The sequence below is a fragment of the Pseudomonas sp. NPDC087615 genome, assembly GCF_044743445.1.
GTDB classification, from domain to species: Bacteria; Pseudomonadota; Gammaproteobacteria; order Pseudomonadales; family Pseudomonadaceae; genus Aquipseudomonas; species Aquipseudomonas baetica_A.
The window spans coordinates 1-52,756 of the sequence record NZ_JBIUWM010000013.1 but is presented as its reverse complement, the minus strand read 5'-3'; the positions used below and the strand labels follow the sequence as shown (position 1 = coordinate 52,756).

At 58.7% G+C, this 52,756-nt stretch carries 43 protein-coding genes and 1 pseudogene; 30 read left to right on the top strand and 14 right to left on the bottom strand.

Going from position 1 to position 52,756, the window contains the following annotated elements:
* The 10 genes from ACIOU6_RS08960 to ACIOU6_RS08915 form a co-directional block, all read left to right on the top strand.
* Positions 1–322: electron transfer flavoprotein subunit beta/FixA family protein (locus tag ACIOU6_RS08960; RefSeq protein WP_401135516.1), on the top strand; the 322-nt coding region annotated here is incomplete at its 5' end.
* A 2-nt stretch (positions 323–324) separates the two neighbouring features.
* Positions 325–1,254 carry an electron transfer flavoprotein subunit alpha/FixB family protein gene (locus tag ACIOU6_RS08955; protein ID WP_401135513.1) on the top strand — a complete coding sequence of 310 codons (930 nt, stop codon included), beginning with the start codon at positions 325–327 and terminating at the stop codon, positions 1,252–1,254.
* A 79-nt stretch (positions 1,255–1,333) separates the two neighbouring features.
* Entirely contained in the window at positions 1,334–2,167 is an 834-nt protein-coding gene (locus tag ACIOU6_RS08950) for a substrate-binding periplasmic protein (RefSeq protein WP_401135510.1), read from the top strand.
* 9 nt (positions 2,168–2,176) lie between these two features.
* A complete protein-coding gene (locus ACIOU6_RS08945) occupies positions 2,177–2,533 on the top strand; it encodes a DUF4398 domain-containing protein (protein WP_221729296.1) in 357 nt (118 codons plus the stop codon).
* Positions 2,530–3,342: an OmpA family protein gene (locus tag ACIOU6_RS08940; RefSeq protein WP_221729295.1), complete on the top strand. Its 813-nt coding sequence runs from the start codon at positions 2,530–2,532 to the stop codon at positions 3,340–3,342. The genes ACIOU6_RS08945 and ACIOU6_RS08940 overlap by 4 nt, the downstream gene beginning before the upstream one ends.
* Positions 3,343–3,543: 201 nt before the next feature.
* Positions 3,544–4,983, top strand: a complete 1,440-nt coding sequence (locus tag ACIOU6_RS08935) for a PLP-dependent aminotransferase family protein (protein ID WP_221729294.1) — start codon at positions 3,544–3,546, stop codon at positions 4,981–4,983.
* Between the two features lie 78 nt (positions 4,984–5,061).
* On the top strand, positions 5,062–5,532 hold the full coding sequence (locus ACIOU6_RS08930) for a translation initiation factor 2 (protein WP_401135506.1): 471 nt from the start codon (positions 5,062–5,064) through the stop codon (positions 5,530–5,532).
* Positions 5,533–5,697: 165 nt separating this feature from the next.
* Positions 5,698–5,952 (top strand): YkgJ family cysteine cluster protein, encoded by a 255-nt coding sequence (locus ACIOU6_RS08925; protein WP_221729292.1) that lies wholly within the window; start codon positions 5,698–5,700, stop codon positions 5,950–5,952.
* Between the two features lie 41 nt (positions 5,953–5,993).
* Positions 5,994–6,599, top strand: a complete 606-nt coding sequence (locus ACIOU6_RS08920) for an START domain-containing protein (protein WP_221729291.1) — start codon at positions 5,994–5,996, stop codon at positions 6,597–6,599.
* A gap of 316 nt (positions 6,600–6,915) precedes the next feature.
* Positions 6,916–9,009 carry an LTA synthase family protein gene (locus ACIOU6_RS08915; RefSeq protein WP_221729290.1) on the top strand — a complete coding sequence of 698 codons (2,094 nt, stop codon included), beginning with the start codon at positions 6,916–6,918 and terminating at the stop codon, positions 9,007–9,009.
* A 72-nt stretch (positions 9,010–9,081) separates the two neighbouring features.
* Here ACIOU6_RS08915 and ACIOU6_RS08910 read toward each other — a convergent pair whose 3' ends face one another.
* Positions 9,082–9,240 (bottom strand): DUF3309 family protein, encoded by a 159-nt coding sequence (locus tag ACIOU6_RS08910; RefSeq protein WP_221729422.1) that lies wholly within the window; start codon positions 9,238–9,240, stop codon positions 9,082–9,084.
* Positions 9,241–9,539: 299 nt separating this feature from the next.
* On the opposite strand from ACIOU6_RS08910, the gene ACIOU6_RS08905 reads away from it, so the two are divergent.
* The 3 genes from ACIOU6_RS08905 to csrA all read left to right on the top strand — a co-directional run bounded on the left by ACIOU6_RS08905 (position 9,540) and on the right by csrA (position 11,077).
* Entirely contained in the window at positions 9,540–10,355 is an 816-nt protein-coding gene (locus ACIOU6_RS08905) for an SDR family oxidoreductase (RefSeq protein WP_401135502.1), read from the top strand.
* Between the two features lie 65 nt (positions 10,356–10,420).
* Entirely contained in the window at positions 10,421–10,753 is a 333-nt protein-coding gene (locus ACIOU6_RS08900; protein ID WP_221729288.1) for a YnfA family protein, read from the top strand.
* Positions 10,754–10,891: 138 nt separating this feature from the next.
* On the top strand, positions 10,892–11,077 hold the full coding sequence (csrA, locus tag ACIOU6_RS08895) for a carbon storage regulator CsrA (RefSeq protein WP_221729287.1): 186 nt from the start codon (positions 10,892–10,894) through the stop codon (positions 11,075–11,077).
* A 5-nt stretch (positions 11,078–11,082) separates the two neighbouring features.
* Here the strand turns inward: csrA and ACIOU6_RS08890 are convergent, their stop codons facing one another.
* The 5 genes from ACIOU6_RS08890 to ACIOU6_RS08870 all read right to left on the bottom strand — a co-directional run bounded on the left by ACIOU6_RS08890 (position 11,083) and on the right by ACIOU6_RS08870 (position 17,948).
* Complete coding sequence (locus ACIOU6_RS08890; protein WP_003192759.1) at positions 11,083–11,310, bottom strand: YheU family protein; 228 nt, start codon at positions 11,308–11,310, stop codon at positions 11,083–11,085.
* A 148-nt stretch (positions 11,311–11,458) separates the two neighbouring features.
* The gene (locus tag ACIOU6_RS08885; RefSeq protein WP_339431124.1) at positions 11,459–12,649 is read right to left on the bottom strand and encodes an osmoprotectant NAGGN system M42 family peptidase; all 1,191 of its coding nucleotides are present in this window, start codon (positions 12,647–12,649) and stop codon (positions 11,459–11,461) included.
* Positions 12,650–12,814: 165 nt separating this feature from the next.
* The gene (gene ngg / locus ACIOU6_RS08880) at positions 12,815–14,563 is read right to left on the bottom strand and encodes an N-acetylglutaminylglutamine synthetase (RefSeq protein ID WP_221729285.1); all 1,749 of its coding nucleotides are present in this window, start codon (positions 14,561–14,563) and stop codon (positions 12,815–12,817) included.
* 3 nt (positions 14,564–14,566) lie between these two features.
* Positions 14,567–16,339, bottom strand: a complete 1,773-nt coding sequence (locus tag ACIOU6_RS08875; protein WP_221729284.1) for an N-acetylglutaminylglutamine amidotransferase — start codon at positions 16,337–16,339, stop codon at positions 14,567–14,569.
* 217 nt (positions 16,340–16,556) lie between these two features.
* A complete protein-coding gene (locus tag ACIOU6_RS08870) occupies positions 16,557–17,948 on the bottom strand; it encodes a dermonecrotic toxin domain-containing protein (protein WP_401135498.1) in 1,392 nt (463 codons plus the stop codon).
* A 251-nt stretch (positions 17,949–18,199) separates the two neighbouring features.
* Between ACIOU6_RS08870 and ACIOU6_RS08865 the strand changes: the two genes are divergently transcribed.
* On the top strand, positions 18,200–23,035 hold the full coding sequence (locus ACIOU6_RS08865; RefSeq protein WP_401135495.1) for an NEL-type E3 ubiquitin ligase domain-containing protein: 4,836 nt from the start codon (positions 18,200–18,202) through the stop codon (positions 23,033–23,035).
* Between the two features lie 3 nt (positions 23,036–23,038).
* Here ACIOU6_RS08865 and mnmC read toward each other — a convergent pair whose 3' ends face one another.
* Positions 23,039–25,018 carry a bifunctional tRNA (5-methylaminomethyl-2-thiouridine)(34)-methyltransferase MnmD/FAD-dependent 5-carboxymethylaminomethyl-2-thiouridine(34) oxidoreductase MnmC gene (mnmC, locus tag ACIOU6_RS08860; RefSeq protein WP_401135493.1) on the bottom strand — a complete coding sequence of 660 codons (1,980 nt, stop codon included), beginning with the start codon at positions 25,016–25,018 and terminating at the stop codon, positions 23,039–23,041.
* Between the two features lie 172 nt (positions 25,019–25,190).
* Here mnmC and pap point away from each other — a divergent pair, with 172 nt between their 5' ends.
* Together pap and ACIOU6_RS08850 are read left to right on the top strand one after the other, a co-directional pair.
* Positions 25,191–26,705 (top strand): polyphosphate:AMP phosphotransferase, encoded by a 1,515-nt coding sequence (pap, locus tag ACIOU6_RS08855; RefSeq protein ID WP_221729280.1) that lies wholly within the window; start codon positions 25,191–25,193, stop codon positions 26,703–26,705.
* Between the two features lie 103 nt (positions 26,706–26,808).
* The gene (locus tag ACIOU6_RS08850; protein ID WP_401135489.1) at positions 26,809–27,993 is read left to right on the top strand and encodes a thiolase family protein; all 1,185 of its coding nucleotides are present in this window, start codon (positions 26,809–26,811) and stop codon (positions 27,991–27,993) included.
* Between the two features lie 68 nt (positions 27,994–28,061).
* Here ACIOU6_RS08850 and ACIOU6_RS08845 read toward each other — a convergent pair whose 3' ends face one another.
* A complete protein-coding gene (locus ACIOU6_RS08845) occupies positions 28,062–28,256 on the bottom strand; it encodes a DUF6316 family protein (RefSeq protein ID WP_221729278.1) in 195 nt (64 codons plus the stop codon).
* Between the two features lie 213 nt (positions 28,257–28,469).
* Between ACIOU6_RS08845 and ACIOU6_RS08840 the strand changes: the two genes are divergently transcribed.
* Entirely contained in the window at positions 28,470–29,429 is a 960-nt protein-coding gene (locus tag ACIOU6_RS08840; protein ID WP_221729277.1) for a DMT family transporter, read from the top strand.
* Positions 29,430–29,533: 104 nt separating this feature from the next.
* Here ACIOU6_RS08840 and ACIOU6_RS08835 read toward each other — a convergent pair whose 3' ends face one another.
* Entirely contained in the window at positions 29,534–30,928 is a 1,395-nt protein-coding gene (locus ACIOU6_RS08835) for a class II fumarate hydratase (protein ID WP_221729276.1), read from the bottom strand.
* A 194-nt stretch (positions 30,929–31,122) separates the two neighbouring features.
* On the opposite strand from ACIOU6_RS08835, the gene ACIOU6_RS08830 reads away from it, so the two are divergent.
* The 7 genes from ACIOU6_RS08830 to ACIOU6_RS08800 all read left to right on the top strand — a co-directional run bounded on the left by ACIOU6_RS08830 (position 31,123) and on the right by ACIOU6_RS08800 (position 39,023).
* A complete protein-coding gene (locus ACIOU6_RS08830; RefSeq protein ID WP_221729275.1) occupies positions 31,123–31,644 on the top strand; it encodes a DUF2059 domain-containing protein in 522 nt (173 codons plus the stop codon).
* Between the two features lie 12 nt (positions 31,645–31,656).
* Positions 31,657–31,956, top strand: a complete 300-nt coding sequence (locus tag ACIOU6_RS08825) for a BolA family protein (RefSeq protein ID WP_401135484.1) — start codon at positions 31,657–31,659, stop codon at positions 31,954–31,956.
* Between the two features lie 170 nt (positions 31,957–32,126).
* Positions 32,127–33,068: a rhodanese-related sulfurtransferase gene (locus tag ACIOU6_RS08820; protein WP_221729273.1), complete on the top strand. Its 942-nt coding sequence runs from the start codon at positions 32,127–32,129 to the stop codon at positions 33,066–33,068.
* Positions 33,069–33,103: 35 nt separating this feature from the next.
* A complete protein-coding gene (locus ACIOU6_RS08815; RefSeq protein WP_221729421.1) occupies positions 33,104–33,706 on the top strand; it encodes a DsbA family protein in 603 nt (200 codons plus the stop codon).
* Entirely contained in the window at positions 33,699–35,516 is a 1,818-nt protein-coding gene (locus tag ACIOU6_RS08810) for an ABC transporter ATP-binding protein (RefSeq protein ID WP_221729272.1), read from the top strand. The genes ACIOU6_RS08815 and ACIOU6_RS08810 overlap by 8 nt, the downstream gene beginning before the upstream one ends.
* 209 nt (positions 35,517–35,725) lie before the next feature.
* The gene (locus ACIOU6_RS08805) at positions 35,726–38,185 is read left to right on the top strand and encodes an EAL domain-containing protein (RefSeq protein WP_401135481.1); all 2,460 of its coding nucleotides are present in this window, start codon (positions 35,726–35,728) and stop codon (positions 38,183–38,185) included.
* 79 nt (positions 38,186–38,264) lie between these two features.
* Positions 38,265–39,023: an iron-containing redox enzyme family protein gene (locus tag ACIOU6_RS08800; RefSeq protein WP_260455454.1), complete on the top strand. Its 759-nt coding sequence runs from the start codon at positions 38,265–38,267 to the stop codon at positions 39,021–39,023.
* A gap of 116 nt (positions 39,024–39,139) precedes the next feature.
* Here the strand turns inward: ACIOU6_RS08800 and ACIOU6_RS08795 are convergent, their stop codons facing one another.
* The 5 genes from ACIOU6_RS08795 to ACIOU6_RS08775 form a co-directional block, all read right to left on the bottom strand.
* Positions 39,140–40,066: a GGDEF domain-containing protein gene (locus ACIOU6_RS08795; protein WP_401135478.1), complete on the bottom strand. Its 927-nt coding sequence runs from the start codon at positions 40,064–40,066 to the stop codon at positions 39,140–39,142.
* Positions 40,067–40,427: 361 nt separating this feature from the next.
* Complete coding sequence (locus ACIOU6_RS08790; RefSeq protein ID WP_221729268.1) at positions 40,428–41,168, bottom strand: YciK family oxidoreductase; 741 nt, start codon at positions 41,166–41,168, stop codon at positions 40,428–40,430.
* A 75-nt stretch (positions 41,169–41,243) separates the two neighbouring features.
* The gene (mupP, locus tag ACIOU6_RS08785) at positions 41,244–41,915 is read right to left on the bottom strand and encodes an N-acetylmuramic acid 6-phosphate phosphatase MupP (protein WP_221729267.1); all 672 of its coding nucleotides are present in this window, start codon (positions 41,913–41,915) and stop codon (positions 41,244–41,246) included.
* 4 nt (positions 41,916–41,919) lie between these two features.
* On the bottom strand, positions 41,920–42,618 hold the full coding sequence (gene ubiG / locus ACIOU6_RS08780; RefSeq protein WP_221729266.1) for a bifunctional 2-polyprenyl-6-hydroxyphenol methylase/3-demethylubiquinol 3-O-methyltransferase UbiG: 699 nt from the start codon (positions 42,616–42,618) through the stop codon (positions 41,920–41,922).
* A 56-nt stretch (positions 42,619–42,674) separates the two neighbouring features.
* Entirely contained in the window at positions 42,675–44,009 is a 1,335-nt protein-coding gene (locus ACIOU6_RS08775) for a TRZ/ATZ family hydrolase (RefSeq protein WP_221729265.1), read from the bottom strand.
* Between the two features lie 108 nt (positions 44,010–44,117).
* Here ACIOU6_RS08775 and mtnA point away from each other — a divergent pair, with 108 nt between their 5' ends.
* From mtnA to ACIOU6_RS08745, 6 genes and pseudogenes are all read left to right on the top strand, one after another.
* On the top strand, positions 44,118–45,194 hold the full coding sequence (gene mtnA / locus ACIOU6_RS08770) for an S-methyl-5-thioribose-1-phosphate isomerase (protein ID WP_401135473.1): 1,077 nt from the start codon (positions 44,118–44,120) through the stop codon (positions 45,192–45,194).
* Positions 45,195–45,618: 424 nt separating this feature from the next.
* Positions 45,619–48,408 (top strand): DNA gyrase subunit A, encoded by a 2,790-nt coding sequence (gyrA, locus tag ACIOU6_RS08765; protein ID WP_221729263.1) that lies wholly within the window; start codon positions 45,619–45,621, stop codon positions 48,406–48,408.
* A gap of 110 nt (positions 48,409–48,518) precedes the next feature.
* A complete protein-coding gene (serC, locus tag ACIOU6_RS08760; RefSeq protein ID WP_221729262.1) occupies positions 48,519–49,604 on the top strand; it encodes a 3-phosphoserine/phosphohydroxythreonine transaminase in 1,086 nt (361 codons plus the stop codon).
* Complete coding sequence (gene pheA, locus ACIOU6_RS08755; protein WP_217873271.1) at positions 49,604–50,698, top strand: prephenate dehydratase; 1,095 nt, start codon at positions 49,604–49,606, stop codon at positions 50,696–50,698. Before serC ends, pheA begins: the two co-directional genes overlap by 1 nt.
* Before the next feature lie 12 nt (positions 50,699–50,710).
* The gene (gene hisC / locus ACIOU6_RS08750; protein ID WP_221729261.1) at positions 50,711–51,823 is read left to right on the top strand and encodes a histidinol-phosphate transaminase; all 1,113 of its coding nucleotides are present in this window, start codon (positions 50,711–50,713) and stop codon (positions 51,821–51,823) included.
* A gap of 28 nt (positions 51,824–51,851) precedes the next feature.
* A pseudogene (locus tag ACIOU6_RS08745) lies at positions 51,852–52,703 on the top strand (prephenate dehydrogenase/arogenate dehydrogenase family protein); the annotation flags it as partial.
* Positions 52,704–52,756 lie beyond the last annotated feature (53 nt).

Below are 52,756 nucleotides of genomic sequence, written 5' to 3'. Positions count from 1 at the left end.
CTCGAAAGTCGAAGTGAGCGGCGACAAGGTTGCCGTGACCCGCGAAATCGACGGCGGCGCGCAGACCGTTTCCCTGAAACTGCCAGCGATCGTCACCACTGACCTGCGTTTGAACGAGCCGCGTTATGCGTCCCTGCCAAACATCATGAAAGCCAAGAAGAAGCCTCTCGAAGTGCTGACTCCGGACGCTTTGGGCGTTTCCACCGCCTCCACCAACAAGACTCTGAAAGTCGAAGCGCCGGCTGCACGCAGCGCGGGCATCAAGGTCAAGTCGGTGGCTGAACTGGTCGAGAAACTGAAAAACGAAGCGAAGGTAATCTGATCATGACTATCTTGGTAATCGCTGAACACGACAACAAAGTGCTGGCCCCGGCCACACTGAACACCGTGGCTGCCGCTGCCAAAATCGGTGGCGACATCCACGTATTGGTCGCAGGCCAAGGCGCTGGCGCCGTGGCTGAAGCTGCTGCGAAAATCGCAGGTGTGAGCAAAGTCCTGAATGCTGACAATGCCGCTTACGCGCATCAGCTGCCGGAAAACGTTGCGCCACTGGTTGCCGAGCTTGGCGCTGGCTACAGCCATATCCTGGCTGCTGCCACCTCCAACGGCAAAAACATCCTGCCGCGCGTTGCCGCTGCGCTGGACGTTGACCAGATCTCCGAGATCATCTCGGTAGAAAGCGCTGACACCTTCAAGCGTCCAATCTACGCCGGTAACGCCATCGCTACCGTACAGTCGACCGCTGCGATCAAAGTGATCACCGTGCGTGCTACCGGTTTCGATCCGGTGGCTGCTGAAGGTGGTTCTGCGGCTGTTGAAGCCGTTGCTGCCGCGCACAACGCCGGTACTTCCAGCTTCGTCAACGAAGAACTGGCCAAGTCCGATCGTCCGGAACTGACCGCTGCCAAGATCGTCGTTTCCGGCGGCCGCGGCATGCAGAACGGCGACAACTTCAAACACCTGTACGCCCTGGCCGACAAGCTGGGCGCTGCCGTCGGTGCTTCGCGCGCTGCGGTCGACGCAGGTTTCGTACCGAACGATATGCAGGTCGGTCAGACCGGCAAGATCGTTGCGCCACAGCTGTACATCGCCGTCGGTATTTCCGGCGCGATCCAGCACCTGGCCGGCATGAAAGACTCCAAAGTGATCGTTGCGATCAACAAGGACGAAGAAGCGCCGATCTTCCAGGTGGCCGATTATGGTCTCGTGGCGGATCTGTTCGAAGCGATACCCGAGCTGGAGAAGCTGGTCTAATCCGGCGGCTTCACTTATAAAGAGCCCGACCTTTTGGTCGGGTTTTTTTTGTCTCGGAATTGGATGGGAGCGTTTTGCCATGGAACTGCGCCGCAGCTTGCACTGCTCGCTATTGTTGGGATTGGCACTGTTGCCGGGGTTGGTCGCGGCCGCCGGCAAGTGCGAACGTCTCGTCGTCACCGGCAGCCCGGACGCGCCGCCATACCTGTGGCAAGACCCGCAGAACCCCAAGCAATTGATGGGTGCCAGTGCTGATCTTTTGCAGCAAGTGGCCAAAGACCTGGGCATCAAAGTCCAATTGCTCTACGCCGGCAAGCGCTCGCAAGCCCTGGATGAAGTGCGCAGCGGGCGCATGGACATGCTCGCGGATGCTCCGCTGACCTTCAATGAGCTCGAAAACCTCGACTACATCTATCCGCCGCTGCTGGAAAACGACTATCTGGTGTGGACGCGCAAAGGCTCGACCTTGTTCTACAACGAAGCGCAGGACCTGCACGGACATACCGGAGGTTTGTCGGAAAAGTCTCGAATGACCGAGGCATTCGGTACTTTCGCCGAGCAGCAATTGACCCTGACCCGGACAGCAAACCTCACTCAGGCTTTTCAGAAATTGCTTCTGGGTGAAGTGGAATATGTACTCGCCGGTCGCTACTCGGGCATGGCAGCCGCACAGGCATTGGGCATGGCCAATGACCTGTTGGCCTTCGAGCAACCGATTGATCGACCGGGGCTGTTCCTCGCGGTTTCCCACAACTCGGCGTGCAACGATCCGTGGTTGCGCGGACAGTTGGCCAAAAAGATGACAGAATTGCCCGCGTCCGGACTGACGGAAGCTGTGCTGCAACGCAATATCGAGCGTTGGAAGGCGCAGCAGCAACAGCCGCAACAACCTGTCAGTACCCCAAAACAGTAGGGATTCTTAGTGAGTATTCGACCTCTTTTCGCGGCTGTGGCCGTTCTGGCCATGGCCGGTTGCGCGACCGATCCGGCACCCAATGAACAAATGCGTCTGACCGAGCAGGCCATCACTCAAGCCAAGGCTGTCGGTGCCACCGCCGATGACGTGCCGGAAATGAAACTGGCCGAAACCAAATACAACCGGGCAAAGGGCAACATGGCTGATGAGTCCTACCGGAACGCGCGCATGCGTGCCGAGCAGGCTGAACTGGATGCTCGCCTGGCGGAAGCCAAAGTGCTGACCCAAAAGAGTGAAGAACAGTTGAATGTGCTCAACACCCGCATCATCCGTCTGCGCAAGCAACTGGGAGATGCCCAATGAGCCTCAACTCCAGAGTTCTCGGCGGTTTCATTCTTGCCGGTTGCGCCAGTCTTTACGGCTGTGCGGGTCAACATAGCGAATCCGCTCTGCAAGGGGCCAGCGCCGACTTCCAGAAAGTGAAGGAAGATTCCAACGTGCTGCGCATCGCGCCGAAAGACGTGATTCGCGCCGGTGAATCGCTGGCCCGTGCCGATCGCCTGTCGACCTATTGGGGCAGCGGGTCGGATGTAGTTCATTACGCCTATCTCAGCCAGCGCTACAGTGAAATCGCCCGCGAGCACACCAATCAGGTGCTCAACGAGGAGCGTGCGTCCAAGCTCGAACTGGAGCGTCAGCGCCTGCAACTGGCCCTGCGCGAATCGAAACTGCTCAGCGTGCAGCAGCAGGGCAAGTGGCTTGAAGAACAAATAGTCGCGCTGGCGACCACGCAGACCGACCGTGGTCTGGTGATGACGCTCGGTGATGTGCTGTTCGACACTGGGGAAGCCGAGCTGAAAAACTCGGCCAACCGTGTTGTGTTGAAAATCGTCCAGTTCCTGCAACTCAACCCGAAACGCGTGGTGCGCATCGAGGGTTATGCCGACAGCACCGGTGGTAAGCAGGAAAACCTCAAACTGTCCCGCGACCGTGCGCAGTCCGTTGCCGATGTGCTGACGGATCTGGGCATCGACGAAAAACGCATTCAGGTCGAAGGTTACGGCGACGAATACCCTGTAGACGCCAACGCTTCCGAGCGTGGGCGGGCACAGAACCGTCGTGTGGAAATTGTTTTCTCCGACGAAACAGGCCAGCTCGGCGCCGCCCGCTGAGGGCGGCGTCACTGGAAAGCCCGGGCTGTCAGGCAGCACCGGGCTTTTTTACGTCTGTCGAATAGCTCGCAAATCAATACAGTTGTGGCAGACACTGCACTGTATGGTCGACTAGAGTGACAACTGTCCCAGTACACTTCTAAACTGTTCCGGTATTGTTTCACACAAGAATAAAATGCCCGTGAAATCGAGTGCTGCGTCATGACCAATCTCTTGCTCTACCAACGTATTGCTCAGCAACTGGCCGAAGACATCCGCCGTGGGGTCTATCAACCGGGGGAACGCGTGCCTTCGGTGCGCAAGATGAGTTCGCAACTCAACGTCAGCCATGCGACGGTGTTGCAGGCGTACGCCAACCTCGAAGATCAGGGGCTGATTCGCGCACGGCCACAGTCCGGATATTACGTGCACCAGACCCCGGCGCTGACGGCCCCGACGCCCGACATTGCCCGCGTCGAACGGCCAGGTCTGGTGACCCGCAGCAGCATCATTCAACAAGTTCTGGTCGAGTCCCGCCGTGAAGGCGTATTCCCGTTGGGGGCCGCGGTGCCCAGTGTCGATTACTTGCCGGTGCGCGCACTTCATCAGCAATTGGCCAAGGTCACCCGGTTCCACAGTCCACGGGCGTTCAGCTACATGTTCAGCCCTGGTTTCGAACCGCTGCGCCGGCAGGTAGCGATCCGCATGCGCGACGCCGGTGTGGTGGTCGATCCCTCTGAAGTGGTGATCACCCATGGGTGTGTCGATGCCTTGCAGATGTCGTTGCGGGTGCTGACCCGGCCGGGCGATCTGATCGCCGCCGAGTCGCCGACTTACTACGGCCTGCTGCAATTGGCTGATCTGTTGGGTCTGAAAGTCATTGAAATTCCCAGCGACCCTGCCACTGGCATGAGCTTGGAGGCTCTGCAGTTGGCGGCCAACCAATGGTCGATCAAGGCGTTGGTGCTGACCACACGTCTGAGCAATCCATTGGGCGGCACCATGCCTGAAGAGCGGCAGAAACAACTGCTGCGTCTGGCTTCGGATTTCGATATCCAGATCGTCGAAGACGATATTTATGGCGAGTTGATGTTCGAACAGGGTCGCACCAAGGCGCTCAAGGCTTATGACCGACTGGATCGGGTGATTTACTGCTCGAGTTTCTCCAAGACCTTGTCGCCCGGTGTACGCATCGGTTGGATGATCGCTGGCAAGTATCAGCAGGAAATTCAGCGCTTGCAGACCTTCAGTACCCATTCGGCGTGCAGTGTCACGCAGATGGGGATTGCGGCTTATCTGGAGAATGGCGGTTATGACCGGCATTTACGGTACATCCGCCAGGAATACCGAAAAAATCTCAGTGCGTTTCAGTTGGCGGTGCAGCAGTACTTCCCCGAAGGTACGCAAATGAGCCGGCCCACGGGCGGTTTCATTCTGTGGGTGAGCCTGCCGGGCAGGGTCAATACTCAGGAATTGCATGTTCGTGCGCTGCAACAGGGCATCAGCATCGCCCCTGGGCTGATCTTCAGTAATACCGAGCAGTTCAACCACTGCATCCGCCTGAACTGTGGCACCCCGTGGAACCGCGAGGCGGAGAGGGCGTTGATGACGCTGGGACTGCTGGCGACCCAACTGTGTCAGGAAACGGCTGGCGGATTTTGAGCGAGTGGCGGGTCAAACTTGTCTTGTGACGTCCAACAAGCGAGCATATGGCCCTCTGCCGTTAGCGTCGTTGGGTCCATGAAAGCGTTTCTTCCTGCCATGTGGGTTTTGCTTTGTTTGCTGATGATCGGTCATGCACCTGGTGTCGTGGCGGCCGCAGCTTCAGAAAAACCAGCGGCTACGAGCGCAGCGAAAAAGCCGCCAGTGGCGAAAAAGGCACTGCCAGCCAAGCCTCCCCAGCAGAAAATCGTTAAAAAACGCGCGCCCATCGCCTCCAAGTCGAAACCCGCCAGAGAGGTGGCGAAAACCAAGCTGCCGCCGGCAACACTGGACTTGAGCTTGCCCAAGGAGATGGTCCAGGAATTGAAGCCGAAGGGAACCGTTTCGCTGCCGAAGCACGAGGGCATCCTGCCGCAGTTTTTTGGCGAGAAAACTAGCGGCTTCCAACTCAATGGCCGTTTGCTCAGCAACGAAATGCAGTTGCAACTGCGTAACGAAGAGCGCCGGGATATTGATGGTGCGGCGCTGGATTTCGAATTCAAGCAGTAATTACAACCCGTCTGTGACCCGCAAAGCAGACGCTTTGTCGCAGACTGGTCAGTCATATTCACTTATCCGTAAAAACCCCGGTTCAGGGAATTTGAAACAGCCGTTTTAGCGGTTACTCTGTCCGCGTCCCTTTTACACATTGCCCGTCGCGAGGACTTGTTCGTCATGAAATGCCGTGAAGGCTGTGGCGCTTGCTGCATTGCCCCCTCCATCAGTTCGGCGATTCCCGGCATGCCTGATGGCAAACCTGCCGGCGAACGTTGCGTGCAACTCTCGGTCGAAAACCTGTGCAACATTTTCGGCCGTCCAGAGCGCCCGGCTGTCTGTTCCGGTTTCGCCGCCGATATCGAAGTCTGTGGCCGCAGCCAGGAAGAAGCGATCAAGTTGATCGGTTGGTGGGAGCAAATGACGGCGGCTTGATGTGTCAAACGAACGGAACTTCAACAATAAGGAATAAGACTATGGGTTCGCTGCATCGTATCGCTGTGTTGTGTGGTTTGACTGCCGTGCTGGTGACTTCGGTCGCGCAGGCTGAAGACTGGAAGGTCGCCAAGAACGAGGATGGCATCAAGGTTTCCCTGAGCGAAGTGCCGGGTTCGGACTACAAGTCCTATCAGGGCGTCGCTCTGATGAAGACCACCGTCGCCAAACTGCGTGCATTGCAGGAGGACGTTTCCGGCGCCTGTGCCTGGATTCACGAATGCAAGACCCAGAAACTGCTCAAGCACGAAGGTGATCAGAGCTGGACTTACACCCAGTTCAACACGCCTTGGCCGGTCACCCCGCGTGATTCGGTGCTGCACATCACGACCGTTGAAGGCGCCGACGGCAGCCTGACCCGTAACATGGAGGGTGTGCCGAAGTATGTTCCGGAGGAAAAAGGTTTTGTCCGGGTGGCTCAGGTCAAAGGCTTCTGGAAATTTGTGCCAAAAGGCGATCAGGTCGAAGTGACCTATCAAGTGCACACGGAGCCAGGCGGCAGCGTGCCGGCGATGGTTGCCAACAAGTTTGTCGTTGATGCTCCGTTCAAGACTCTGAAAGCCCTGAAAGAGCTCGCCGAGAAGTAAACACCACGGATTCAGCAAAACGCCCCGATTGATTCGGGGCGTTTTGTTTTATGGCTTTTATTGTGTTTCCAGATATGCGTTGAACGAAATTTTCACAAAGCGTCCAAGACAATTCTCCCGCGCTGTTTCCACGCTGTCCCTGTCTGCCGCCGCTTTAAATGAAAGTGTCTGGTGGCGGGGCACTAATCAATGGCAATGGTGCGGGTGATCGTGCAACATTTGCGCACCGCGCAAGCCCCGGGGTCTGGAATGACCAATAGAGGGCATGGCGCCGCTGTATTTTGCAACTTCAACTTCCAATGGGTCCTAAAACGACATGGCAATCCCGGACGCCCTGAATCAGCAGCGAGCTTCTACTCGTCTACTGCAACCGACCGTCAAATCGCATCTGGCCTACACGCTGCTTTGTGCACTGGTCATGATGGTGATGTTTTCCGTGCTGCGCCTCGCGCTGCTGGTCTACAACCGCGAAATGATCCTCGATACCCCGGTTTCGACGTTCCTTGAAGCTTTCGTCAATGGGTTGCGTTTCGACTTGCGCCTGGTGGTCTACGTTTGCGTTCCGCTGGTACTGGCGCTATTCAGTGCCCGGGCCATGGCGGCGCGCGGATTTTTCCGTCTGTGGCTGACCCTCGCATCGAGCATCGCCCTGTTCCTCGGTCTGATGGAGATGGACTTCTACCGTGAGTTCCACCAGCGCCTTAACGGTCTGGTGTTCCAATACGTGAAAGAAGACCCGAAAACCGTGATGAGCATGCTCTGGTACGGTTTTCCGGTGGTTCGCTATCTGCTGGCGTGGGTTGTCGGCACCGTGATCCTGACGCTGGCGTTCAAAGGCGCCGACCGAGCCACGCGCCCGCGCGGGCCTTTCAGTGGTGGCAGTGTCAGCACGCGTCAGGTCGCGCCGTGGTATACGCGCCTTGCGGTGTTCGTGGTCTGTCTGCTGATTTGCGTGGTGGCCGCCCGTGGCACTCTGCGTCAGGGCCCGCCGCTGCGTTGGGGGGACGTCTACACCACCAATTCGAACTTCGCCAACCAGCTCGGCCTCAACGGCACGCTGTCGCTGATCGCGGCGGCGAAGGATCGGATGGGCGAGGATCGCAACAACATCTGGAAAGCCACGCTGCCACAAGAGCAAGCGCAGAACGTCGTGCGTGAGATGCTGGTCATGCCGGACGACAAACTGGTCGATGCCGATATCGCTGCGGTGCGCCGTGACTACACGCCGCCAGCGGACAAGACCCTGCCGATCAAAAACGTTGTCGTGATCCTGATGGAAAGCATGGCCGGTCACTCGGTCGGCGCGTTGGGGGCTCCGGGCAACATCACGCCATACCTCGACAAACTGTCGAAGGAAGGTCTGCTGTTCGATCGCTTCTTCTCCAACGGCACGCACACCCATCAGGGCATGTTTGCCACCATGGCCTGCTTCCCGAACCTGCCAGGTTTCGAATACTTGATGCAGACCCCGGAAGGCAGCCACAAACTGTCCGGCCTGCCGCAGTTGCTCAGTGCGCGCAAATTTGACGATGTTTACGTTTATAACGGCGACTTCGCCTGGGACAACCAGTCGGGATTCTTCAGCAACCAGGGTATGACTAACTTCGTTGGCCGTAACGACTTCGTCAACCCGGTGTTCTCCGATCCGACGTGGGGCGTGTCCGACCAGGACATGTTTGACCGTGGTCTGCAGGAACTCAAGGCCCGCGAAAACGGCAAGCCGTTCTACGCATTGCTGCAAACCCTGTCCAACCACACGCCTTACGCCTTGCCGACGCCGTTGCCGGTTGAGCGCGTCACCGATCGTGGCTCACTGAACGAGCATTTGACCGCCATGCGTTACTCCGACTGGGCGCTGGGCCAGTTCTTCGAGAAAGCGCGCAAAGAGCCGTACTTCAAGGAAACCCTGTTTGTTATCGTCGGCGACCACGGTTTCGGTAACGAGCGTCAGATCACCGAAATGGACTTGGGCCGCTTCTACGTACCGATGCTGATGATCGCCCCGGGCATCCAGGAGAAGTTCGGTACGCGTGACCACACCGTGGGTACGCAGATCGACATCGTGCCGACCATCATGGGGCGTCTGGGTGGCGAAGTGCGCCATCAGTGCTGGGGCCGTGACTTGCTCAACCTGCCGGAAGGCGACACCGGTTTTGGTGTGATCAAACCGTCGGGCAGCGAGCAGACCACCGCCATCGTCACGGCTGACCAGGTTCTGGTGCTGCCGAAAGAGAAAGAAATGGCACCGAAAATCTATCAGTACCATTTGGGTGCCAACCCGAGTGGGGAGATCATTCCGGATGCTCCGCGCACTGCTGAGTTGAAACTCAAACTCGAGGCGTTCTTGCAAACGGCGACCAAGAGTCTGATTGAAAACACCGCCGGTGTGGTCAGCGGCAAACCAGACTGATGCCCGCGCAATAAAATGCCACGCAAAAAAAAAGAGGCCCTGAAAAGGGCCTCTTTTTTTACGCTTGAATCGTTATATCCGACCGAGTAACAACAGCACGACCAGCACGACCAGCACCACGCCGATAATGCCCGATGGACCGTAACCCCAACTTCTGGAGTGCGGGAAGACCGGCAGGCCACCGATCAGCAACAGGACCAGGATAATGATAAGAATTGTGCCCATGTCGATTTCCTTGTAGATAACGTTCGAGAAGTCTTGGTATTCAGGTCGACTGGAGACTCAGTAATTCCAGGCGGCTTATAAATTCCGACTGGTGCAAATGAAAGAAGATTCAATGTTTTTTTAATGTATTTGGATCGCTCGCTTATTTCTTTTTCCCCTTCCGAAAGTTCAGAACTTAGTCCCTCCCAACGAATCAAACGCGCCACGGTTTTTTCCTACCATTCAGCAATCTGATGGAGCGAGGCTGACGGCACATCCTTCGCTACACTGCGCGAATCTTCCCCGGAACAACAAGGCTGTCTGCTATGCAAAATCGCATGATGATCACTGGCGCGGGCTCGGGTTTAGGTCGCGAAATCGCGCTGCGCTGGGCGCGTGAAGGCTGGCAACTGGCCTTGTCCGATGTCAGTGAACCCGGCCTGCAAGAAACCTTGAAACAGGTGCGCGAGGCCGGCGGCGACGGTTTTATTCAACGCTGCGATGTACGTGATTACAGCCAGCTCACCGCGTTTGCTCAGGCGTGCGAAGAGAAACTCGGCGGCATCGACATCATCGTCAACAACGCCGGTGTGGCCTCGGGAGGGTTCTTCAGCGAATTGTCGCTGGAGGACTGGGATTGGCAGATCGCAATCAACCTGATGGGCGTGGTCAAGGGCTGCAAGGCGTTTCTGCCGTTGCTTGAGCAAAGCAAGGGCAAAATCATCAACATCGCCTCCATGGCGGCGTTGATGCAAGGCCCGGCCATGAGCAACTACAACGTGGCCAAGGCTGGCGTGGTGGCGTTGTCGGAAAGCCTGTTGATTGAACTGGCGCAACAGGAAGTCGGTGTGCATGTCGTCTGCCCGTCATTCTTCCAGACCAACTTGCTTGATTCCTTCCGTGGGCCGAACCCGGCGATGAAAGCGCAGGTTGGCAAGTTGCTGGAAAGTTCGCCGATCAGCGCAGCGGACATCGCTGACTATATCTATCAGCAAGTGGCCGCAGGCGAGTTCATGATCCTGCCTCACGAACAGGGCCGTATGGCCTGGGCGATCAAGCAGAAGAACCCGCAACTGCTCTACAACGAAATGACCACCATGGCCGACAAAATGCGCGCCAAGACCAAGCAGAACAACGCTTGAAACTTGCTTGAAGGGGGGATGCGTCGTTAGGGTGGCGGCAATGGTCATCCTGTCGAGACGCGTCAATGCTCAATTACTTGTGGTTCTTCCTCGCGGCGCTGTTTGAAATCGCCGGTTGTTTCGCCTTCTTCATGTGGCTGCGTCAAGGCAAAAGCGCTCTGTGGGTGATCCCGGCGCTGCTCAGTCTGACGCTGTTCGCCCTGTTGTTGACCCGTGTCGAAGCGGCCTATGCCGGTCGCGCCTATGCCGCTTATGGCGGGATCTACATTGTGGCTTCGATTGGTTGGCTGGCAGTGGTGGAGCGGGTTCGTCCACTGGGTTCGGACTGGATTGGTGTGGCGTTGTGTGTGATCGGTGCGAGCGTGATTCTATTCGGGCCGCGCTTTTGTGCCGCTTGAACTGATGGTTTTGTGGGACGTATCTGACAGTCCTGCGCTGGAGGGGGTGTAGGGCAAGACTGATTTGCCGACCATGCATTGTGGGGCGCACGCAAGCCGCGCATCTTCAGCGTTCGCTAACCCTGAAGGACGAATCTCATGCTTGTACTCAGCCGTGTCGTTGGTGAGTTGATCTCAATCGGTGACGATATTTCCCTGCGCGTTCTGTCAGTGAACGGTTCCAGTGTGCGCTTTGGCGTCGAGGCGCCTCAGAACGTCAATGTGCATCGCGCGGAGGTCTACGAACGGATCCAGCGTCAGCAGGCCAGGCAAAAGGCCCGCTAAGGGCTTCAGTCGAACAGGTGCTTGGGCACGTCGTGCTTGAGCATCAACTGGCACTGCTCGCTTTCCGGATCGAAGACGATCAGCGCCTGGCCTTTGGTCAGCGCCTGACGCACACGCAGCACACGGGTTTCCAGCGGCGTGTCGTCGCCGTTGTCGGTACCGTCGCGGGTGACGAAATCCTCGATCAGGCGAGTGAGGGTGTCGACTTCAAGAGCGTCGTAGGGGATGAGCATGGGCACCTCGGCTAAATCAATGTCGGGATGCTACGGCGATTGATGTTTGGCTGCCAGTTTTGTGTTGCCTGTGCCGGCCCTTCGCGAGCAAGTCCGCCCCCACAGTGAAACGTATTCCAACGGTGGGAGCGGTCCGGGCACCATGGATTTAACTGTCCGAACGTTGCCCTACCAGACTGTCCACCGACGGCACGCGTGTATCACTCTCCATTTGCGTCTCGTGCTCAATCTGATGACTGAAGCGATCAAGCGACGCATTGGCCGGCGCCGCATCGCTGGCGAACACCGGAGGACTCAGAATGTAAGCCCCCAGCAGTCGACTAAGTGCCGCCAGACTGTCGATGTGCGTGCGCTCATAACCGTGCGTCGCATCGCAGCCAAAGGCGAGCAGGGCGGTCCGGATGTCATGGCCGGCGGTCACCGCCGAATGCGCGTCGCTGAAGTAATAGCGGAACAGGTCCCGGCGCACCGGCAACTCGTTCTCGCTGGCCAGACGCAGCAAATGTCGTGACAGGTGATAGTCGTAAGGCCCGCCGGAATCCTGCATCGCCACACTCACCGCATGCTCACTGGAGTGCTGCCCCGGCGCGACCGGCGCAATGTCGATGCCGACGAACTCGCTGACGTCCCACGGCAATGCCGCCGCTGCGCCGCTGCCGGTCTCTTCGGTAATGGTGAACAGCGGGTGACAGTCGATCATCAGTTCCTGACCGCTGTCGACGATGGCTTTGAGTGACGCCAGCAATGCCGCGACCCCCGCTTTGTCATCCAGGTGACGAGCGCTGATATGGCCGCTTTCGGTGAATTCCGGCAGCGGATCGAACGCCACTACGTCGCCGACGCAGATGCCCAGCGATTCGCAGTCAGCCTTGGTCGCGCAATAGGCGTCCAGACGCAACTCCACATGATCCCAACTGATGGGCATCTCATCCACGGCCGTGTTGAACGCGTGTCCGGAGGCCATCAGCGGCAAGACGCTGCCGCGAATCACGCCGTTGTCGGTAAACAGACTGACGCGACTGCCTTCGGCGAAACGGCTCGACCAGCAACCGACCGGGGCGAGGGTCAGGCGACCGTTGTCTTTGACGGCGCGCACAGCGGCGCCGATGGTGTCCAGGTGCGCCGAGACCGCGCGGTCAGGGCTGTTTTTCTTGCCCTTGAGCGTCGCGCGGATGGTGCCACGACGGGTCATCTCGAAGGGAATGCCGAGTTCCTCCAGACGTTCGGCGACGTAACGCACGATGGTGTCGGTGAACCCTGTCGGGCTGGGAATGGCGAGCATTTCCAACAGGACTTTTTGCAGGTAGTTGAGATCTGGTTCGGGAATTTGGAGGGTCATGGAAACTCCTGATGGGTTGAGCACATCGATGGTTTCGATGAGGAGAATTTGGGGTGCCTGATCTGGCCTGATCGCTGGCAGGCCAGATCCCACAGGTTGTGAGGTGAATACAAAACCTGTGGGAGCAGGCTTGCTCGCGAACACGTCAGCCGAGGCGCCGCATCATTACGAGTTAGCTGGCTGACTGTGCGGAAACAGCAAATCGACAAACCGCTCGGCTGTCGGCTGCGGCTCATGGTTGGCCAATCCGGCGCGCTCGTTGGCTTCGATAAACACGTACTCCGGCTGATCCGCCGCCGGCACCATCAGGTCGAGGCCGACCATCGGAATGTCCAGTGCCCGCGCTGCGCGTACCGCTGCATCGATCAGGGTTGGATGCAGAATCGCCGTGACGTCTTCCAGCGTACCGCCGGTGTGCAGATTGGCCGTGCGCCGCACAAACAGCGATTCGCCCGCTGGCAGGATGCTGCTGTAGTCATAACCGGCCGCGTGCAAGGTGCGCTGGGTTTCGTGATCCAGCGGGATCTTGCTTTCGCCGCTGGTGGCCGCTTGCCGGCGGCGACTCTGGGCTTCGATCAGCGCGCCAATCGAATGCTGGCCATCACCGACCACCTCGGCCGGACGACGAATCGCTGCCGCAACGACTTCAAAACCGATCACCAGAATCCGCAGATCCAGCCCTTCGTGAAAGCTTTCCAACAGCACCCGGCTATCAAACTGTTTCGCTGCTTCGATGGCCTGCTGCACCTCTTCAATGCTCTGCAAATCCACCGCCACACCTTGACCCTGTTCACCATCAAGCGGCTTGACCACCACTCGCTGATGCTCATCGAGAAACGCCAGGTTGTCGTCGGCGTTGCCCGCCAATTGCTGCGAGGGCAGGTTGAGCCCCGCCGCCTTCAACACGTTGTGCGTCAGGCTTTTGTCCTGACACAGACTCATGCTGATGGCGCTGGTCAGGTCGCTCAACGATTCGCGACATCGCACGCGGCGCCCACCGTGACTGAGGGTGAACAGTCCGGCATCGGCGTCGTCCACCTGCACATCGATGCCGCGACGGTGCGCCTCCTCGACAATGATCCGCGCATACGGATTGAACTGCGCCTCAGGCCCAGGTCCCAGAAACAGCGGCTGATTGATGCCGTTCTTGCGCTTGATGGCGAAGGTCGAGAGATTGCGAAAACCGAGTTTGGCGTAGAGGCTTTTCGCCTGACGGTTGTCATGCAGCACCGACAGGTCCAGGTAGCTCAGGCCGCGACTCATGAAGTGTTCGATCAAGTGCCGCACCAGCACTTCGCCGACGCCGGGGCGCGAGCATTGCGGATCAACCGCCAGACACCACAAGCTGCTACCGTTTTCCGGGTCTTTGAACGCTTTGTGATGATTCAGACCCATGACGCTGCCGATCACGGCGCCGCTGTCTTCATCCTCGGCCAGCCAGTAAACCGGGCCGCCCTGATGATGCGGGGTTAGCCGTTGGGCATCGATCGGCAACATGCCGCGCGCCTGGTATAGCTGATTGATCGCCTGCCAGTCTGCCTCGCTTTGCGCGCGACGAATGCGGAAACCACGAAACACGCGGGTCGCTTGGCGGTAGTCGCTGAACCACAGGCGCAAGGTGTCGGAGGGGTCGAGAAACAACTGCGTCGGTTCGAGGCCGAGGATCTGTTGCGGCGCGGCAACATACAGCGCGATATCTCGCTCGCCTTGTTGCTCGTTGAGCAACTCCTGGGCCAGCGTTGCCGAGTCAGGAAAGGTGTGGCCGATCAGCAATCGGCCCCAGCCGCAATGCACGGCGATCGGATCGGCGGCCAGTTCGCTGCCGTCCTCGGCCAGCCGCGCCTGCAAACGTTCATAGGACGGAGTCTGACCGCGCAACAGGCGCTGGCTGTAAGCCGTGGCGTGGGGTTTCATCGATCAGATTCCTTGTTCACTGAGCCACAGGTTCAGGGCCGCCAGTTGCCACAGCTTCGAACCACGCAACGGCGTCAGTTGGCCTTGTGGGTCAGTCAGCAATTTGTCGAGCATGGCCGGGTTGAACAGACCGCGATCCTGGCTCGGATCAAGCAACAGTTCACGCACCCAGTTCAACGTGTCGCCTTGCAAATGCTTGAGGCCCGGCACCGGGAAGTAGCCTTTTTTGCGGTCGATCACTTCACTCGGGATGACCCGACGTGCCGCTTCCTTGAGCACTTGTTTGCCACCGTCGGGCAGCTTGAACTGGCCGGGAACCCGCGCCGACAGTTCGACCAGTCGATAATCGAGAAACGGCGTTCGCGCCTCCAGACCCCAAGCCATGGTCATGTTGTCGACGCGTTTGACCGGGTCGTCCACCAGCATCACCGTGCTGTCCAGGCGCAGGGCTTTGTCCACGGCGGCATCGGCACCGGGCTGTGCGAAATGTTCTTTCACGAAGTCGCCGGCGGCGTCATTGGCGGTCAGCCATTTCGGTTGCACGGTGGCGGCGTAGTCGTCGTAGCTGCGGTCGAAAAACGCTTCGCGATAGGCCGCGTAAGGGTCTGGCGCACCGTCCACTTGCGGGTACCAGTGATAACCGGCGAACAACTCGTCGGCACCCTGGCCGCTCTGCACAACCTTGCAGTGCTTGGCCACTTCACGCGACAGCAGATAGAACGCGATGCAGTCGTGGCTGACCATCGGCTCGCTCATGGCGCGAAACGCCGCAGGCAATTGCTCGATGATCTCTTTCTCGTCGATACGCAACTGATGGTGCTGAGTGCCGTAGTGTTTAGCGATCAGATCCGAATACTGAAACTCATCCCCGCGCTCGCCACCGGCATCCTGAAAACCGATCGAGAAGGTCGACAGGTTTTCCACGCCCACTTCACGCAACAGACCGACGAGCATGCTCGAATCGACGCCGCCGGACAGCAGCACGCCGACATCCACCGCCGCACGTTGACGGATCGCCACGGCTTGGCGGGTGCTGTCGAGTACGCGATCGGTCCAGTCTTCGAGGGTGAGGTTCTTCTCGTCGTCGTGTGGGCCGTAGGGCAGGGTCCACCAGGTTTTCTGCTCGGTGGTGCCATCGGCTTCAATGCGCATCCAGGTGGCGGGCGGCAGTTTTTCAATGCCGGCCAGCAGGGTGCGCGGGGCCGGTACCACTGCGTGGAAATTCAGGTAGTGATTGAGCGCCACCGGATCGAGGATCGGGTTGATATCGCCGCCCTTGAGCAGCGCCGGCAGGGCTGAGGCAAAGCGCAGGCGCTGACCGGTGCGCGACAGGTACAACGGCTTTACGCCGAGACGGTCACGGGCGATGAACAAGCGCTGTGCATCGCGCTCCCAAATGGCGAAGGCAAACATGCCGTTGAGTTTCGGCAGCAGCGCTTCACCCCAGGCGTGAAAGCCCTTGAGCAGCACCTCGGTGTCGCCACCGGAATAGAAGGCATAACCGAGCGCTTCGAGTTCGGCTCGCAGTTCAGGGAAGTTGTAGATTGCGCCGTTGAAGGCCAGAGACAGGCCCAATTGACTGTCGATCATCGGCTGCGCCGAGCCGTCCGAGAGGTCCATGATTTTCAGGCGACGATGGCCCAGGGCAATCGGCCCTTGTGCGTGGAAGCCCCACGCGTCGGGGCCACGAGGGGCCAGGTGATGGGTGATTCGCTCAATGGCTGCAAGGTCTGCAGGTTGATGATCAAAGCGTAACTCGCCAGCTAATCCGCACATAAAGTCCTTACCGGTTTTTCCGTTGGGGAGGGGTCAAGCAGTACTACTCAATAAACAGGGTACCCGGAAACTGACCCCCCTCGTTAAACGGAGTTTTAGAACGATAAGTTATAAGGCTGGTTTTGGAGCTATCGCTGCTGCGCAATGAGCGGTCGTTGAGTCTTCGCTGATTGCTGATAATTGAACGGATGGGGCGACGATGTTTTTTGAATAATTGTCAGTTGGCGTCCACCGGCAATCCGTGTTGTTCGGTATCAGGAGCGGACAATCGTTTTTTCAGATCCAGCAGCCGTGACAGGGCATTGTACTTCTCGATGGCGGTCCAACTGCCCAGGCCGGCGAACACGGAGGCCAGCAGTTGATCCGTGGCGTAAGTGCGCAAGCGGCTGCTGAAATCATGGGGTGGGCTGACGGATAGTCGCCCTCTCTGAAGCAAGGTACGCGCTTCGCGCCTATTGGCGTAGGCGGGTTCGTTGACATTGGCGAGCGGCACCGCAATGTCTCTTGCATCCACGGAGAATTTATCCAGATAGCGATCGAAGAGATGTTTGCACAGCCCTTTCTTTAACGGAATAAACGTTATGTCGTTGACAAACGAAATGCTACTCAGATCCATTGCCCTTATTTCATTTTGCTCGGTATTGGTGAGTTGGGAGAAGATGAGTGTTCGGAATTCGTTATTTGTAAGGAAGTTGATGGAGAATCGATATTTGGATTGATCTTCGTTGTCGTCGTTGTAAAAGCCGTCACCCGGGTCGTTGGGTATGTATACGATGTTATGGTCGATTGGCGACTGATCAGTCGGACGGCATGTGATCACAATGGCATCTGTGGTGTACTTGCCAAATAACTGTATCGAATGCAGTTTTATTTTGCCGTTGTTAAACATGTCGCCATTGAAAATGTCTCCGTTTCCGTTTGTCAGTTTCAGCAGGGTAAGAAGCCGGTGCAGAGGGAAATCGGGGCTTTTAAAGTATTTTTCATAGGCGTTGAGCTTTATGTTGAATTTGTGCAGGCGCGTGCCGATCAAATCAATGTTTGAAACTTTAAATGTTCTGGCGATGTGTTTCTGGTATTGACCTCCCAGATCCAGCTTGCGACTGAGAGCAGCAAATTCTTGTGCAGACACCTTGATCGTGTCAGGGGCGTCAGCGGATCCCTGGCCGAGCATGTCCAAAATCTCGCTGTCGTTCGAGAAGTAACCGGGAGCCGCTTCTTCGTCGGTGAAGTTCAGCATCGCCGCCTGCAGCAGGGTATAGGTAAATGACTCACCGTCCGTAGAGTTTGCAGGCATCAGTCTGAGGCTGTCGTAGACGCCGAGCCGTGTTCCATGGGTTTGCAGCAGTTCACGGTGAAGTTCGCGTTTGCAGAAACTTTCCGGTGTTTCCAGCTTGCCTGCCAGCTCATCAATATAAGTCTGATAGGGCAGCGCGTCATCGAGCGTTGCGCGCAATCCGGCCAGCCTGGTGGAATCTTCTTTTGCCATACCGTGGGTGATGAAACGTTGCACGGCAGTTGCCTTGTCCTGAACCTGGACGTCATCGGAAATGTTCGCGCTGGCGTCAACGTCCGATATCGTGGCGGGCGGGGTGTTTGTTGGTAAAGTCATGCGGGAAGTCCCTTTCGTAAATGAGACATCATGTTATGTGGGTTTATCGTGATGAAAACAGTTCTATTATTGAATGGTCTCGAGTGTGTTTTTGGTTGGTATTTGAATGTTTAATATAGATATGTATTGCACGGTTTTGTGTGAAGTGTGTTTGTTGTAATGTGATTTGCAGGTGTCGGGGTCTTCTATTTTAATTTTAAGTGGATGCGGATAAGGTTAAAGCTCAAACCTGCAATAAAGGACTATTGCCGATGACCACCACACAGGATAAATCCGCACCGCGTGCGCCGACTCAGAATGAAGTTCTCGGCGTCTTGCTGGAAGCCACAGCAGACCTGGACAGCGCCGAGGCGCTGCGCAAGAGCCTGCCCGAAATGTTGCTTAACAGTTCGACCAGCACGCTGGTCGCGCTCGATCAAACCGCGCGCGACCTGCTCACGATTCAACTCAAGGTCGAGAAGGATCTGCTCAAGCTCAAACCTCTGAATGCCTTTTGTATTGCTGAGTTGACCAGCGCGCTGAATGCCAAGTGGTCGGCGGTCTTCGATGTTGAAAAGGATCTGTTGAGTTTGCCGGGGGTTGATTGCGGTTGCCCGCCAACCTCTACCGACCCTGAGGGCATTCAAACCTTTCCACATGCCACACAGACATTGCTGCAAGCGGCGATGCAGAATTTCACCGAAGACGAGGAGACCGATAACTACCCCGTCGGCAGTCAGGTGCGGGTGAGTAGCGTACCGTCGGGCGTGGCCGGACTGACGCCGGCGTCGTTCGCCAAATTCTGCCGTGAACTGGATCTGGGCAAGCGTTATCAGGCGCATTTTCAGCAGGTGTTCGGCCTGGTGGACGACGCCGGTAAAGTGACGGCCACCCGTCCGATGACCCGCGACATCGCTGCGATGAAGAAACTTCTGCTGCAACTGGACATGTATCTGGCCGCAGTCAGGCAGCACATCACACCGGCTGGCCTGCAGACCGTGCAGAGGCTGATCGCCGCCGACGGCGCGGTCTCGGCGAAAACCCTGCACTACAGCAATCGTCCATTAATGATGCACGGCATCGAGGTGCTCGACAGTTGCATCTGGGGGGTTGTGGTGTTTGCAGTCCGGTCGATTGAGTTATACCCCAACGAGCAGTGTCTGGTGTACATGGCTAACGAGCCCGAGAGGCCTCTGTATGAGTACTCGAGCTTCACTGCTTTCAAGGAGTACCTCACGCAAAAGCTGAGTGACAAGAGCTACCAGGATTACTTCGCCAACAGCATTGATGAAGATGACAAGGCGGACTTCTTCAAGACCTTCGCCGACACCGCCGATTTGGGCCACATCCGGCAGTTGCCAATTGCTGTGCCGCTGTTCGAGTTCATGTTGCAAAGCCATGTCGGCAAGATGCAGATCGACGCCCGCAAACTCGCTGTGCCGACGGCCGATATCGATCAGGATGTGCGACAGAAACGCTTGCTGGGTTTTCTGGAACTGGGTGTGACCATTGCGACGGTGGCGGGTTTTTTCGTGCCGGTTGTCGGTCAGTTGATGATGGGCGTCGCGGTTGGCCAACTTCTGGCGCAAGTGTATGAGGGGGTCGAGGACTGGCAGCGGGGCGACCAGCAGGAGGCGCTGTCGCATCTGCTCAGCGTGGCGGAAGACATTGCGCTGATGGGCGTGTTCGCTGGTGGACAGAAGGCGGTGGGCACGCTGGGACGCAAACTGATTCGGGCCCATCCGGAGTTTTTCGGGCAGTTCACCGCGATTCTGGATAGGGCCGGTAAACCGCGTCTTTGGAGGCCAGATCTCACCTCGTATGAACATCGGCTGCCAGCCGGAATCACGATGGCCGATGACTCCGTCGAGTTGTATCCGCTCAAGGAAAAAACCGTCGGCCGGGTCGACCATGGAACATTCAGCGGGTCAGTCGATCCCGACACGAAGGTCTGGCACCTCGATCATCCCGAGCGCCCGAAAGCCTATGCTCCCGGGCTTGAGCAACACGTCGAGGGTGGCTGGCGACTGGCGGCTGAAGATGCCGAAACGTGGAATAGCGCCCCCTATACCCTCAAGCGTATCGATCCGCGTCTGAGTGAGTTCTCGGACACGGATCTGGACATGATTCGCCGAATCAGCGAAATCTCCCACGATCAATTGCACCGGGTTTTTAACGATAATCTGGCCTTGCCTGCCCGGTTACGCGACACCGTGGAACGCCTGCAGATCGAGCGTCAGTCAAGCCAACTCACCGCTGAGCTTGAACGTGGGGACATTCACGCAGGCCAACCTTTGCAGGAACAACTGCATTGCTTGCCGCAGCTGCCAGGCTGGCCGACAGACCGCTACATCGAGGTCATCGATAGCGAAGGAGACGTCACGGCAACCTATCCCGCGACCAGCATCCGCGTCGCTGCGCTCAGTGTGGAGGTCACGCAAGAGCAATTGGCCGAAGGACAGTTGTTGCAGTCGGTGATCGATGCCCTCTCCCCGCGCGAGGTTGAGGCCATGCTGGGGGGCAAGGTCAGCGCCGGCTCGCAAAAGCAAGCGTTGGCGAAGAAACTGGGAGCCTTGTTCAAGGCTGAGCGTCGATCGATTTTCGATCGTATGTATCAACGCTACGACCAGAGTGAGGCTGACGAGGTCAAGACATTACGCAGCGCGTTCGCCGAGATTCCTGCGCGCTATGCTCAGCGCCTGATTGACCAGGCGCCGAGCATCGAGCGTCTGCATTTGCGCTCAACCGGGCGCCTGCCTTTGCGCTTGGCGCAGAAAGTCCGCCATGCCACTGCCGCCGTGCGCCTTGACCGTGCCCTGAGCGGTTTGCTCGTGCCGCAGGTGGCCCATGCCGATAGTGAAAAACTGGCGATCCAGTTACTGCCCCGTTTGAGTGGCTGGGACCCGAATCTGCGCCTGACGTTGCGTGACAAGACGCTGAACGGGCCGGTACTGGAAGCCATCGGTAACGAAGCGGCGACGCCCTTGAATACCTGCACACTGGTCAAGTCCAGTGGCGGCTACGAAGCCTTCACTGGCGACGGTAAATCCCTGGGGCGTGTGGCGTCGGAGCCAGACAACCTGTATGCCGCGATCCTCAAGGCACTCCCGTCGGCTCAGCGTACAACCGCGGGTTTTGCTGACCCGGTGACCGCCGACAGTGCCCGATTGCGCAGTCAATTACTGAACATTGCGCTGGACGAACGTGAGGCCAGTGCCCGGGTATTGACCACCGGCAAGTTCGAGCCGTTGGTCTCCGACCCCCCCTGCATTCAGGGCGATCATGCAATGCGTGCGACAGCTCATCCACGCGCGTTATTACGTAAGGTGAGAAGGCTCTATCCCAGCTTTACCGAGGCGCAGGCCAGTGAGTTTATTGATCGATCGGGCAATGATCCGCTGACCCGCGCTACACGGGTGAAAGGTTTGCGCCGTGATCTGGAGCAACTGCGCAAGGTGCTCGAAGTCTGGACTGAGGATCAGGCCGGCATGACGTTGATGGGGGGGGATTTGCGTGAAGTGCGGCACAGCCGCAAGACGACGGCCGAGATGATCGAGGATGGGTTTCGGCGGCTTTTTCTGGCCACCGATGAAAGTGGAAAATCGATCTGTGTATTGAATCTTGACGGGATGCGGGTGGGGACGTTGCCCACGCTCCCACCGGGGTTGAATTTCGATCATATCCAGCAGTTGTCGCTCAAGAACATGGAGCAGGGCGACGACCTGGTTTATTTCCTCAAGTCATTCAAGCACGCCGAGTCTGTGGACCTCGACGGCAACGCACTCACGCGCCTGCCTGAGGTGTTGTCGCACATGCCTGATCTGACCCGGGTGAGTCTGGCGGGTAACCGGATCAAACTGACCGAACATACACTGGTGAAGCTTGCCAACCTGCGCACACTGCACTCCTTGAATCTGAACAGTAACCCGCTGGGGGCGACTCCGGAGGTGGGCAAGATGTTTGATTTACGTTCCCTGTGTCTGCGCGACACCCGTGTCACGGAGCTGCCCAAAGGTCTTGAACGCCTGCCTCACCTGGATTGGGTCGATCTGCGCGAAAATCAGATCAAGCAGCTACCGGATTGGTTATTCAAGACCTCGCGACGTTTCAGCGAGGCGCTGGACCTGCGAGGTAATCCCTTGTCGTTAGCCAGCAGGACTCATCTGGCGGACTATCGAAACAATGTGGGTGTTGGCATGGGCTATCTGGAGAACGATAACGCGCGTCTCGATGAACAGAAGGCGCGTTCGCTGTGGTTCGAGGGCGGCGCCGGAGGGGACTGGGCCCAGCGTGACCGGATCTGGACCTTATTCAAGGAGGATCCCCGGGCCGAGGGCCTGTTTCATTTATTGGCGGAGCTGGGCAATACCGCCGACTTTGAAAAAGTCGCCGAAGACACGTGTCGACGTGTCTGGGCAGTGCTTGAGGCTGCCCAAACCGATGCGATCCTGAGTGAGCAAGTGTTCGATCTGGCCGCCAACCCGATCAATTGCACGGACAGCGCAGCCGTCAACTTCAGCCAGCTCGAACTCGCTGTGGAAGTCAACAAGATCACCAGGCTTGCCGGTGGCCGAGTGACCTCTGTACACCCGTTGCTCAAACTTGGCCGAGGCCTGTTTCGGCTGGACAAACTGGATCAGATTGCCCATGAGCATGCGCTTAACGATGCCAGTGCTGATCCGCTGGAGGTGAACCTGGCTTATCGCATCGGGCTGGCCGAAGAGTTCGATCTGCCGGGACAGCCGCGTCATATGCGTTTTGCCATCCTGGGCGGGGTGACCGAAGCCAATCTGGAGACTGCCAGGAACAGGATCAGTGTCGCTGAGCTGTCTTCCGAATGGCTGACGTTCCTGCTGCGTCAGCCGTTCTGGTGCGAGTACTTGAAGCGCACGTATCCCAGGCAATTCGCGAGCCTCGAGGAAACCTTTCCGGCGCGGCTGGACGCGGTGTTCGAACAGGCGAGCAAACTCTCCACGGCCGATTACCTGAACCAGATGGACGTCATCAGGCTCGAACGGGAGCAGGCCGAAGAGGCTGTGCTCAAGCGCCTGACGGGAGAGGCCATTCGCTTGGGGGATCTGGGCCTCTGCGCAATGCCCGATGCTTGAGGTCTATTTGCCTCGAATCAGTTGGCGCAATACGAATCGGTTGGGGTGACAGGCCTCGGCCACGCTTCTTGGCAAGGGCAACGGTTCGTCGTTCAGCCAGGCGGCGAGCAGTTCGCCAGACAGCGGCGCGGTGATCAGACCGCGTGAGCCGTGGCCGCTATTGACATATAGACCGTCGAGCCACGGGCAGGCGATGTCCGGTACTTGCCGGGCATCCTTGCTCAGCGCCGCGTACGCGTGAATGAACGCATGGCGGTCGGCGAGCGGGCCGACAATCGGCAGGTAGTCGGGACTGGTGCAGCGCAAGGCGGCGCGGCCTTGGAGGGTTTCGACCGCCTGTTCGCTGATGTGCAGGCGAGAGACCAGATCGCTGGAAATCTCTTCTAGCATCGCCAGATTGCCTTGGTGTTCGGCGGTGGTCGGGGTCAGGTCGTCGCTGTTGAAATCGAAGCTGGCACCGAGGGTGTGTTCACCCCGTCGCGCGGGGGCGACGTAGCCTTCGGCACACACCACCGTCGTCAACGCCTGGCTTTGTTCAGTCTGCGCCAGGCGGGTGATCTGCCCGCGAATGCGCTTGAGTGGCAGTTCGGCGCTTTGCGCAAAACGCTTGATCTCGGCAGCACCGGCCAGTACCACGACAGGAGCGCTGGCAAGCAAGCGGTCGCCGTCGAAGGCTTGCCACTGATCATCGACCTTGCGCAGTTCCAGCGCCTCACGGTGGCTGAGCAGTTCGATGTTCGGTTGTGTGGCCTGCGCCTGGCACAGCGCGGGCGGATGCACCCAGCCACCCTCGGGGTAGTACAAACCGCCGTGGTCCAGGCCGACACCGGCGCGGGCCTGCGCCTCGGGCTGATCGAGCCACTGCAACAGATCCTCCGGGAACGCCGCAGCCAACTGCGCGTGGCGCTCGGCTTCCTTGGCATTGAACGCCAGTTGGAGCACGCCGCAATCGTCCCAATCGGTGCCCCGTTGCAGGCTTTCGAGCAGGCGTCGGGTGTAACCGAAGCCGCTGATGATCAGTTGCGATAACGCCGTGCCATGGGCCGACAGTTTCAGATACAGCACGCCTTGCGGATTGCCCGAGGCTTCTTGTGCCACGGCCTCGTGGCGCTCCAGCAAACTCACTTTCCAGCCGCGTGACGCGAGGCTCGCCGCGGTGGCACAACCGGCAAGGCCTGCGCCGATCACCAGTGCCCGACGTTCACCGGTCGTGGGGGCAGGGCGAGCGAACCAGGGTTTTTCCGGGGCTGGCGGGGCCACCTCCGACGGCCAGCCGAGGAACTCGCCGCGCAGGATTTCCCACTTGTGCCCGATGCCCGGCGTGCGCTTCATTTTGAAGCCGGCGGCGTTGAGCAAACGCCGCACCCAACCGGTGCTGGTGAAGGTGCTGATGGTTGAGCCCGGCGCCGCCAGGCGCGCCAGTTCAACGAACAGTTCGGCGGTCCACATCTGCGGGTTTTTCGCCGGGGCGAATCCGTCGAGAAACCACGCATCAATCCGAGCGTCCAGTTGCGGCAATTGCTCCAGCGCATCGCCGATCAGCAGCGTCAATGTCACTCGGCCATTCGCCAGTGTGATGCGCTGAAAGCCCTGATGGATCGCCACGTAATGGGTCAGCAATTGATCAGCCAGCGGCTTGAGTTCTGGCCACAATGCCAAGGCGCGTTGCAGATCCGCCGGGCTCAACGGGTACATTTCGACGCTGACAAAATGCAACCGCGCACTGGCACAGGCGTGTTGCTCGAACAACTGCCAGGCACAGAGAAAATTCAGGCCGGTGCCGAAGCCCGTTTCGCCAATGACCAAGTGCCCACCCGCTGGCAACGCAGCAAAACGTTCGGCGAGACGGTTCTGTTCGAGGAACACATAACGGGTTTCATCCAGACCTGACTGGTCGGAAAAATACACGTCATCAAACACTCGCGAACGCGGGCGTCCCTGGTCATCCCAGTCGAGTTGGGCGTGTGGCAATACGGCTTTCATGGCAGGCTCGGCAACGACAAGGCCGCCATTCTAGCCGATCGCGCACAGGGTGCTTGATCCATGGCAAGGCTTGGCGTCGATGACTCAATGAAAATCCGCCGCCCGCGGGAATTTCTGCGCCGTCCTTGTGCCCAATCCGCTAGTCTTGCTCAATCCTGGAAGGAGCCGTCCTATGTTTGAATCCGCTGAAATCGGTCACGCCATCGACAAAGACACTTACGAGGCCGCCGTCCCGGCGCTGCGTGAAGCACTGCTGGAAGCGCAGTTCGAATTGCAGCAGCAAAAGCGTTTTCCGGTGATTGTCTTGATCAACGGCATCGAAGGCGCGGGCAAGGGCGAGACGGTCAAGTTGCTCAGCGAGTGGATGGATCCACGGCTGATCGAGGTGCGTACGTTCGATCAGCAGACGGATGAAGAACTGGCCCGACCTCCGGCGTGGCGTTACTGGCGGATGCTTCCGGCCAAGGGGCGGATGGGGGTTTTCTTCGGTAACTGGTACAGCCAGATGTTGCAGGGGCGGGTGCATGGCCTGTTCAAGAACCCGCGTCTGGATCAAGCGATCAGCGCCGCCGAGCGTCTGGAGAAAATGCTCTGCGATGAAGGCGCGCTGATCTTCAAGTTCTGGTTTCACCTGTCCAAGAAACAGATGAAGGCGCGGCTCAAAGCCTTGGCCGACGACCCGCTGCACAGTTGGCGGATCAGCCCGCTGGATTGGCAGCAATCGCAAACCTACGACAAGTTCGTCAAATACGGCGAGCGCATATTGCGCCGTACCAGTCGCGACTACGCGCCATGGCATATCATCGAAGGCATGGACGCCAACTATCGCAGCCTGGCGGTCGGCAATATTCTGCTTGAGGGCTTGCAAAACGCGCTGAAGCGTTCGCAGATTCATGCTCAGGAGGTCAACGCTGCGCCGCTGGGCGCCCCTGTCGATCATAAGGGTTTGCTCGACAGCCTCGATCTCACCCAGCGTCTGGAAAAGGATGATTACGAGGAACAGCTGATCACCGAACAGGCGCGTCTGTCCGGGTTGATGCGTGACAAGCGTATGCGCCGCCATGCGCTGGTGGCCGTGTTTGAAGGCAACGATGCAGCGGGCAAGGGCGGGGCGATTCGGCGGGTCGCGGCAGCGCTCGATCCGCGCCAGTACAACATCATTCCGATTGCCGCACCGAGCGAAGAGGAGCGGGCACAGCCTTATTTGTGGCGTTTCTGGCGGCATTTGCCGGCGCGCGGCAAGTTCACCGTGTTCGACCGTTCCTGGTACGGCCGGGTGCTGGTGGAGCGCATCGAAGGTTTTTGCACCCCGGCCGACTGGCTGCGTGCTTACGGTGAAATCAATGACTTTGAAGAGCAGATCGCTGATGCCGGAGTGATCGTGGTCAAGTTCTGGCTGGCCATCGACAAGGACACGCAAATGGAGCGCTTCCAAGCGCGGGAAGCGATCCCGTTCAAGCGCTTCAAGATCACCGAAGATGACTGGCGCAACCGCGACAAGTGGGACGAGTACCGTGCCGCCGTCGGTGACATGGTTGATCGCACCAGTACCGAGATTTCCCCATGGACGCTGATCGAGGCCAACGACAAGCGTTGGGCGCGGATCAAAGTATTGCGCACGATCAACCGTGCGCTTGAAGAGGCGTTCGAGAAATCCGACAAACACGCGAAAAAACACAAGGACTGAGCCAATAGATCCGCATACGCGAGGTGAATGATTGTCGCGGTCTTTGAGGCGGTGGACTTATGCTCAGGTCCACTCTCAACCGACCACAACAATGAGGTATGCCATGCGTGAAGTGGTGATCGTCGACAGCGTCCGGACCGGCCTGGCCAAATCCTTTCGCGGCAAGTTCAACCAGACCCGCCCCGATGACATGGCGGCCCATTGCGTCAACGCATTGCTGACGCGCAACGACATCGACCCGGCCAGTGTCGAGGATTGCATCGTTGGCGCCGGCTCCAACGAAGGTGCCCAGGGTTACAACATCGGCCGCAACGTAGCGGTGCTCTCGCGTCTGGGCACTGGCACTGCAGGCATGACCCTCAATCGTTTCTGCTCCTCCGGTTTGCAGGCGATTGCAATGGCTGCCAACCAGATCGCTTCAGGTTGCAGCGACATCATCGTTGCCGGCGGCGTCGAGTCGATCAGCCTGACGATGAAAAGCGTCAACACCGATCACCTGATCAACCCGTTGCTCAAGCAACAAACGCCGGGCATCTATTACACGATGGGCCAGACCGCTGAGGTGGTGGCGCTGCGTTATGCCGTCAGCCGTGAAGCGCAGGATCGTTATGCCCTGCAAAGCCAGTTGCGCACCGCACAGGCTCAGGCGGCCGGGCTGTTCAACGATGAAATCGTACCGATGTCGGTGAAGTATCGCGTCGAAGACAAGAACAGCGGTGACGTGCAGATCCTCGACGGCATCGTGGATCGTGACGATTGCAACCGCCCCGACACCACGTATGAAAGCCTCGCAGGCCTCAAGCCTGTGTTTGCCGAAGACGGTTCGGTGACGGCGGGCAACTCGTCGCAACTGTCCGACGGTGCCTCGATGACGCTGGTGATGAGTCTGGAAAAAGCCCTGGAACTGGGGCTCAAGCCAAAAGCGTTTTTCCGTGGCTTCACCGTGGCCGGTTGCGAGCCCGACGAGATGGGCATTGGCCCGGTGTTCTCAGTGCCCAAACTGCTCAAAGCCAAGGGCTTGCAGGTGGCTGATATCGATTTGTGGGAACTGAACGAGGCGTTTGCGTCGCAATGTCTGTACAGCCGTGATCGGCTGGAGATCGATAACGAAAAATACAACGTCAATGGTGGCTCGATTTCCATTGGTCACCCGTTCGGCATGACCGGGTCGCGGCAGGTCGGCCATCTGGTGCGTGAGTTGCAGCGGCGTGATCTGCGTTACGGCATCGTCACCATGTGCGTGGGCGGCGGGATGGGCGCGACGGGGTTGTTTGAGGCGGTGCGTTAAGACAGTTAGAGGGTGTTGACCACAAAACCCTGTGGGAGCGGGCTTGCTCGCGAATGATGCGACTCGGTTTAGGTGTCGGAGCCCATAAGCTGCATTCGCGCAATGTAAGCCTGTATTTCTTTGTCTATCTGTTCAGTACTCTCGAACGGCCCCTCAAGGGTATTTTCCCGAGTGCTGAAGAACAGTTCACCGTTGACCCGACACACCCGGTCGCTGCGAAAGTGTGTGGCAGGGGCGGGGTCTTGGCTACGCATGCCTAACATGGCGGGGCTCCTTGAGAATTCTTGTCGGCAGGTTGATTCAAAAAGCTTATGCCTGAATCACTTGGGCCGCCCGCTCAGCCGATCAACGGGTTCGCGTCAATTTAATGCAGCGACCTGCACAGTTTTATTCGCGCCCAGGCCCCAACTGTCCCTGTGTCGCCGTCGGTGGCGGGCCTAGAATGAGCGCTCTCGTCAGCAGGCCTTGAGGTTCGCATGCACATTTCATCCGGTCGCTGGGTTTACGGTTTATGCCTGGCGCTGCTGACTGCGTTTCTGTGGGGCATCCTGCCGATCAAGCTCAAACAGGTGTTGCAGGTGATGGACCCGATCACCGTGACCTGGTTTCGCTTGCTGGTGTCCGGCGGGTGTCTGTTCATTTATCTGGCCTCGGTCAAGCGGCTGCCGAGCCGCAAGGTGCTGGGCCCCAAGGGTGGCTGGTTGGTGCTCATGGCAGTGCTGGGGCTGGTGGGTAATTACGTCTTGTACCTGAAGGGGCTTAACCTGCTCAGTCCCGGCACGGCGCAACTGGTGGTGCAGATGGGGCCGATCATGTTGCTGATCGCCAGTCTGTTTGTGTTCAAGGAGCGCTTCAGCATCGGCCAGGGGATGGGGCTGGCGGTGTTGCTGATCGGTTTTGTGTTGTTCTTCAATCAGCGATTGGCCGAACTGCTGACCTCGCTGTCGGACTACACCGCTGGCGTATTGCTGGTGTTGCTGGCGTCGACCGTCTGGACTTTTTACGCGTTGGGCCAGAAGCAATTGCTGACGGTGTGGAATTCGCTGCAAGTCATGATGGTGATTTATCTGTTCTGCGCGTTGCTGCTCACCCCTTGGGTGCATCCGCTCGAGGCGCTGGAACTGAGCCCGGTGCAGCGCTGGTTATTGCTGGCGTGCTGCATGAACACGCTGATCGCTTATGGCGCGTTCGCTGAAGCGTTGGCGCACTGGGAGGCGTCGCGGGTCAGTGCGACGTTGGCGATTACACCGCTGGTGACGTTCGGGGCGGTCGCGATAGCGGCCGGGATATGGCCGCAGTATGTGCATGCCGAGCAGATCAATGCCCTGGGCTATGGCGGGGCGGTGCTGGTCGTGCTCGGTTCGGCGCTGGTGGCGTTGGGGCCGTCGCTGATTGCCGGGTTCAAGGCACGGCGGATGAAGATGGCAGCCAGTTAAACGGCGTCATCGTTCTTCGCGAGCAAGCCAGCTCCCATAAGGAAATGCATTCCAATGTGGGAGTGGGCTGGCTCGCGAAGGCTTATTTTCAAACGCTACAAGGCTTAACCCTTGGCCCCCGCCTCGATCATGTTTTCCGGCCGCACCCACGCATCGAACTCTTCATCCGTCAGATAGCCCAGCGCCAACGCGGCTTCACGCAAGGTCAGCCCTTCGTTGTAAGCCTTCTTGGCGATTTCCGCCGACTTGTCGTAACCGATGTGCGGGTTAAGCGCGGTCACCAGCATCAGCCCCCGTTCCAGATGTTTGGCCATGACCTCGGCATCCGGCTCGAGCCCGGCAATGCAATGCTGCTGGAAGTTGCTGCAGCCATCGCCCAGCAGGCGGATCGATTGCAGCAGGTTGTGGATGATCACCGGTTTGAACACGTTCAGTTGCAAGTGGCCCTGGCTGGCGGCAATGCCGATCGTCACGTCGTTGCCCAATACCTGACAGGCGAGCATCGACAATGCCTCGCACTGGGTCGGGTTAACTTTGCCAGGCATGATCGAACTGCCCGGTTCGTTGGCTGGCAACCGCACTTCAGCCAAACCGGCACGCGGCCCTGAGCCCAGCAGACGCAGGTCATTGGCGATTTTCATCAGCGCCACGGCGAGGGTTTTCAGCGCGCCGGAAAGGCTGGTCAGTGGTTCGTGGCCAGCAAGGGCGGCAAACTTGTTTGGCGCGGTGACGAAAGGCAGACCGGACAGCGCCGCCAGTTCTGCCGCAATCGCTTCGCCAAAACCATGGGGTGAATTGAGCCCGGTGCCAACCGCGGTGCCGCCTTGCGCCAGCTCGCACACTGCCGGCAGCGCGGCGCGGATCGCCCGTTCGGCGTAATCCAATTGCGCGATAAAACCGGACAACTCCTGGCCGAAGGTGATCGGCGTGGCATCCATCATGTGCGTGCGGCCGGTTTTCACCAGTTTCATGTGCCGCGCCGACAGTTCCGCGAGGCCGCCGGACAGCTCGGCAATCGCCGGCAGCAATTGCTCCTGCACGGCCTTCACCGTGGCGATGCTCATGGCGGTGGGGAAGCAGTCGTTGGAGCTTTGCGAGCGATTGACGTGATCGTTGGGGTGTACCGGCGTTTTGCCGCCGCGCGGGTTGCCAGCCAGTTCGTTGGCGCGACCGGCGATCACCTCGTTGACGTTCATGTTGCTCTGGGTGCCGCTGCCGGTCTGCCAGACCACCAAAGGAAACTGGTCGTCATGCTGGCCGTCGAGCACTTCGTCGGCGGCTTGCTCAATCAAACGGGCGATGTCGGCGGGCAGGTCGCCGTTGCGGTCGTTGACGCGGGCGGCGGCTTTTTTGATCAGGGCCAGGGCATGCAATACCGGCAGTGGCATGCGTTCCTGACCGATGGCGAAGTTGATCAGCGAGCGTTGCGTTTGAGCACCCCAGTAGGCGTCGTCCGGGACTTCGATCTGGCCCAGGCTGTCGGTTTCGATACGGCTCATCGTGCACACTCCTGTTGGTCTGTTTGCGCAGTTTAGGCTGGCTTGGGCCCCGGTGGTTCCCTCTAACCGATTGTTGACCGGTAAAACCCAACCAATCCAGTGTGGCAAGGGCCTGGGGGTTGAGCCGCAGCGATTGTTAGGCGCAGAATGAGCGCCCTTGGGGTTTTACCTCGCTTAGCTGAAAAGGAAACTCGATGACTCGTCTTCGTGCCATCTGTACCGCGGTAGCACTGGTTTGCGCCAGCGGCCAGGTGCTTGCCGATACCGCCAGCCACAACGCCAGTGCCGAAGCTTTCCTGACCCTGGCGCACGCTGACAAACTGGGCACTCCGGTTTACATGCAGGTTCAGCAGATGTTCGCCCAGCGTTTTGAACAGACCAAGGCCCCGGAATCCAAGAAAGCCACGCTGGAAACCTACCAGGCCAAGGCCAACGCTGCCCTGGATCAAGCCATTGGCTGGAAAAAGCTCAAGCCGGACATGGTCAAGCTCTACACCAGCAACTTCAGCGAATCCGAGCTGAAAGACCTGGTGGCGTTCTACCAGTCGCCGCTGGGCAAGAAAGTCCTGGAAAAAATGCCGCAGTTGACCCAGCAATCGGCCCAGATGACTCAGGCCAAACTGGAAAGCGCAGTGCCTGTCGTCAACAAACTGCTGGAAGACATGACCAACGAGCTGGCACCGAAAGGCGCTGCTCCGGCCAAGAAAAAGCCGTAAGCGGAGTTCGTGATGACCATGCAACAACGCATCGAATCAACGCTGGGCCTGTTACAGCCTGAGCATCTGCAAGTGCTGGATGAAAGCCACATGCACAGTCGCGGGTTGCAGACCCACTTCAAAGCCGTGGTGGTCAGCGCGCAGTTCGAAGGCCTGAACCGGGTCAAGCGCCACCAGAAAATCTACGGCACGCTCGGCGAGTTGATGGGCGAGTTCCATGCGTTGGCGCTGCACACCTATACCCCGCAGGAATGGGCAGAGATCGGCGCCGCCCCAGCGTCGCCGACCTGTGCCGGAGGAAAGCAGGCATAAGCTTCGAGCGCCAAGCTGCAAGTTAGAGGCGACTTGCTTATGGCTTGCCGCTTGAAGCTAGCCGCTCGAAGCCGCTTTTTTGCTAGAATCCGCAACGCGCCGCTTACCCGGCGCGTTTTTTTTCGCATCCGGTTCACCCTTTGCGAGGGTAGCCACCTGGAGAAATACCCATGACACAACCGATTGTCGTGGCGGCACTGTATAAGTTCGTCACCCTCGAAGATTACGTCAACCTGCGCGAGCCACTGCTGCAAGCGATGGTCGACAACGGCATCAAAGGCACGCTTTTGATTGCCGAAGAAGGCATCAACGGCACGGTTTCCGGTACTCGTGAAGGCATCGACGGCCTGCTCGCCTGGCTCAAGAATGACCCGCGCATGATCGACATCGATCATAAAGAATCGTACTGCGACGAGCAGCCGTTCTACCGTACCAAGGTCAAGCTCAAGAAAGAGATCGTCACCCTCGGTGTCGAAGGCGTCGACCCGAACAAAAAAGTCGGTACTTACGTTGATCCGCAAGACTGGAACGCGTTGATCAGCGACCCTGAAGTGCTGTTGATCGACACGCGCAACGATTACGAAGTGTCGATCGGCACCTTCGAAGGTGCCATCGATCCGAAAACCACCAGTTTTCGCGAATTCCCCGACTACATCAAAGAACACTTCGATCCGGCCGTACACAAGAAGGTCGCGATGTTCTGCACCGGCGGTATCCGCTGCGAGAAAGCCTCGAGCTACATGCTCGGCGAAGGTTTCGAAGAGGTTTACCACCTCAAGGGCGGCATTTTGAAGTACCTCGAAGAGGTGCCGCAGGAAGAAACCAAGTGGCAGGGCGACTGCTTTGTATTCGACAACCGTGTGACCGTGCGTCACGACCTCAGCGAAGGCGACTACGATCAATGTCATGCCTGCCGCACGCCGGTCAGCGTTGAAGATCGCGCCAGCGAGCATTACGTCGCCGGCATCAGTTGCCCGCATTGCTGGGACACGCTGAGCGAGAAAACCCGCCGCAGCGCCATCGATCGGCAGAAGCAGATCGAACTGGCCAAGGCCCGCAACCAGCCGCACCCGATCGGCTACAACTACAAGCAAACATCCACCGAGGCTTAACCATGTCTGCGCGCCTGCTCTACGTGATGGATCCGATGTGTTCCTGGTGCTGGGGATTTGCCCCGGTGGCCAAGGCACTGGTCGAGCAGGCGCAGGCAGCCGGGGTGGAGTTGCACCTTGTCGTCGGCGGGTTGCGTACCGGCAGCGGTTCGGCGCTGGAGCCGACCACTCGACGCTACATTCTCGAACATTGGCAGGCAGTGACCGAGGCCACCGGTCAGCCATTCAAGTTTGAAGGCGCGTTGCCCGATGGTTTTGTCTACGACACCGAGCCTGCCTGCCGTGCGATCGTCACCGCACGCAGCCTGGCGCCGGATTGTGCGTGGACTCTGTTGGGGCTGATTCAGCAGGCGTTTTACACCGAAGGCCGCGACGTCACCCAAGCCAGCGTGCTGGTGGAACTGGCCGAGCAGGCCGGCGTGCCACGGATCGAATTTGCCGCGCTGTTTGATCGCGCCGATCAGCACGAAGCCACGGCGGCGGATTTCAATTGGGTACAGGATCTGGGCATCGCCGGGTTCCCGACGTTGCTGGCTGAACGCAACGGCCAACTGGCACTACTGACCAATGGCTATCAACCGCTTAGCGAGCTGTCGCCGTTGCTCGGTCGCTGGCTGGAGCGCGCAGCCTGTGCCTGACCTGGCCGATGACACGCCAGCCGTAAAGCGTGTCGACCGGCTGAGCTGGGCAGAAGTCCGGCGCTTGGCACTGCATCATAAAAAATCCCTGTGGATCGCCAACGGTGTGGCTGTGCTGGCGACACTGTGCAGCGTGCCGATTCCATTATTGCTGCCATTGCTGGTGGACGAAGTGTTGCTCGGCCACGGCGACGCCGCGCTGAAAGTCATGAACCATGTGCTGCCGTCTATGTGGCAGCAAGCGGCGGGCTACATCGGCCTGATGCTGGTGGTCACGCTGACCCTGCGCTGCAGCGCCCTGTGTTTTAGCGTGTTGCAGGCGCGACTGTTCGCGCGTCTGGCCAAAGACATCGTCTACCGCATCCGTGTGCGGCTGATCGAACGCCTCAAACGCATTTCCCTCGGCGAATACGAAAGCCTGGGCAGCGGCACGGTCACCACACACCTGGTCACCGATCTGGACACCCTCGACAAGTTTGTGGGCGAAACCCTCAGCCGTTTTCTGGTGGCGATGCTGACTCTGGTTGGCACAGCAAGCATTCTGATGTGGATGCACTGGAAACTGGCGCTGCTGATTCTGTTGTTCAACCCGCTGGTAATCTACGCCACGGTGCAGTTGGGCAAGCGGGTCAAACACCTGAAAAAACTCGAGAACGACAGCACCGCGCGCTTCACTCAGGCGTTGAGCGAAACCCTCGATTCGATTCAGGAGGTGCGAGCGGGTAACCGTCAGGGCTATTTCCTCGGGCGGTTGGGGCTGCGGGCACAGGAAGTGCGTAACTACGCGGTCAATTCGCAGTGGAAAACCGACGCGTCCAACCGCGCCAGTGGCTTGCTGTTCCAGTTCGGCATCGACATCTTCCGCGCGGCGGCGATGCTCACCGTGTTGTTTTCCGATCTGTCGATTGGCCAGATGCTCGCGGTGTTCAGTTACCTGTGGTTCATGATTGGCCCGGTCGAACAGTTGTTGAATCTGCAATACGCCTACTACGCGGCGGGCGGTGCGCTGACGCGGATCAACGAATTGCTGGCGCGTGCCGATGAGCCACAATATCCGGGGGGGATCGACCCGTTCAAAGGGCGCGAAACCGTCGGTATTGAAGTGCAGGGCCTGTGTTTCGGTTACGGCGATGAGTTGGTGCTGGATCAGATGAACCTGTCTATCGCGCCCGGCGAAAAAGTCGCGATTGTCGGCGCCAGTGGCGGTGGCAAAAGTACCTTGGTGCAATTGCTGTTGGGGTTGTACACGCCGCTCGCGGGCACCGTCCGTTTCGGGGGGTCGACCCAGCAGGAAATCGGTCTGGAGATCGTTCGGGAAAACGTTGCGGTGGTGTTGCAGCATCCGGCGCTGTTCAACGACACCGTGCGCGCCAACCTGACCATGGGGCGCACGCGCAGTGACGAAGCCTGTTGGCAGGCGCTGGAAATCGCCCAGCTCGAACCCGTCATCCGTGCCTTGCCGGACGGCCTCGACAGCATCGTCGGGCGCTCCGGCGTGCGCCTGTCCGGCGGGCAGCGTCAGCGTCTGGCGATTGCGCGGATGATCCTGGCCGAGCCGAAGGTGGTGATCCTCGACGAAGCCACCTCGGCCCTCGATGCCGCCACCGAATACAACCTGCATGAAGCCATGGCGCGGTTCCTCAATGGTCGCACCACACTGATCATTGCCCACCGCTTGTCGGCGGTGAAACAGGCGGATCGGGTGGTGGTGTTCGATGGCGGACAAGTGGCCGAAGACGGCGATCATCAGCAGTTAATTGCCGATGGCGGGCTGTATGCCAAACTGTACGGCCACTTGCAGCGGATTTAGCGCTCTTGAGTTTTGTGCGCGTTTGTGTGCTTAGTGTTTGAATTGCTTAAAATAAAAAAAACCGAAACGCGTTGACAGGCATCAGGTTGCGCTATCGGCAGTGAAGGCGGCAGAGCTGTTGCTTCGACATGTCGAAAATTAGCCTAGGCTGAGCTGTCAGGAGCGGTATTTCCCGGTGTATATCTGGCAGTGCTTGCGCAAGGGACCTCATGAATCAGAAGCGGACTCTCGGAACGCCACGGTTGTTGGGCATCGTCTGGCCATTCATTGCTGTCGTGTTGTTTCAGGCTTTATTGGGAGGGATGAGTCTTTACGTGCTGTCGGCCGTTCGCGGTTATGTCGCGGGTGAGAGCCTCTGGTCCAAGGGGCAGAAAGACGCCATTTATTACCTCAATCTGTACGCCGATAGTCGTGACGAAACGATTTTTCTCAAGTACAAAAAGGCGATTGCCGTGCCTCAGGGCGGCCATCAATTGCGCCTGGCGCTGGATCACCAGCCGCCGGACCTGACCGCTGCGCGCGAAGGCATTCTCAAGGGCGGCAACCATCCGGACGACGTCCCCAGCCTGATCTGGCTGTACCTCAACTTCCGCCATTTCAGTTATCTGGAAACCGCAATCGACCGCTGGACGGTGGGTGACGCTTATCTGGTCGAACTCAATGACGTGGCGCGCGAAATGCACCAGAGCATCTTGCACAACACTGCCAGCAGTGCCGATATCCAGCGCTGGAAGACGCGGATTCTGGCGATCAACGATGGCGTGACCCCGGCGGCGAAAGCGTTCAGTGATGCCCTGGGTGAAGGCTCGCGGATGATCTTGCGTCTGCTGTTGTTCACCAACCTGGCCACGGCGCTGGGGCTTATCGTGCTGGCTTTATGGCGCACGCACAAACTGCTCAAACAACGCCATGCTTTTGCCCAGGCCCTTCAGTTGGAGAAGGATCGGGCGCATGTCACGCTGCAGTCGATTGGCGATGGCGTCATCACCACCGACGTTTCCGGCGCCATCGATTACATGAACCCCGCCGCCGAAGCCATGACCCACTGGAAGGCCGAGCATGCAGCCGGTCTACCGCTGGCGGCGCTGTTCAACTTGCTCGACGACAATGCCCAGGCCGAAGGCCTGACCCTGATCGAACATATTCTTAGTGGCCATCTCAGTGGCGGCAGTGAACACTCCAAACTGATTCAGCGCCTGGATGGCAGCACGCTGTCGGTGACGCTGGTCGGTGCGCCGATTCGCAATGCCGGGAACGTCAGCGGTACCGTGCTGGTGCTGCACGACATGACCCAGGAGCGGCAATACATCGCCAATCTTTCGTGGCAGGCCACCCATGATGCGCTGACCGGGCTGGCGAACCGCCGTGAGTTCGAATATCGCTTGGAGCAAGCGCTGCATAACCTTTCGCGCCAGTCCGGGCGGCATGCGCTGATGTTCCTCGATCTGGATCAGTTCAAGTTGGTCAACGACACCTGCGGCCATGCAGCGGGTGATGAACTGCTGCGGCACATTTGCACCTTGCTGCAATCGGGGCTGCGTGAGGGCGACACCCTGGCGCGGCTCGGAGGTGACGAGTTCGGCATTCTGTTGGAAAACTGCGCGCCGGAAGCGGCGGAGAAAATTGCCGAGGCGCTGCGCCAGACCGTGCAGAACCTGCATTTTGTCTGGAAAGGGCGGCCATTCCTGACCACTGTGAGTATCGGTCTGGTGCATGTCGTGCAAACCCCGGCGACGCTAGAAGCTTCGCTGCGCGCTGCTGATATGGCCTGTTACATGGCCAAGGAAAAGGGCCGCAACCGTGTGCAGGTCTACCACGCCGACGATTCCGAACTGTCGCTGCGCTTTGGTGAAATGGCCTGGGTACAACGTCTGCACATGGCGCTGGAAGAGAACCGTTTTTGTCTTTACGCCCAGGAAATCTCACCGCTGAAGCCGAGTGACGGCAAAGGGGGGCACATTGAAATCCTGCTGCGTCTGCATGACGAGGCCGGACGGATGATTCTGCCGGACAGTTTCATTCCCGCCGCCGAACGTTATGGCTTGATGAGCCAGTTGGATCGCTGGGTCGTGCAAAACGTATTTAAGGTAATTGCTCAATGTATTGCACAAGAGCATAAAGGCCCATTAGCGATGTGTGCGATTAATCTGTCAGGTATTACTATAGGAGATGACGCGTTTTTGCACTTTCTGCGCGAACAGTTTGTTAACTATTCGATACCGCCTGAAATGATTTGTTTTGAAATTACTGAAACCAGTGCAATTTCAAACTTGGGCAGTGCAATTAGATTTATTAATGAACTCAAAGGCTTGGGTTGTTATTTCTCGTTGGACGATTTTTGTGCCGGAATGTCTTCATTCGCTTATTTGAAACATTTGCCTGTAGACTTCCTGAAGATCGACGGGAGTTTCGTAAAAGATATGCTGGACGACCCGATTAACCGAGCAATGGTCGAAGTGATCAATCACATCGGGCATGTCATGGGTAAGCAGACAATTGCCGAGTTTGTCGAAACAACCCAGATCGAGCAGGCATTGCTTGAAATTGGAGTGGATTACGCTCAGGGTTATGTCATTGAACGACCGCAATTGTTTACCTGTGACAGTTTGCAAAGTCGGCCCGCCAGACCGCAGCCGTTGTTGTTCAAAGCGCCTGGCACGTTCCGTTGAAGTCTCTCGCCGATCCTTACAATCACAAATCAAAAGGAGCCGAACAGTGATCGACACATTCAACCGAGCCGGACCGCTCATGGAAGCTGCAAGTTATCCAGGCTGGGCACAACAGCTGATTGAGGATTGCAGCGAGAGCAAGCGCCGGGTTGTCGAACATGAGTTGTACCTGCGCATGCGTGATAACAAGCTCAGCGCCAAAACCATGCGCCAATACCTGATCGGGGGTTGGCCGGTGGTTGAGCAATTCGCTCTTTACATGGCGCAGAACCTGACCAAGACCAAATTCGCCCGTCACCCCGGTGAAGACATGGCGCGGCGCTGGCTGATGCGCAATATCCGCGTCGAGCTGAATCACGCCGATTACTGGGTGCACTGGAGTCGTGCGCACGGTGTGAGCCTGGAAGATCTGCAGGCCCAGCATGTGCCGCCCGAGCTGCACGCCTTGAGTCATTGGTGCTGGCACACCAGTTCGGCGGATTCGCTGATCGTGGCTATCGCGGCCACCAACTATGCAATCGAGGGCGCGACCGGGGAGTGGTCTGCACTGGTTTGTTCTACTGGCGTGTATGCCGCTGCATTCCCGGAGGAAGATCGAAAGCGGGCGATGAAGTGGCTGAAGATGCACGCGCAGTATGACGATGCCCACCCTTGGGAGGCGCTGGAAATCATTTGCACCCTGGCTGGAATGAATCCGAGCAAGGCCCTGCAGGTCGAGTTGCGTCAGGCGATCTGCAAGAGCTACGACTACATGTATCTGTTTTTGGAACGCTGCATGCAGCTCGAAACATCCGAGCGTTTGTTGGTGCGTGAACGCAGGGCAGTAGTCGAAAGCTGATGTAACTGTGGGCGCGGGCTTGCTCGCGAAAGCGGTGTAGCAGTCTAACAACTGCTGACTGACACACCCTGTTCGCGAGCAAGCCCGCTCCCACACTGTTTGGTCGTTCGGTAGAACTAACCCGCCATTGCCAATCGATTCCGGCCTTCACGCTTGGCCACATACAACGCACTGTCAGCGCGACGCAGCAGGCTTTCTGCCGATTCACCCGGCAGCAGGGTCGAGCAACCCAGGCTCACCGTCAGCTCGATCAACTGGCCGTCAGCGTAATAATCATTAGCCTGTGCGGCGTAGCGCAAACGCTCACCGACCAGAGCAGCCGCTTCCCGGCTGGTGTTGGACAGCAGGATCAGGAACTCTTCCCCGCCATAACGAAACACCATGTCGACGTTGCGCAATTGACCTTTGATTGAGGCGGCAACGGCTTTGAGTACGTCATCGCCAGCGCTATGCCCGTGACTGTCGTTGACCCGCTTGAAATGGTCGATATCCAGCATCAATACCGACAATGGTTGCAGGTGGCGACGTGACATCTCGATTTCGCGTTGCAGGGTCTGGTCCATCGCAATGCGGTTGCCAGTACCGGTCAGAGAGTCGCGCATTGCGCTCTGGGTCGCCGCGCGGTATAGCAGGGCGTTGCGCATCGGATACAGCAACGACGACAGCAGCGATTCAAGATGCCCCTGCTCCTGATCGTTGAAGCGCTGATTTCGGCGGAATACCAGTTCACCCATGTGCTCGCCCTCGTGGCTGAGGCTGTAGCTGACCGAGTGATGGCCTCGGGTGCCGAACTCCAGGCGCAGATCACTGCCCTGATGCACGTAGCTCAAGGCATCCAGTGGCACAAGGCGCTGAACCTCGCGAAAGAACAGGCCGAGAATGCGTTGCGGTTCAAGACTGGTTTGCAGTTGCAGGCTCAGTTGCTGGCGCAATTGCGCAAGACTGGCGGGCCGCTCCAGAAGAGGCGGCTGCTGACCGAAACCCAGGCGCTGCAATTTGGCACTGTCGAAGTCAATTGCATTGGTCTGGGAAGGTGATTTCATATGGCGTGAGCCCCTAAGCAGTAAGTCTGTCTTACAGGCTGGGTGAGAGCGGCTATGGGCTGCGTGTCGTACTGATCCATCAGTCCCGTAGGACATTTGGTGTAAGTCTAGTCTGCCTGATGACGATTAGTGAGCTATCGAATCAGGTCTTGCCCCATTGCCTTCACACGGCATGCTTTGAGGAAAATTAGAGCGAAAGTCGTGCCATTCAGTTCGGTTTTATTTAAATCTATATGAATCAATAACTTGAGTTTTCAGAAGGTAAAGGTGTGCTGGTTATTTGACTGTATTGTGACGGCCAATAACGGTTAATGCATGCCGCGACGGAAATCCGCCACGGCTACAAATGCGACGTATGGCATTACTGCGCGTTGAATGCCTGACCATTGATGCCGGTGCTGTCCGGGCCCATCAGGTAGAGGTAGACCGGCATGATTTCCTCGGGCGTTGGATTGTTCAGCGGATTTTCCCCCGGATAGGCTTGAGCGCGCATGCTGGTGCGAGTGCCGCCCGGGTTGATGCTGTTGGAGCGTACTGGCGCCACACCGTCGACTTCATCGGCCAGGGTTTGCATCAGGCCCTCGGTGGCGAATTTTGAAACGCCATAGGCTCCCCAATAAGCACGTCCCTTGCGTCCGACGCTGCTCGAAGTGAACACCACCGAAGCATCCTGCGACAGCTTGAGCAGCGGCAGCAAAGTGCTGGTCAACATGAACATGGCATTGACGTTGACCTGCATGACACGCATGAAGTTTTCGCCGGACAACTGCTCGATGGGCGTGCGCGGGCCGATGATCGAGGCGTTATGCAGCAGGCCGTCGAGGTGGCCGAATTCGGCTTCGATCATTGCAGCCAGTTCATCGTACTGATGGGGCAGTGCGGTCTCGAGATTGAACGGAATCACCGCCGGCTGGGGGTGCCCTGCAGCTTCGATTTCGTCGTAGACCTGTGTCAGATTGGCTTCAGTCTTGCCCAGCAGCAAAACGGTTGCGCCATGGGCAGCGTAGGTTTTCGCGGCAGCCGCGCCGATGCCACGACCGGCACCGGTGACCAGAATGACCCGGTCCTTGAGCAATTCGGGACGAGCTGTGTAATCAAACATAAAAAACCTCATCAAGAGTCAGATCATTCCCACGCTCCGCATGGGAAAGCAGCCAATGACGCTCTGCGTCAAGTCTCAGCAACTGCAGAGCGCGCTATCGAGCACCTTGCGCAACTCCAGAGGATGATCCACCACCACATCCGCGCCCCAATGCCGCGGGTTGTCGTCGGGATGGATGTAGCCAAACGTCACCGCACAAGTCTTGGTGCCAGCGTCGCGCCCGGATTCGATATCGCGCAGATCATCGCCCACAAACAAAACCGTCGACGGATCCAGATCAAGCATCTTGCACGCCAGGATCAGCGGCTCCGGATCCGGCTTGCTGTTTTTGACATGATCCGGGCAGATCAGCAGCGCCGAACGCTCGGCCAGTCCCAACTGCTGCATGATCGGCTCGGCGAAGCGCAGCGGCTTGTTGGTCACCACGCCCCAGATCAAGTTGGCCTTTTCGATATCAGCCAGCAGTTCGCCCATGCCGTCGAACAGCTTGCTGTGCACCGCGCAGCCGACGAGGTAGCGCTCGAGGAATTCCAGGCGCAACTCTTCAAACCCCGGCGATTCCGGGTCCATCGAAAACGTCACCGCAACCATGGCTTTGGCGCCGCCGGAGATCTCGTCGCGGATGTGCTTGTCGTTGATTGGCGGCAAACCACGATCTGCGCGCATCGCCTGGCAGATGGCGATGAAGTCTGGTGCCGTGTCGAGCAGGGTGCCGTCCATGTCGAAAAGGACTGCTCTGATGGCCATCGGCTTATTCCTCGCGCAGGGTCTGGATCATGTAGTTGACGTCAACGTCGTTGGCCAGCTTGTAGTGCTTGGTCAGCGGGTTGTAAGTCAGGCCGATGATGTCCTTGACGGTCAGGCCGGCCATGCGGCTCCAGGCGCCAAGCTCGGACGGGCGGATGAATTTTTTGAAGTCGTGGGTGCCACGCGGCAGCAACTTCATGATGTATTCGGCGCCGATGATGGCGAACAGGTAGGCCTTCGGGTTGCGGTTGATGGTCGAGAAGAACACCTGGCCGCCGGGTTTGACCATGCGGAAGCAGGCGCGAATGACCGACGAAGGATCCGGCACATGTTCGAGCATTTCGAGGCAGGTGACCACGTCGAATTGCTCGGGCATTTCTTCAGCCAGGTCTTCGGCGGTGATCTGGCGGTATTCGACGCTGACGCCGGATTCCAGTTGATGCAATTGCGCGACCGCCAGCGGCGCTTCGCCCATGTCGATGCCCATTACGGTGGCACCGCGTTGGGCCATGGCTTCGCTGAGGATGCCGCCGCCGCAACCAACGTCGAGCACTTTCTTGCCGGCCAGGTTGACCCGTTCGTCAATCCAGTTGACCCGCAGCGGGTTGATGTCGTGCAGCGGTTTGAATTCGCTTTCACGGTCCCACCAGCGATGGGCCAGGGCTTCGAATTTGGCGATTTCGGCGTGGTCGACGTTGCTCATGTTCCATTCCTCTAAAACTTGAAAAAGGTTGTAGCTGCGCAGGTTATGCGCAGTGTTTACGATTCGGTGTGGCCACTGATGCGCTGGCCCCAGGCACGGGCGGTGGCGCCCAGTTGTGCTTCATCCAGGCGTGTCAGGCGCCGGTCCTCAAGCAGTTGCTTGCCGTCAACCCACAGGTGTTTCACGCAGTCGCGGCCGGTGGCATATATAAGCTGCGAAACCGGGTCATAGACCGGTTGCTGCGCCAGGCCCGACAGGTCGAAGGCGACGATGTCGGCGGCTTTGCCGATTTCCAGCGAGCCGACTTGCGCTTCGATCCCCAGCGCTCGGGCGCCATTGAGCGTGGCCATGCGCAGGGCGCGGTGGGCGTCCAGCGCGGTGGCAGAGCCGGCGACGGCCTTGGCCAGCAGCGCGGCAGTGCGGGTTTCACCCAGCAGGTCGAGATCATTGTTGCTCGCCGCACCGTCAGTGCCGACAGCCACATTCACGCCAGCCTGCCACAAACGCTCGACCGGGCAAAAACCGCTGGCCAGCTTCAGGTTCGATTCGGGGCAGTGGATCACGCTGGTGTTGCTTTCTACCAGCAACGCCAGATCGTCATCGCTGATCTGGGTCATGTGTACGGCCTGGAAGCGCGGGCCAAGCAGGCCCAGGCGGCCGAGGCGGGCCAGTGGCCGCTCGCCGCGTTGTTCTACCGCTTGCTGCACTTCGAAGGCGGTTTCGTGGACGTGCATGTGGATCGATGCATCCAGTTCCTCGGCAATCACGCGGATCTTCTCGAGGTTCTCATCGCTGACGGTATAGGGTGCATGGGGGCCGAAGGTGATCTTGATCCGTTCGTGGTGCTTCAGATCACCGAACAACTCGACGCCCTGACGAATGGCTTCATCAGCGTTGCTGGCGCCGGGTATCGGGAAGTCGAGGACAGGAATCGCGATTTGCGCGCGAATGCCGCTGTTGTGCACGCACTCGCTGGCAACTTTCGGGAAGAAATACATGTCCGAGAAACAGGTGATGCCGCCCTTGATCTGTTCGGCGATGGCCAGATCAGTACCATCTCGGACAAAATCTTCATCGACCCATTTGGCTTCGGCCGGCCAGATATGGTTTTCCAGCCAGGTCATCAGCGGTAAGTCATCGGCCAGACCGCGGAACAGTGTCATCGCGGCGTGGCCGTGAGCATTGATCAGGCCGGGGCTGAGCAGCATGTCCGGCAATTCGCGGATTTGTGTGGCGTTACACTTCAATGCTTCGGCGCGTGGGCCGATAAACACGATGCGACCGTCGCGGATGCCCAAGCCGTGCTCCTTGAGCACAACGCCTGCAGGTTCGACGGGTACCAGCCAGGTCGGCAGCAATAATAAGTCGAGCGCAATGGCAGGTGTCGGCATCGAGGGTCGGTTCCGGTGCTTTTGTAAAGGATGGCGAAGTATACCCGAGCGTCTTCGCGGGGGGATCGCTATAATCGGCGGCTTTTGTTCATGAGTGCGGGGTTAGGGATGCGCGATCGACTGTTGGCTGCGGAGAAAGTGAAGGCCATCGATTGGCGAGACGGCGCGCTCCACCTGCTGGATCAGCGTATTTTACCGTTCGAGGAAACCTGGATCGCCTGCACGAGCGCCGCCGGCGTGTCCGAGGCGATTCGCTCGATGGTGGTGCGTGGCGCGCCAGCCATTGGCATCAGTGCGGCCTATGGCATGGTACTCGCGGCGCGTGCGCGGATTGTCGAAGGTGGCGATTGGCGTGCGGTGCTGGAAGAAGACTTCGCGCTGTTGGCCGACTCTCGTCCGACCGCGGTCAACCTGTTCTGGGCGCTGGGTCGCATGCGTGATCGGCTCGAGCGCCTGAAAGACAATGCCGATCCGCTGGCGGCACTGGAAGCCGAGGCGATCTCAATTCATGAAAGTGACCGCGAAGCCAACCTGACCATGGCGCAACTGGGTGTCGACCTGATTCGTAAGCATCAGGGCAATGCTCAGGCGATTCTCACCCACTGCAACACTGGCGCGCTGGCGACGGGCGGATTCGGTACAGCGCTGGGTGTCATTCGTGCGGCGTTCCTTGAAGGTATGGTTGAGCGCGTTTACGCCGACGAAACCCGCCCGTGGCTGCAAGGCTCGCGCCTGACGGCCTGGGAACTGGTCAACGAAGGTATCCCGGTGACCGTTAATGCCGACTCCGCCGCGGCGCACATCATGAAAACCAAAGGCGTGACCTGGGTAATCGTCGGTGCTGACCGGATTACCGCCAACGGCGACGTGGCGAACAAGATCGGCACCTATCAACTGGCGGTCAATGCGATGCACCACGGCGTGCGTTTCATGGTGGTAGCGCCGAGTTCGACCATCGACATGAACCTGGCCAGTGGTGATGACATCCCGATTGAGGAGCGTGACGGAGCCGAGTTGCTGGAAGTGGGCGGCAAGCGTGTCGGCGCAGATGTTGAGGCGTTCAACCCGGTGTTTGACGTGACGCCGGCGGATCTGATCGACGCGATCGTGACCGAGAAGGGCATCGTCGAACGTCCGGATACCGCCAAAATGGCCCAGTTGATGTGCCGCAAGCGCCTGCATTAACGGGCTGTTGTGCCTCAAAGGGCCTCATCGTTGGCAAGTCAGCTCCCACGGGTTCAGTGACCGCCACCGCTCCTGTGGGAGTGGGCGCGCCAGCGATGAGGCCTTAAAAGTCAATAAACATAGGTAAACAAGCCTCCGATTCTGCATTCGAAGAGGCTCTAAGCGTCTCTCGTCCCCCTTTCAGGCGATTACCGGCTAACTAACTATGCTCCATGCGCTTGTGGGGGATAGGTGCGTGGCGGCGATTGTGGTAGCATCCGGCGTTTTCCGAGGCAGTCCCACGGGGTTGTCTTCACTGCGCAAATCCAGGGTCCAACTTGTTGATTTGTCGTAAGTCGGCGCATGGCACTCAGCCTGCATCGACGAGCTTCGTGATCCCTATGGATATGACGAGGTTTCACCAGAAAAAGGAATCGAGCTTCTCATGGGCGAACTGGCCAAAGAAATCCTCCCGGTCAATATCGAAGACGAGCTGAAACAGTCCTACCTCGATTACGCGATGAGCGTGATCGTCGGCCGTGCACTGCCGGATGCGCGCGATGGCTTGAAGCCCGTGCACCGTCGCGTGCTGTTCGCGATGAGCGAGCTGGGCAACGACTTCAACAAGCCGTACAAGAAATCTGCCCGTGTTGTCGGTGACGTGATCGGTAAGTATCACCCGCACGGTGATACAGCGGTCTACGACACCATCGTCCGTATGGCGCAGCCATTCTCGCTGCGTTATCTGCTGGTCGACGGTCAGGGCAACTTCGGTTCGGTGGACGGCGACAACGCCGCGGCCATGCGATACACCGAAGTGCGCATGACCAAGCTGGCGCACGAGTTGCTGGCTGACCTGCACAAGGAAACCGTGGACTGGGTGCCGAACTACGACGGCACTGAAATGATCCCGGCGGTCATGCCAACCCGTATTCCCAATCTGCTGGTCAACGGTTCCAGCGGTATCGCCGTGGGCATGGCGACCAACATCCCGCCGCACAACCTCGGTGAAGTCATCGACGGTTGCCTGGCGCTCATCGACAATCCCGAGCTGACTGTCGACGAGCTGATGCAATACATTCCCGGTCCGGACTTCCCGACCGCCGCGATCATCAACGGTCGCGCCGGTATCATCGAAGCCTACCGCACCGGTCGCGGGCGCATTTACATGCGTGCGCGTTCGATCGTTGAAGACATCGACAAGGTCGGTGGCCGTCAGCAGATCGTCATCACCGAACTCCCTTACCAGTTGAACAAGGCGCGTCTGATCGAGAAGATCGCCGAGCTGGTAAAAGAGAAGAAACTCGAAGGTATTACCGAGCTGCGCGACGAGTCCGACAAGGACGGTATGCGCGTCGTGATCGAACTGCGTCGCGGCGAAGTGCCAGAGGTGATCCTCAACAACCTCTACGCCCAGACCCAGCTGCAATCGGTGTTCGGCATCAACATCGTTGCGCTGATCGACGGCCGTCCGCGGATCCTCAACCTCAAGGATCTGCTGGAAGCCTTCGTCCGTCACCGTCGCGAAGTTGTCACCCGCCGCACCGTGTTCGAACTGCGCAAAGCGCGTGAGCGTGGGCACATTCTCGAAGGCCAGGCCGTTGCCCTGTCGAACATCGACCCGGTGATCGCCCTGATCAAGGCGTCGCCAACGCCGTCGGAAGCCAAGGAAGCGCTGATCAGCACGCCTTGGGAATCCTCGGCGGTGGTGGCGATGGTTGAGCGTGCCGGTGCCGATTCGTGCCGTCCGGAAAACCTTGACCCGCAATACGGTCTGCGCGAGGGCAAGTACTTCCTGTCGCCAGAACAGGCGCAAGCCATTCTGGAGCTGCGTCTGCACCGCCTGACCGGTCTGGAACACGAAAAGCTGCTGGCCGAGTATCAAGAGATCCTCAACCAGATCGGCGAGCTGATCCGCATCCTCAACAGCGCCGTGCGCCTGATGGAAGTGATCCGCGAAGAGCTGGAAGTGATCCGTGCCGAATACGGCGATCAGCGTCGCACCGAGATTCTCGATGCACGCCTCGACCTGACTCTGGGCGACATGATCCCGGAAGAAGAGCGCGTTGTGACCATTTCCCACGGTGGCTACGCCAAGACCCAGCCGTTGGCTGCGTACCAGGCTCAGCGTCGTGGCGGTAAAGGCAAATCGGCGACTGGCGTCAAGGATGAGGACTACATTGCTCACCTGCTGGTTGCCAACAGTCACTCCACGCTGTTGCTGTTCTCCAGCAAAGGCAAGGTGTACTGGCTGAAGACTTACGAAATTCCTGAGGCATCGCGTGCCGCGCGTGGTCGTCCGCTGGTCAATCTGCTGCCGCTGGAAGCCGATGAAACCATCACCACGATGCTGCAGATCGATCTTGAGGCCCTGCAAAAACGCGCCGGTGCTGACGATGAAGATGATGCCGACGATGTGATCATCGAAGGCGAAGTGGTTGAAGCTGAAGAAGCTGCCGAGCTGGAAGAAATCGACGGCGAAACGGCCGAGCTGGTCGCTGAGCCGACTGGCGAATTCATCTTCATGGCCACGGCTTCCGGTACCGTCAAGAAGACGCCGCTGGCACGCTTCGCCCGTCCGCGCTCCAATGGCTTGATCGCCCTGAAGCTGAAGGAAGGTGACACGTTGATCGCGGCTGCCATCACTGATGGCGCGAAAGAAATCATGCTGTTCTCCGACGCTGGCAAGGTGATTCGTTTCGCTGAAGCCGCCGTGCGTGAAATGGGTCGTGGTGCTCGCGGTATCCGCGGCATGCGGATCCTCAAGGATCAGAAGCTGATCTCCATGCTGATTCCTGAGTCGGGCGCGCAGATTCTGACCGCTTCCGAGCGTGGTTTCGGCAAGCGCACCGCGCTGAGCAAATTCCCTCGCCGTGGTCGCGGTGGTCAGGGTGTGATTGCAATGGTCACCAAAGAGCGCAACGGCAAGCTCGTCGGTGCAATCCAGGTTCAGGAAGGCGAGGAAATCATGCTGATTTCCGATCAGGGCACGCTGGTGCGGACCCGCGTTGATGAAGTCTCCAGCCTGGGTCGCAACACCCAAGGGGTGACCCTGATCAAGCTGGCCACCGATGAAACGCTGGTCGGTCTGGAGCGAGTTCAGGAGCCGTCGGAAGTCGAGGGCGAAGAGCTCGAAGGTGAAGAAGGGCTGGTGTCCGGCGCGGAGGTCGTGATCGACGACGCTGTTGAAGATCAGCAACTGGACGCCGCAGCTGACGAAGAACCGCAGGAATAAGCGGACAAGCGAGGGGGCGGATGAGAATTCGCCCCCTTGTTATTTGTCTGGTATGAAAGTTTCTGAATGACCGAATTATTGTGTATCACCAAGTCAGAGCGAGATTGGATGTGAGCAAGCGAGCCTATAACTTCTGCGCCGGCCCTGCGGCGCTTCCCGAAGCTGTCCTGCAACGCGCTCAAGGTGAACTCCTTGACTGGCACGGCAAGGGGCTGTCGGTCATGGAAATGAGCCATCGCAGCGATGAGTTCGTGTCCATTGCCACCCAGGCCGAGCAGGATCTGCGTGACCTGCTGAATATCCCGTCGAACTACAAAGTGCTGTTTTTGCAAGGTGGCGCGAGCCAGCAGTTTGCACAGATTCCCCTGAACCTGCTGCCGGAAAATGGCTCGGCCGACTATATCGATACCGGTATCTGGTCGCAGAAAGCCATCGAAGAAGCCTCGCGCTACGGTCACGTCAACGTCGCCGCTACCGCCAAGCCTTACGATTATTTCGCCATTCCGGGCCAGAACGAGTGGAATCTGTCCAAGGACGCCGCTTACGTTCACTACGCGCCGAACGAAACCATTGGCGGTCTGGAATTCCAGTGGATCCCGGAAACCGGCGACGTGCCGTTGGTGGCCGATATGTCCTCGGACATCCTTTCGCGTCCGGTCGATATCTCGCGTTTCGGCATGATCTACGCCGGTGCGCAGAAGAACATCGGCCCGAGCGGCATCGTGGTCAACATCATCCGCGAAGACTTGCTGGGCAAGGCGCGCTCGCTGTGCCCGACCATGCTCAACTACAAAGTCGCGGCCGATAACGGCTCGATGTACAACACCCCGCCGACTCTGGCCTGGTACTTGTCTGGTCTGGTATTCCAGTGGCTGAAAGAGCAGGGCGGCGTTGAAGCCATCGCCAGGCTGAACGATGTCAAGCAGCGCACGCTGTACGACTTCATCGACGCCAGCGGCCTCTACAGCAACCCGATCAACAAATCGGATCGCTCGTGGATGAACGTGCCATTCCGTCTCGCTGATGATCGTCTGGACAAGCCGTTCCTGGTCGGTGCTGATGAGCGCGGCTTGCTCAACCTCAAGGGTCACCGCTCTGTGGGCGGTATGCGCGCCTCCATCTACAACGCCGTCGACATCACCGCCGTCAATGCGCTGGTGGCCTACATGGCTGAATTCGAGAAGGAACACGGCTGATGTCCGAGCAAGAACTCAAGGCACTGCGCGTTCGCATTGACGCTCTGGACACCAAAGTCATGGAACTGATCAGTGAGCGTGCGCGTTGCGCCCAGGAAGTCGCGCGAGTAAAGATGGCCTCGCTGGCCGAAGGCGAAGTGCCGGTGTTCTATCGTCCTGAGCGCGAAGCTCAGGTGCTCAAGCGGGTGATGGAGCGCAATCAGGGGCCGCTGGGCAACGAAGAGATGGCGCGGTTGTTCCGCGAGATCATGTCTTCGTGCCTGGCGCTGGAGCAGCCGCTGAAAGTGGCGTACCTCGGCCCTGAAGGCACCTTCACCCAAGCGGCGGCCATGAAGCACTTCGGTCACGCGGTGATCAGCAAGCCGATGGCAGCGATCGACGAAGTATTCCGTGAAGTGGCGGCCGGTGCGGTGAATTTCGGCGTGGTGCCGGTGGAAAACTCCACCGAAGGCGCGGTCAACCACACGCTGGACAGCTTCCTCGAGCACGACATGGTCATCTGTGGCGAAGTCGAGCTGCGGATTCACCATCATCTGTTGGTGGGTGAAAACACCAAGACCGACAGCATCAGCCGCATCTATTCCCACGCGCAGTCGCTGGCGCAGTGCCGCAAGTGGCTGGACGCGCATTACCCGAATGTCGAGCGCGTGGCGGTGTCCAGCAACGCCGAAGCGGCCAAACGGGTTAAAGGTGAATGGAACTCGGCGGCGATTGCCGGTGATATGGCGGCTGGGCTCTATGGTCTGACCCGTCTGGCCGAGAAAATCGAGGATCGCCCGGACAACTCCACGCGCTTCCTGATGATCGGTAACCAGGAAGTGCCGCCGACCGGTGACGACAAGACGTCGATCATTGTGTCCATGAGCAACAAGCCTGGCGCGCTCCATGAGCTGCTGGTGCCGTTCCATGACAACGGCATTGACCTGACGCGCATCGAAACCCGTCCATCGCGCAGCGGCAAATGGACCTATGTGTTCTTCATCGACTTCGTCGGCCACCACCGTGATCCGTTGGTCAAAGGTGTACTGGAAAAGATCAGTCAGGAAGCGGTAGCACTCAAGGTGCTGGGTTCCTACCCGAAAGCAGTTCTCTAAGGGCGGTAGCAAATGAGTGGCAATTTCCTCGCTCTGGCACAGCCGGGCGTGCAACAACTTTCGCCGTACGTTCCGGGCAAGCCTGTGGACGAACTGGCGCGCGAGCTGGGTCTGGATCCGGCGAAAATCGTCAAACTGGCCAGCAACGAAAACCCTCTGGGTGCAAGTCCGAAAGCCTTGGCGGCGATCCGCGAGGAGCTGGCCGAGCTGACCCGTTATCCGGATGGCAACGGCTTTGCGTTGAAATCCCTGCTGGCCGAGCAGTGCCGTGTCGAGCTGAACCAGGTCACTCTGGGTAACGGCTCCAACGATATTCTCGAGTTGGTCGCGCGCGCCTATCTGGCGCCGGGCCTGAACGCGGTGTTCAGCGAGCATGCTTTTGCGGTGTACCCGATTGCGACTCAAGCTGTTGGCGCTCAGGCCAAAGTAGTCCCCGCCAAGGATTGGGGGCATGACCTGCCGGCCATGCTCGCGGCCATTGATGCCAATACCCGCGTGGTGTTTATCGCCAACCCGAACAACCCGACCGGTACCTGGTTCGGCGCAGAGGCGCTGGACGAGTTCCTGCAGGACGTTCCGGAGCATGTGCTGGTGGTGCTGGACGAGGCCTATATCGAGTACGCCGAGGGCAGCGACTTGCCCGATGGTCTGGATTTCCTGGCGGCGTATCCGAATCTGCTGGTTTCGCGCACCTTCTCCAAGGCATACGGTCTGGCGGCATTGCGCGTGGGTTATGGTCTGTCCACGGCGGTGGTGGCGGACGTGCTGAACCGCGTGCGCCAGCCCTTCAACGTCAACAGCCTGGCCTTGGCTGCGGCCTGTGCAGCGCTGAAGGACGAAGAGTATCTGGCGCAAAGCCGTCAGCTCAATGAGGCCGGCATGCAACAACTGCAAGCAGGTTTCCGTGAGTTGGGTTTGAGCTGGATCGAATCCAAAGGCAACTTCATTTGCGTCGACCTCGGCCAAGTGGCGGTCCCGGTGTTTCAAGGCTTGCTGGCTGAGGGCGTGATCGTGCGTCCGGTGGCTAACTACGGTATGCCGAATCACCTGCGGGTGACCATCGGTCTGCCGGCGGAAAACAGTCGCTTCCTCGAAGCGCTGCGCAAGGTTCTGGCTCGTGGGTGATGTCACTGCGTTGCAATCTGCTGCGCCTATGATCGGTCGCCTGGTGGTGGTCGGTCTGGGGTTGATCGGTGGTTCATTTGCCAAAGGCTTGCGTGAAAGCGGTATCTGCCGCGAGGTGGTCGGGGTCGATCTCGACCCGCAATCGCGCAAGCTCGCGGTCGAGTTGGGTGTGGTTGATCGCTGCGAAGATGACTTGGTAGCGGCATGCCGTGGCGCTGACGTGATTCAATTGGCAGTGCCGATTCTGGCCATGGAGAAAGTGCTGGCCCGTCTGGCGGGCATGGATCTGGGGCAGGCGATCCTGACGGATGTCGGTAGCGCCAAGGGCAACGTGGTGCGTGCGGCGACCGAGGCATTCGGCGGCATGCCGGCGCGTTTCGTGCCGGGGCACCCGATTGCCGGCTCCGAGCAGAGCGGGGTGGAGGCTTCCAACGCTGGACTGTTCCGCCGTCACAAAGTGATTCTGACGCCGCTTGAGCAAACCGATCCGGCCGCGCTGGCTGTTGTTGATCGTCTATGGCGTGAATTGGGTGCCGACGTCGAGCACATGCAGGTCGAGCGCCACGACGAAGTGCTGGCTGCGACGAGTCATTTGCCGCACTTGCTGGCCTTCGGTTTGGTCGATTCGTTGGCCAAACGCAATGAAAATCTTGAGATCTTCCGTTACGCTGCTGGCGGTTTCCGCGATTTCACAAGAATCGCCGGAAGCGACCCGGTCATGTGGCACGACATCTTCCTCGCCAATCGCGAGGCTGTCCTGCGCACACTCGATACATTTCGCAGCGACCTCGACGCCTTGCGCGACGCGGTCGATGCAGGGGATGGGCACCAATTGTTGGGCGTTTTCACTCGCGCCCGGGTTTCCCGCGAGCATTTCAGTTAAATCCTGGACCGCTGGGCCTATGTGGACGCTATGAATTGCAACGATCTGAT

Excerpts from the sequence above, each read along its gene's own strand:
- ACIOU6_RS08955 (WP_401135513.1), top strand. The coding sequence starts at position 325 with ATGACTATCTTGGTAATCGCTGAACACGACAACAAAGTGCTGGCCCCG.
- ACIOU6_RS08950 (WP_401135510.1), top strand. The coding sequence starts at position 1,334 with ATGGAACTGCGCCGCAGCTTGCACTGCTCGCTATTGTTGGGATTGGCA.
- ACIOU6_RS08940 (WP_221729295.1), top strand. The coding sequence starts at position 2,530 with ATGAGCCTCAACTCCAGAGTTCTCGGCGGTTTCATTCTTGCCGGTTGC.
- ACIOU6_RS08935 (WP_221729294.1), top strand. The coding sequence starts at position 3,544 with ATGACCAATCTCTTGCTCTACCAACGTATTGCTCAGCAACTGGCCGAA.
- ACIOU6_RS08930 (WP_401135506.1), top strand. The coding sequence starts at position 5,062 with ATGAAAGCGTTTCTTCCTGCCATGTGGGTTTTGCTTTGTTTGCTGATG.
- ACIOU6_RS08925 (WP_221729292.1), top strand. The coding sequence starts at position 5,698 with ATGAAATGCCGTGAAGGCTGTGGCGCTTGCTGCATTGCCCCCTCCATC.
- ACIOU6_RS08920 (WP_221729291.1), top strand. The coding sequence starts at position 5,994 with ATGGGTTCGCTGCATCGTATCGCTGTGTTGTGTGGTTTGACTGCCGTG.
- ACIOU6_RS08915 (WP_221729290.1), top strand. The coding sequence starts at position 6,916 with ATGGCAATCCCGGACGCCCTGAATCAGCAGCGAGCTTCTACTCGTCTA.
- ACIOU6_RS08905 (WP_401135502.1), top strand. The coding sequence starts at position 9,540 with ATGCAAAATCGCATGATGATCACTGGCGCGGGCTCGGGTTTAGGTCGC.
- ACIOU6_RS08900 (WP_221729288.1), top strand. The coding sequence starts at position 10,421 with ATGCTCAATTACTTGTGGTTCTTCCTCGCGGCGCTGTTTGAAATCGCC.
- csrA (WP_221729287.1), top strand. The coding sequence starts at position 10,892 with ATGCTTGTACTCAGCCGTGTCGTTGGTGAGTTGATCTCAATCGGTGAC.
- ACIOU6_RS08890 (WP_003192759.1), bottom strand. The coding sequence starts at position 11,310 with ATGCTCATCCCCTACGACGCTCTTGAAGTCGACACCCTCACTCGCCTG.
- ACIOU6_RS08885 (WP_339431124.1), bottom strand. The coding sequence starts at position 12,649 with ATGACCCTCCAAATTCCCGAACCAGATCTCAACTACCTGCAAAAAGTC.
- ngg (WP_221729285.1), bottom strand. The coding sequence starts at position 14,563 with ATGAAACCCCACGCCACGGCTTACAGCCAGCGCCTGTTGCGCGGTCAG.
- ACIOU6_RS08875 (WP_221729284.1), bottom strand. The coding sequence starts at position 16,339 with ATGTGCGGATTAGCTGGCGAGTTACGCTTTGATCATCAACCTGCAGAC.
- ACIOU6_RS08870 (WP_401135498.1), bottom strand. The coding sequence starts at position 17,948 with ATGACTTTACCAACAAACACCCCGCCCGCCACGATATCGGACGTTGAC.
- ACIOU6_RS08865 (WP_401135495.1), top strand. The coding sequence starts at position 18,200 with ATGACCACCACACAGGATAAATCCGCACCGCGTGCGCCGACTCAGAAT.
- mnmC (WP_401135493.1), bottom strand. The coding sequence starts at position 25,018 with ATGAAAGCCGTATTGCCACACGCCCAACTCGACTGGGATGACCAGGGA.
- pap (WP_221729280.1), top strand. The coding sequence starts at position 25,191 with ATGTTTGAATCCGCTGAAATCGGTCACGCCATCGACAAAGACACTTAC.
- ACIOU6_RS08850 (WP_401135489.1), top strand. The coding sequence starts at position 26,809 with ATGCGTGAAGTGGTGATCGTCGACAGCGTCCGGACCGGCCTGGCCAAA.
- ACIOU6_RS08845 (WP_221729278.1), bottom strand. The coding sequence starts at position 28,256 with ATGTTAGGCATGCGTAGCCAAGACCCCGCCCCTGCCACACACTTTCGC.
- ACIOU6_RS08840 (WP_221729277.1), top strand. The coding sequence starts at position 28,470 with ATGCACATTTCATCCGGTCGCTGGGTTTACGGTTTATGCCTGGCGCTG.
- ACIOU6_RS08835 (WP_221729276.1), bottom strand. The coding sequence starts at position 30,928 with ATGAGCCGTATCGAAACCGACAGCCTGGGCCAGATCGAAGTCCCGGAC.
- ACIOU6_RS08830 (WP_221729275.1), top strand. The coding sequence starts at position 31,123 with ATGACTCGTCTTCGTGCCATCTGTACCGCGGTAGCACTGGTTTGCGCC.
- ACIOU6_RS08825 (WP_401135484.1), top strand. The coding sequence starts at position 31,657 with ATGACCATGCAACAACGCATCGAATCAACGCTGGGCCTGTTACAGCCT.
- ACIOU6_RS08820 (WP_221729273.1), top strand. The coding sequence starts at position 32,127 with ATGACACAACCGATTGTCGTGGCGGCACTGTATAAGTTCGTCACCCTC.
- ACIOU6_RS08815 (WP_221729421.1), top strand. The coding sequence starts at position 33,104 with ATGTGTTCCTGGTGCTGGGGATTTGCCCCGGTGGCCAAGGCACTGGTC.
- ACIOU6_RS08805 (WP_401135481.1), top strand. The coding sequence starts at position 35,726 with ATGAATCAGAAGCGGACTCTCGGAACGCCACGGTTGTTGGGCATCGTC.
- ACIOU6_RS08800 (WP_260455454.1), top strand. The coding sequence starts at position 38,265 with ATGGAAGCTGCAAGTTATCCAGGCTGGGCACAACAGCTGATTGAGGAT.
- ACIOU6_RS08795 (WP_401135478.1), bottom strand. The coding sequence starts at position 40,066 with ATGAAATCACCTTCCCAGACCAATGCAATTGACTTCGACAGTGCCAAA.
- ACIOU6_RS08790 (WP_221729268.1), bottom strand. The coding sequence starts at position 41,168 with ATGTTTGATTACACAGCTCGTCCCGAATTGCTCAAGGACCGGGTCATT.
- mupP (WP_221729267.1), bottom strand. The coding sequence starts at position 41,915 with ATGGCCATCAGAGCAGTCCTTTTCGACATGGACGGCACCCTGCTCGAC.
- ubiG (WP_221729266.1), bottom strand. The coding sequence starts at position 42,618 with ATGAGCAACGTCGACCACGCCGAAATCGCCAAATTCGAAGCCCTGGCC.
- ACIOU6_RS08775 (WP_221729265.1), bottom strand. The coding sequence starts at position 44,009 with ATGCCGACACCTGCCATTGCGCTCGACTTATTATTGCTGCCGACCTGG.
- mtnA (WP_401135473.1), top strand. The coding sequence starts at position 44,118 with ATGCGCGATCGACTGTTGGCTGCGGAGAAAGTGAAGGCCATCGATTGG.
- gyrA (WP_221729263.1), top strand. The coding sequence starts at position 45,619 with ATGGGCGAACTGGCCAAAGAAATCCTCCCGGTCAATATCGAAGACGAG.
- pheA (WP_217873271.1), top strand. The coding sequence starts at position 49,604 with ATGTCCGAGCAAGAACTCAAGGCACTGCGCGTTCGCATTGACGCTCTG.
- hisC (WP_221729261.1), top strand. The coding sequence starts at position 50,711 with ATGAGTGGCAATTTCCTCGCTCTGGCACAGCCGGGCGTGCAACAACTT.